This window comes from Gracilibacillus halotolerans (assembly GCF_014206945.1).
GTDB classification, from domain to species: Bacteria; Bacillota; Bacilli; order Bacillales; family Amphibacillaceae; genus Gracilibacillus; species Gracilibacillus halotolerans.
Map to the genome: position 1 here is coordinate 173,015 of NZ_JACHON010000003.1, position 57,671 is coordinate 230,685.

General features: G+C 36.6%; 50 protein-coding genes and 1 pseudogene (2 of these 51 running past the window's edge). 38 read left to right on the forward strand and 13 right to left on the reverse strand.

Going from position 1 to position 57,671, the window contains the following annotated elements; translation table 11 throughout:
* Positions 1 to 381, forward strand: partial view of a GNAT family N-acetyltransferase gene (locus GGQ92_RS06320; RefSeq protein ID WP_184245804.1) — the 3' portion only. It extends 141 nt beyond the left edge of the window; only the last 381 of its 522 coding nucleotides appear in the window; the start codon falls outside the window, past its left edge; the stop codon is at positions 379 to 381.
* 141 nt (positions 382 to 522) lie between these two features.
* On the opposite strand, the gene GGQ92_RS06325 is transcribed toward GGQ92_RS06320, so the two are convergent.
* A complete protein-coding gene (locus GGQ92_RS06325; RefSeq protein WP_184245807.1) occupies positions 523 to 810 on the reverse strand; it encodes a HesB/YadR/YfhF family protein in 288 nt (95 codons plus the stop codon).
* Positions 811 to 897: 87 nt separating this feature from the next.
* Positions 898 to 1,128, reverse strand: coding sequence for a Fur-regulated basic protein FbpA (gene fbpA / locus GGQ92_RS06330; protein WP_184245810.1), 231 nt, complete (start codon positions 1,126 to 1,128; stop codon positions 898 to 900).
* A 316-nt stretch (positions 1,129 to 1,444) separates the two neighbouring features.
* Between fbpA and GGQ92_RS06335 the strand changes: the two genes are divergently transcribed.
* Both GGQ92_RS06335 and GGQ92_RS06340 read left to right on the forward strand, forming a co-directional pair.
* Positions 1,445 to 2,806, forward strand: coding sequence for an MATE family efflux transporter (locus tag GGQ92_RS06335; protein ID WP_184245813.1), 1,362 nt, complete (start codon positions 1,445 to 1,447; stop codon positions 2,804 to 2,806).
* A 55-nt stretch (positions 2,807 to 2,861) separates the two neighbouring features.
* The gene (locus tag GGQ92_RS06340; RefSeq protein ID WP_184245816.1) at positions 2,862 to 3,596 is read left to right on the forward strand and encodes a CAP domain-containing protein; all 735 of its coding nucleotides are present in this window, start codon (positions 2,862 to 2,864) and stop codon (positions 3,594 to 3,596) included.
* Between the two features lie 44 nt (positions 3,597 to 3,640).
* Here the strand turns inward: GGQ92_RS06340 and GGQ92_RS06345 are convergent, their stop codons facing one another.
* Entirely contained in the window at positions 3,641 to 5,683 is a 2,043-nt protein-coding gene (locus GGQ92_RS06345; RefSeq protein ID WP_221437248.1) for a cellulase family glycosylhydrolase, read from the reverse strand.
* 252 nt (positions 5,684 to 5,935) lie between these two features.
* On the opposite strand from GGQ92_RS06345, the gene GGQ92_RS06350 reads away from it, so the two are divergent.
* The 7 genes from GGQ92_RS06350 to purU all read left to right on the forward strand — a co-directional run bounded on the left by GGQ92_RS06350 (position 5,936) and on the right by purU (position 13,553).
* Positions 5,936 to 7,087 (forward strand): MFS transporter, encoded by a 1,152-nt coding sequence (locus GGQ92_RS06350; protein WP_184245818.1) that lies wholly within the window; start codon positions 5,936 to 5,938, stop codon positions 7,085 to 7,087.
* A gap of 68 nt (positions 7,088 to 7,155) precedes the next feature.
* Positions 7,156 to 8,070 (forward strand): fumarylacetoacetate hydrolase family protein, encoded by a 915-nt coding sequence (locus GGQ92_RS06355; RefSeq protein ID WP_184245821.1) that lies wholly within the window; start codon positions 7,156 to 7,158, stop codon positions 8,068 to 8,070.
* 239 nt (positions 8,071 to 8,309) lie between these two features.
* The gene (gene argC / locus GGQ92_RS06360) at positions 8,310 to 9,347 is read left to right on the forward strand and encodes an N-acetyl-gamma-glutamyl-phosphate reductase (protein ID WP_184245824.1); all 1,038 of its coding nucleotides are present in this window, start codon (positions 8,310 to 8,312) and stop codon (positions 9,345 to 9,347) included.
* A 13-nt stretch (positions 9,348 to 9,360) separates the two neighbouring features.
* On the forward strand, positions 9,361 to 10,593 hold the full coding sequence (gene argJ, locus GGQ92_RS06365; RefSeq protein WP_184245827.1) for a bifunctional glutamate N-acetyltransferase/amino-acid acetyltransferase ArgJ: 1,233 nt from the start codon (positions 9,361 to 9,363) through the stop codon (positions 10,591 to 10,593).
* A gap of 14 nt (positions 10,594 to 10,607) precedes the next feature.
* Entirely contained in the window at positions 10,608 to 11,420 is an 813-nt protein-coding gene (gene argB / locus GGQ92_RS06370; RefSeq protein ID WP_184245830.1) for an acetylglutamate kinase, read from the forward strand.
* Positions 11,407 to 12,585: an acetylornithine transaminase gene (argD, locus tag GGQ92_RS06375; protein WP_425486383.1), complete on the forward strand. Its 1,179-nt coding sequence runs from the start codon at positions 11,407 to 11,409 to the stop codon at positions 12,583 to 12,585. Before argB ends, argD begins: the two co-directional genes overlap by 14 nt.
* Before the next feature lie 65 nt (positions 12,586 to 12,650).
* Positions 12,651 to 13,553 carry a formyltetrahydrofolate deformylase gene (purU, locus tag GGQ92_RS06380; protein WP_184245834.1) on the forward strand — a complete coding sequence of 301 codons (903 nt, stop codon included), beginning with the start codon at positions 12,651 to 12,653 and terminating at the stop codon, positions 13,551 to 13,553.
* A 189-nt stretch (positions 13,554 to 13,742) separates the two neighbouring features.
* On the opposite strand, the gene GGQ92_RS06385 is transcribed toward purU, so the two are convergent.
* The gene (locus tag GGQ92_RS06385) at positions 13,743 to 14,483 is read right to left on the reverse strand and encodes a C40 family peptidase (protein ID WP_184245837.1); all 741 of its coding nucleotides are present in this window, start codon (positions 14,481 to 14,483) and stop codon (positions 13,743 to 13,745) included.
* Positions 14,484 to 14,677: 194 nt separating this feature from the next.
* On the opposite strand from GGQ92_RS06385, the gene araD reads away from it, so the two are divergent.
* The 3 genes from araD to GGQ92_RS06400 all read left to right on the forward strand — a co-directional run bounded on the left by araD (position 14,678) and on the right by GGQ92_RS06400 (position 18,340).
* The gene (araD, locus tag GGQ92_RS06390) at positions 14,678 to 15,370 is read left to right on the forward strand and encodes an L-ribulose-5-phosphate 4-epimerase (RefSeq protein WP_184245840.1); all 693 of its coding nucleotides are present in this window, start codon (positions 14,678 to 14,680) and stop codon (positions 15,368 to 15,370) included.
* 36 nt (positions 15,371 to 15,406) lie between these two features.
* The gene (gene araA / locus GGQ92_RS06395; protein WP_184245843.1) at positions 15,407 to 16,891 is read left to right on the forward strand and encodes an L-arabinose isomerase; all 1,485 of its coding nucleotides are present in this window, start codon (positions 15,407 to 15,409) and stop codon (positions 16,889 to 16,891) included.
* 324 nt (positions 16,892 to 17,215) lie between these two features.
* A complete protein-coding gene (locus tag GGQ92_RS06400) occupies positions 17,216 to 18,340 on the forward strand; it encodes a substrate-binding domain-containing protein (protein WP_184245845.1) in 1,125 nt (374 codons plus the stop codon).
* A gap of 110 nt (positions 18,341 to 18,450) precedes the next feature.
* On the opposite strand, the gene GGQ92_RS06405 is transcribed toward GGQ92_RS06400, so the two are convergent.
* A complete protein-coding gene (locus GGQ92_RS06405) occupies positions 18,451 to 19,320 on the reverse strand; it encodes a helix-turn-helix domain-containing protein (protein ID WP_246384126.1) in 870 nt (289 codons plus the stop codon).
* 309 nt (positions 19,321 to 19,629) lie between these two features.
* Here GGQ92_RS06405 and GGQ92_RS06410 point away from each other — a divergent pair, with 309 nt between their 5' ends.
* From GGQ92_RS06410 to larC, 9 genes and pseudogenes are all read left to right on the forward strand, one after another.
* A complete protein-coding gene (locus GGQ92_RS06410; RefSeq protein ID WP_184245847.1) occupies positions 19,630 to 21,906 on the forward strand; it encodes a beta-L-arabinofuranosidase domain-containing protein in 2,277 nt (758 codons plus the stop codon).
* 392 nt (positions 21,907 to 22,298) lie between these two features.
* On the forward strand, positions 22,299 to 23,558 hold the full coding sequence (locus GGQ92_RS06415; protein ID WP_184245849.1) for an extracellular solute-binding protein: 1,260 nt from the start codon (positions 22,299 to 22,301) through the stop codon (positions 23,556 to 23,558).
* Positions 23,559 to 23,706: 148 nt separating this feature from the next.
* On the forward strand, positions 23,707 to 24,582 hold the full coding sequence (locus GGQ92_RS06420) for a carbohydrate ABC transporter permease (protein WP_184245851.1): 876 nt from the start codon (positions 23,707 to 23,709) through the stop codon (positions 24,580 to 24,582).
* A 22-nt stretch (positions 24,583 to 24,604) separates the two neighbouring features.
* Complete coding sequence (locus tag GGQ92_RS06425; protein WP_184245853.1) at positions 24,605 to 25,450, forward strand: carbohydrate ABC transporter permease; 846 nt, start codon at positions 24,605 to 24,607, stop codon at positions 25,448 to 25,450.
* 20 nt (positions 25,451 to 25,470) lie between these two features.
* Positions 25,471 to 25,890, forward strand: coding sequence for a hypothetical protein (locus GGQ92_RS06430; protein ID WP_184245855.1), 420 nt, complete (start codon positions 25,471 to 25,473; stop codon positions 25,888 to 25,890).
* Positions 25,891 to 25,936: 46 nt separating this feature from the next.
* Positions 25,937 to 27,457: an arabinosylfuranosidase ArfA gene (gene arfA / locus GGQ92_RS06435; RefSeq protein ID WP_184245857.1), complete on the forward strand. Its 1,521-nt coding sequence runs from the start codon at positions 25,937 to 25,939 to the stop codon at positions 27,455 to 27,457.
* Positions 27,458 to 27,553: 96 nt separating this feature from the next.
* Positions 27,554 to 29,023: an alpha-N-arabinofuranosidase gene (locus GGQ92_RS06440; protein WP_184246001.1), complete on the forward strand. Its 1,470-nt coding sequence runs from the start codon at positions 27,554 to 27,556 to the stop codon at positions 29,021 to 29,023.
* 401 nt (positions 29,024 to 29,424) lie between these two features.
* Positions 29,425 to 30,474 (forward strand): annotated as a pseudogene (locus GGQ92_RS06445) (extracellular solute-binding protein); the annotation flags it as partial.
* A gap of 156 nt (positions 30,475 to 30,630) precedes the next feature.
* Positions 30,631 to 31,446 (forward strand): nickel pincer cofactor biosynthesis protein LarC, encoded by an 816-nt coding sequence (larC, locus tag GGQ92_RS06450; RefSeq protein WP_184245859.1) that lies wholly within the window; start codon positions 30,631 to 30,633, stop codon positions 31,444 to 31,446.
* Positions 31,447 to 31,498: 52 nt separating this feature from the next.
* Here larC and GGQ92_RS06455 read toward each other — a convergent pair whose 3' ends face one another.
* Positions 31,499 to 33,793, reverse strand: coding sequence for a helix-turn-helix domain-containing protein (locus GGQ92_RS06455; protein WP_184245861.1), 2,295 nt, complete (start codon positions 33,791 to 33,793; stop codon positions 31,499 to 31,501).
* Positions 33,794 to 33,841: 48 nt separating this feature from the next.
* Entirely contained in the window at positions 33,842 to 34,513 is a 672-nt protein-coding gene (locus GGQ92_RS06460) for a YesL family protein (RefSeq protein ID WP_184245863.1), read from the reverse strand.
* Between the two features lie 384 nt (positions 34,514 to 34,897).
* On the opposite strand from GGQ92_RS06460, the gene GGQ92_RS06465 reads away from it, so the two are divergent.
* The 8 genes from GGQ92_RS06465 to larC2 all read left to right on the forward strand — a co-directional run bounded on the left by GGQ92_RS06465 (position 34,898) and on the right by larC2 (position 44,143).
* Entirely contained in the window at positions 34,898 to 36,436 is a 1,539-nt protein-coding gene (locus tag GGQ92_RS06465; protein ID WP_246384146.1) for an extracellular solute-binding protein, read from the forward strand.
* A 193-nt stretch (positions 36,437 to 36,629) separates the two neighbouring features.
* On the forward strand, positions 36,630 to 37,586 hold the full coding sequence (locus GGQ92_RS06470; protein ID WP_184245865.1) for an ABC transporter permease: 957 nt from the start codon (positions 36,630 to 36,632) through the stop codon (positions 37,584 to 37,586).
* Positions 37,587 to 37,603: 17 nt separating this feature from the next.
* Positions 37,604 to 38,488: a carbohydrate ABC transporter permease gene (locus GGQ92_RS06475; RefSeq protein WP_184245867.1), complete on the forward strand. Its 885-nt coding sequence runs from the start codon at positions 37,604 to 37,606 to the stop codon at positions 38,486 to 38,488.
* Between the two features lie 129 nt (positions 38,489 to 38,617).
* Positions 38,618 to 39,838, forward strand: a complete 1,221-nt coding sequence (locus tag GGQ92_RS06480; RefSeq protein ID WP_184245869.1) for an MFS transporter — start codon at positions 38,618 to 38,620, stop codon at positions 39,836 to 39,838.
* A 1-nt stretch (position 39,839) separates the two neighbouring features.
* Positions 39,840 to 41,348: a glycoside hydrolase family 28 protein gene (locus tag GGQ92_RS06485; RefSeq protein WP_184245871.1), complete on the forward strand. Its 1,509-nt coding sequence runs from the start codon at positions 39,840 to 39,842 to the stop codon at positions 41,346 to 41,348.
* The gene (locus GGQ92_RS06490; RefSeq protein WP_184245874.1) at positions 41,345 to 42,910 is read left to right on the forward strand and encodes a glycoside hydrolase family 43 protein; all 1,566 of its coding nucleotides are present in this window, start codon (positions 41,345 to 41,347) and stop codon (positions 42,908 to 42,910) included. Before GGQ92_RS06485 ends, GGQ92_RS06490 begins: the two co-directional genes overlap by 4 nt.
* Before the next feature lie 75 nt (positions 42,911 to 42,985).
* On the forward strand, positions 42,986 to 43,678 hold the full coding sequence (locus GGQ92_RS06495; RefSeq protein WP_343068778.1) for a rhamnogalacturonan acetylesterase: 693 nt from the start codon (positions 42,986 to 42,988) through the stop codon (positions 43,676 to 43,678).
* 3 nt (positions 43,679 to 43,681) lie between these two features.
* Entirely contained in the window at positions 43,682 to 44,143 is a 462-nt protein-coding gene (gene larC2 / locus GGQ92_RS06500) for a nickel pincer cofactor biosynthesis protein LarC2 (protein WP_184245876.1), read from the forward strand.
* 623 nt (positions 44,144 to 44,766) lie between these two features.
* On the opposite strand, the gene GGQ92_RS06505 is transcribed toward larC2, so the two are convergent.
* Positions 44,767 to 45,750, reverse strand: a complete 984-nt coding sequence (locus GGQ92_RS06505; RefSeq protein ID WP_184245878.1) for a LacI family DNA-binding transcriptional regulator — start codon at positions 45,748 to 45,750, stop codon at positions 44,767 to 44,769.
* A gap of 142 nt (positions 45,751 to 45,892) precedes the next feature.
* Between GGQ92_RS06505 and GGQ92_RS06510 the strand changes: the two genes are divergently transcribed.
* Both GGQ92_RS06510 and uxaC read left to right on the forward strand, forming a co-directional pair.
* Positions 45,893 to 47,383 carry a tagaturonate epimerase family protein gene (locus GGQ92_RS06510; RefSeq protein WP_184245882.1) on the forward strand — a complete coding sequence of 497 codons (1,491 nt, stop codon included), beginning with the start codon at positions 45,893 to 45,895 and terminating at the stop codon, positions 47,381 to 47,383.
* 34 nt (positions 47,384 to 47,417) lie between these two features.
* Positions 47,418 to 48,818, forward strand: coding sequence for a glucuronate isomerase (uxaC, locus tag GGQ92_RS06515; protein ID WP_184245885.1), 1,401 nt, complete (start codon positions 47,418 to 47,420; stop codon positions 48,816 to 48,818).
* 62 nt (positions 48,819 to 48,880) lie between these two features.
* Here uxaC and GGQ92_RS06520 read toward each other — a convergent pair whose 3' ends face one another.
* The 3 genes from GGQ92_RS06520 to GGQ92_RS06530 all read right to left on the reverse strand — a co-directional run bounded on the left by GGQ92_RS06520 (position 48,881) and on the right by GGQ92_RS06530 (position 50,623).
* Positions 48,881 to 49,339: a hypothetical protein gene (locus tag GGQ92_RS06520; RefSeq protein WP_184245888.1), complete on the reverse strand. Its 459-nt coding sequence runs from the start codon at positions 49,337 to 49,339 to the stop codon at positions 48,881 to 48,883.
* Between the two features lie 483 nt (positions 49,340 to 49,822).
* Positions 49,823 to 50,173, reverse strand: a complete 351-nt coding sequence (locus GGQ92_RS06525) for a VOC family protein (RefSeq protein ID WP_184245891.1) — start codon at positions 50,171 to 50,173, stop codon at positions 49,823 to 49,825.
* Positions 50,174 to 50,221: 48 nt separating this feature from the next.
* Positions 50,222 to 50,623: a secondary thiamine-phosphate synthase enzyme YjbQ gene (locus tag GGQ92_RS06530; RefSeq protein ID WP_184245894.1), complete on the reverse strand. Its 402-nt coding sequence runs from the start codon at positions 50,621 to 50,623 to the stop codon at positions 50,222 to 50,224.
* 116 nt (positions 50,624 to 50,739) lie between these two features.
* On the opposite strand from GGQ92_RS06530, the gene GGQ92_RS06535 reads away from it, so the two are divergent.
* Both GGQ92_RS06535 and GGQ92_RS06540 read left to right on the forward strand, forming a co-directional pair.
* A complete protein-coding gene (locus tag GGQ92_RS06535) occupies positions 50,740 to 51,117 on the forward strand; it encodes a RidA family protein (protein WP_184245897.1) in 378 nt (125 codons plus the stop codon).
* A 236-nt stretch (positions 51,118 to 51,353) separates the two neighbouring features.
* Positions 51,354 to 52,253, forward strand: a complete 900-nt coding sequence (locus tag GGQ92_RS06540; protein WP_184245900.1) for a DUF1002 domain-containing protein — start codon at positions 51,354 to 51,356, stop codon at positions 52,251 to 52,253.
* A 233-nt stretch (positions 52,254 to 52,486) separates the two neighbouring features.
* On the opposite strand, the gene GGQ92_RS06545 is transcribed toward GGQ92_RS06540, so the two are convergent.
* Both GGQ92_RS06545 and GGQ92_RS06550 read right to left on the reverse strand, forming a co-directional pair.
* Positions 52,487 to 53,005, reverse strand: a complete 519-nt coding sequence (locus GGQ92_RS06545) for a YcxB family protein (RefSeq protein ID WP_184245903.1) — start codon at positions 53,003 to 53,005, stop codon at positions 52,487 to 52,489.
* Positions 53,006 to 53,033: 28 nt separating this feature from the next.
* Positions 53,034 to 53,567: a YcxB family protein gene (locus GGQ92_RS06550; protein ID WP_184245907.1), complete on the reverse strand. Its 534-nt coding sequence runs from the start codon at positions 53,565 to 53,567 to the stop codon at positions 53,034 to 53,036.
* A 113-nt stretch (positions 53,568 to 53,680) separates the two neighbouring features.
* Between GGQ92_RS06550 and GGQ92_RS06555 the strand changes: the two genes are divergently transcribed.
* The 4 genes from GGQ92_RS06555 to GGQ92_RS06570 all read left to right on the forward strand — a co-directional run.
* Positions 53,681 to 54,580, forward strand: a complete 900-nt coding sequence (locus GGQ92_RS06555) for a hypothetical protein (protein ID WP_184245910.1) — start codon at positions 53,681 to 53,683, stop codon at positions 54,578 to 54,580.
* 62 nt (positions 54,581 to 54,642) lie between these two features.
* Entirely contained in the window at positions 54,643 to 54,819 is a 177-nt protein-coding gene (locus GGQ92_RS06560; RefSeq protein ID WP_184245913.1) for a hypothetical protein, read from the forward strand.
* Positions 54,820 to 54,987: 168 nt separating this feature from the next.
* The gene (locus GGQ92_RS06565) at positions 54,988 to 56,706 is read left to right on the forward strand and encodes an ABC transporter ATP-binding protein (RefSeq protein ID WP_184245916.1); all 1,719 of its coding nucleotides are present in this window, start codon (positions 54,988 to 54,990) and stop codon (positions 56,704 to 56,706) included.
* Positions 56,699 to 57,671: the 5' portion of an ABC transporter ATP-binding protein gene (locus GGQ92_RS06570; protein ID WP_184245919.1), read on the forward strand. The gene runs 833 nt beyond the window's last position; the window shows 973 of its 1,806 coding nt (coding positions 1-973); its start codon is at positions 56,699 to 56,701; its stop codon lies beyond the right edge, outside the window. The genes GGQ92_RS06565 and GGQ92_RS06570 overlap by 8 nt, the downstream gene beginning before the upstream one ends.

The window sequence follows — 57,671 nt, forward strand, 5'->3', positions numbered from 1 at the left end:
TCCCAACTTAAAAATGAATTAGATAATGAACTTTCTACTTTTTTTCTCCTATTAGAAAACAATGTAATTGCAGGATATTTAAAAATAAATGTAGACGATGCACAAACTCAGCATGTATCGAAAGAGAATGCCTTGGAAATTGAACGAATTTATGTGAAATCAAACTTCCAAGACAAAGGATTAGGAAGAATACTTTTAAACAAAGGCATTGAGTTTGCTCGGGAACAGAATAAAGAAAATGTATGGTTAGGTGTATGGAATAAAAATAAAACAGCTATTGATTTCCATAGAAATATGGGATTTGAAGTGGAAGGTGAATACTCTGTTTTCGTTGGGGACGAAGAGCACGTAAATTATATTATGGTGAAGAAGTTAGGTTAGTAACGACATAGTATTAAATAAGAATCCAATTCGGATTCTTATTTGTGCGGGAAAAACAGGATATCGTTTAGTGAAGAAAGAATACAGATAAAAGGAAATATTATCTGTATTCAGCGACCAATACAATTTTCTCCTAGATTTTCACTCCACAATAAATTCTATTTCATCGAATTTTCGAGAATACTTTATACGAAAATCTTTCTCATCAAAGTACCATAGGTCCGATTCCTCTACAAAGAAACGAATGCCATTTTCAATTATTTCAGCGCCAGGATTAACAGGCTCCATTATTTCCATGGCGAGTGAAAATCCTTTATGTACACCACCAAAACCTCCATAGCGTGCATAAAAGCGTACGGAATCCCCTTCATTTAGTCCCAATTCTCGCTGAAACCATTTTATTGCAGGGTTAGATATGGATATTTGCATGGAAGATCCCCCCTTATCTCTATTTTAAGCTATCTACTCTTGTAATTCCATTAGAGTTGCTCGATAAGGGGATTGATAAAAATGAAACTAATGGAAATATTGCTTTTCTTCGTAGTCGTATGGATTATAGCGAGTTAGTTTTAACAATCCGGGATTAGATTCTTCGAATTTCTTGCAAAAATGCTCATAGTCATTGACGATTTCACTCATAGTTTTTTCATACAATTCCTCGACATTTCCTTCTGCAACACCTTGTGCCACCAATTGTTGAATCAGAAAGGCTTTTTGTTTTTCTACTGCTTCGCGTAAGAATGCCATCCACCTTCCTCCCTTCACTCCGATGTACTTTTAGTATTAAAAAGTATTACCAAATTTGTTATATGTTATTCAATCAGCAAGTATTCAGTATATGCTTGTTTTGTCGCTAAAATGTAACAAATCAAAAGAAAGGCTGAATAATTGGGTATGAAGTAAAAATTAATTATAATGAAAGAAGTATGATTAAAACTATTTTATGTATCTTATTAGAAAAGGACTTGGCAATGACCACGCATTAAATGACTATTTTAATAATTTTGGACATGACATATCATACTTACAATTTTAAGGATGGTAATACATTGGGGGATATGGTTTGAAGACACAACGTGATTTTACGAAAGGTAACATATGGTCGGGTTTGTTTTATTTTTCTGCACCAATTATGCTAGCCAACTTATTACAAGTTTCCTATCAATTTGTAGATAGCTTATGGGTAGGAAACTTAATAGGCGCAAATGCATTAGGATCAGTTGCTGTTGCGGGTACGGTAATTTTCACCGTGCTCTCCTTTATTTTAGGGGTTAATAATACAGCACTTACGATTCTCTCTCAGCAAAAAGGGAGACAGGATGAAAAAGGTCTTAAAAATTATATTAATGCGTTTACTGTCACACTAACATGGATGGCATTTATTATGGGGATATTAGGATATGTATTGGCAACCCCAATTTTAAATTTATTAGGAACACCGGATGCAATGCTAGATGATGCAGTAGCTTACTTGAGGATTAATGCAATAGGTATATTGTTTTTAGTTGGCTATAACTATATTAGTACCGTAATGCGGGCAGTAGGCGATAGCAAGACACCGCTACTGTTTGTAGCTATTGCTGTCTGTTTAAATATTGTTCTTGATCCTTTGTTCATTTCAGGGTTTGGACTAGGCGTACACGGAGCTGCTATTGCAACCGTACTTTCACAGGGATTATCCTTCTTGTTTGGAGTATTATTTATTATTAAGAAAAAGCTAGTACCAGTTGAACGACCACGAAAGCCGAAGTGGCAGGAAGTGAAGCTTATACTACGATTAGGTATTCCTTCAGGTATGCAAATGGCTGTTATCTCGGCAGGGTCTGCAGCCATTATGAGTGTCGTCACCTCACATGGCGAAGCAGTCGTAGCTGGCTTTAGTGCCGCGCAACGATTAGACAGTCTTATTTTGCTACCCGCACATGCGTTAAGTGCTGCGGTAAATAGTATGGCAGGACAAAACATTGGTGTAAATCAATGGGACCGAGTCAAAAAAATTGCACGTTACGGTGTCATTTATAATACAGGCATTACACTTATCTTCGCTGTGCTGATTGTTGCATTTGCTGAATATGGAGTGCGTCTATTTATTCAAGAACCTGACGCGGTACAATTTGGCTCTGAATATTTAATGATTGTTGCCTTTTTTTATCCCTTTTTAGGTATAAACTTTGTGCTCAACGGAATTGTTCGAGCTTCAGGTGCTATGTACCAAGTACTAGTACTTAATCTTTTATCTTTTTGGGTATTACGATTTCCGTTGTCGTATTTCTTTTCGCAATGGATTGGTGAACAAGGAATCGCTTATGGAATTGGAGTTAGCTTTTTGATTAGTAGCGTGTTCGCTTATCTATACTATAAGTTCGGTGGATGGAGAGGTAAGAAAATTTTCCCACCAAATAAAACCAAGAAGAGTACCGTATAAAACAATAATATTAGCGCATAGTAAGCCTGTAAACCTAATGTTAGAGGTGAAAAATATGCGTAAGATAGTACTTTTTATGATAAGCTTGTCTGTATTCCTTGTTTTATCAGCATGTGGATCAACCGCTGAAAGAGATACTCAACAAGGAAATGAGATAACACCTGATTATGTTAGTTTTCAAGGTGATAGAAATACAGAAGAAGAAGTGCCAGTAGTGCCAGGTAGAGAACAAAATATTTTTAGAAGTCCTACATCGAACGGGGATTATGGGCAAACGCCTAACCGTCCGCAGCCCGGAGGGAACAATGTAGCAGAAACACCAAGAAATTCGAACCCTGCTGATATGCCACATGAAACACAACTAGAGCAAGGGAGAGAAAATCAATCTGACTCCACTGGAGAAGATTCGCAAATTGGCAATTTCGTTAAGCAGGTTGCTGAATTAACGAATGCAGCGAGATTAGAGAACGGCCTTAACGCTTTAGCTCTAGATAATGACCTGACAGAGGCTGCGCAGCTAAAATCGGATGATATGGCGCAAAATGGTTATTTTTCACACCAGTCGCCAACATACGGCTCTCCGTTTGATCTAATGGATCAAGTCGGTATCAATTATTCGAGTGCTGCGGAAAACATCGCTGCTGGTCAACGAACCCCTGAACAGGTTGTAAATAGCTGGTTAAATAGTGAAGGACACCGTGCCAACATGTTAGATCCAAAAATGACTCACATTGGAGTGGGTTACAGTAGCAATGGTCATTATTGGACACAAATGTTTATCAAGCAATGAGCCGTAAAGGCCCATTGCTTTATCTTTATAATATTGATTTTATTTTAATGATTAACTCGTCTTCTCCTTTGGGAAATAAATATAGTAGCGCCAATCAGTAATAATCCTAACCCAGCAATTAACCAAGAGTATAAATTTGTCGCAGTATCGGGTAATTTATGATTCGTCAAAGTTGGAGCAAGGCTACTTTCCTCCATTTGCTCATTCTGAGAATTTGGATTGTTTTCTTTCGTAGCTAGCTCTTGTTTATCTTGATTGTTCGTGTTTTTTTCGTCGTTATGACTAACGTGTTCTTCATCAATTGTATCCTCATCGGGTACAACCTTATCTTCTTCAATTATGATTTCCTCTCCGTTCTCTTCGTCGGGAATAGCATCCTCTTCATCTATAACAGGCCACCCTGTTACTTGATCACCATTTTTCACTATTTTATATGAAAGTTGTTCTTCATTATCGTTTCTCCAAAAATGAAACGTTAGCGTTACTTCTCTCCCATCCTCTATATCGTTAAAAAAATTTTCGGTTAAGGTAATTGTATTATTATCGTAATCTGGTGAAAACGTGTAGCCAAATTCTTTGAAGCTTGTCCAATTCTGAGGGCCAGCAATTGTTCCATCTTCATAATGTGCCTCCATTGTAGCTAAATGATTGCCTTCAAATGAAACAGGGATTTGGAAGTTATCTGATGTTCCATCAGCTTCTTGGAACACAGGTGCACCATGTTGATAAATGTTTATATCCCAATTAAATCCTCCAGTAAATACAACGTGCAATGTCGCGATATGTCCTGTTTCTCCCTCTATAGAAAGGGCTTCTACTCGTTCTTTCTTTAGAATAAGATTACCATCTTCAAATAAGTAGTCCTCTCCAGCTATTAAAGTTTGGTTATTCAATTTTATATAGTCTAACTGATGTCCGTTTAGTTTAAAATCTATTTGATGGTCAGTCCTATCTTCTTGGTTATTTAAATAAATAAAATTATTATTCGGTACCGCAGATCTACTGTTCCAGCTAGTCTTAATCATTTGAGCGAACTCAGCATCGTGCCAATTTAGAGAATGTCGATTCAAATGCTGTCCATTATCCCAAAGCATATGAACAAATGATCTATCTTGAGCAGCGGGTATCATGTACTCAAAGTATTTTAGTTTTTCACCTTGCTGGATAACATCTGTGCCTGTATCAAAACCTAATAGACCATATTCACCTATAACAACGGGAATACCATTCGCTGTAAACTGATCGTGTACCCTGTTGAAAATCGTATCGATATCGTTTTTTGTTTCATCATTAAATCGAGTAACACCAGCAATGTTGACACTGAAAGGCCAAAATCCGTAGTAATGAACAGTTGCCAAAACATGAGGGTCGTTTAAGTTGGAGATATAGTCATAGAGTGCTTGTAATCGTTCAGGTTCCTGACCAGTCAATAAAGTTGGTAAAACAATAGGTCGAACAGGATTATTTCCATTAGAGTTTCTAACTACTTGGTGGAATGCGTCATTTAGTTCATCTAGGTAGCCTTGCTGTTGCCTTTCGTCTCCTGTAAATTGCGGTTCATTAATACTTTCAAACATTAACTCTACGGGGTAATCTTGGAAGCGCTCGGAAAGTTGTTCCCAAATGCGACGAAAACGTTCGACTGTTTGATCATGATTATTCTCCATACCATTTTGTAACCATACCCAGGAGTCATGGTGTACATTGATCATGACATAAAGATCCTCTTCTAGTGCCCAATCTACCGTCTGTTGTACTCTTGATAAAAACTCTTCGTTAATCGCAAAATCGCCACTTGGATTCATCCGACCATCAAATGTAATTGGTACCCGAATGCTTTGAAATCCTTCTGCAGCTATTTGTTGGATTAATTCTCTCGTTACCATCGGATTTCCCCATGCTGTTTCGTCCTCGCCGAGGGCATCATACGTGTTACCAAGATTCCATCCAGGTTGCATATTTTCTGCGTATTGCTCCATATCAATTGTTTGATTTGCTGTCTCGTTTGCTAGTGAGATAGTTGGGGCGAGAAAGATGAAAAGTGAAAGGTAGATACTAGTCTTCAGTATGAGCTGAAATTTTTTCATGATTTATCCCTCCGTTTTTTATTCGGTAAGCGCTTACAAAGATTACACATTAAAAGTAACATGCTTTGATAGGAGAGAATAGGGGAAAATTAGTCTATTTTTCATGTAAATATTAGTGGTGGACTGAAATATATAGCGAAATATGTAAAAACAATATGCTTTTTAAATGAATGTTTACTACTTCCTTTTCAAAAAAATGTAGCGTATAATTGTGGCTAAAATATTATACAACTAAGAGTTAGGAGGCAAATATTGGCACGTGAAAATTCAACGACACCGCTAAAATTGCTCTTATTTTTGTTCCATGGAGCTAATATGATTATCGTAAGTTTTTTGCCTCTTCATCTGCAACATAATGGCCTTTCGAACAGTGAAGTCGGTTTGGTAATGGCTATTGGTCCATTTATCGCTATATTTTCCCAGCCGTTTTGGGGGTATTTGAGTGATAAATACCAAACGGTCAAGAAGATATTAGTGATTTGTTTAGTTGCTTTAATTATTAGTAGTTATTTTTTCTTATCGATGACATCCTTAACCTTCTTATTAATCACCGGTGGAGTCTTTTTCTTCTTTTCTTCACCAATTGGAGCGCTAGGAGACAGCTTATCACAACGCCGAGCAGAGCAATTAGGTATATCCTTTGGTTCCATTCGAACATGGGGATCCATTGGTTTTGCATTATCTTCTCTTACAGTGGGAGAAATATTAACTCGGATTGGAATCGAATTTTTAATATGGCCTTATCTTATCCTTGCTAGTGGTGCACTTATTGCAAGTACTCGTTTAGTGGATGTAAAAGTGAATGCGCCACCAATTCAGTTAAAAGATATTGGTAAACTATTACGTGTTAAGCCTTACGTTGTCTTTCTTATTTTAATCGTTTTCTTGACGATTTCCCATCGTGCAAATGATAGCTTTTTAGGGATTTATATTGCCGATTTAGGAGGCAGTGAAGCGATCATTGGTTACTCATGGTTTGCTGGTGTGGCAAGTGAAGCGATCGTTTTTGCAACAGCAGGCTGGTGGTTTCGTAAATATCATCCCTTAATCTTCATGGTTATTGCCGGGGGATTATACTCTCTGCGATGGTTCCTTTATTCTTTTCTAAATACTCCTGAATGGATAGTAGGCTTTCAATTTTTGCATGGGTTTTCATTTGGTATTTTTTATTTAACTGCTTTTCATTATGTGAGTAGGCTTATTCCGAAGGCGATGCAATCGACGGGACACCTAGTCTTTGTATCCGTATTTTTCGGGTTATCGGGTATAATTGGTTCTTTATTAGGAGGAATCGTTATAGATCATGCTGGTGGAGAAACTCTTTATTTATATATGGGAGTTCTCACATTTGTTGGAACGTTACTTATTTTGCTTTATCATCTATTACCTTACTGGAAGAAGTAACGGTTTTCCATTTATGCGGAATTTTGAAGCGAATGGCTATCCTATAAACTATAAATGAGGTGTTGAAAATGAAATTAGTTACGTATCAATTAACAACCCCGTTTGCTGAAAACCGAATTGGAGTTGTTAAGGGGGACAACATAATTGATTTGCACGAAGCACATTCTACATTGGTGAAGTTGGGTAAGTTATATCATCCATTTCTTTTACCGTATTCCCCAATGGAGTTTTATACAAATTTTCAGCAACATGTAGCGATTGCGGAAGAAGTATTGGAACACGTTTCTGTTTTACCAAACCCATTCCCTTACTCATTCTTATTAGATGAAGTTAGACTAGAAACGCCAGTTCCTAAACCTTCTAAAATCATTTGTATTGGCACGAATTATGCAGATCATGTGAAAGAAATGGGTAGTAAAATTCCAGACTATCCTGTCTTATTCTCCAAATTTACGAATGCTCTAATAGGTCCAGAAGATGCCATACATAAAAATGTGCAAACAGAGAAACTGGATTATGAAGTGGAATTAGCCGTTATTATTGGAAAAGAAGCAAAGAATATTAGCAAGGATCAAGCATTCGACTATATTGCAGGATATACCATAGCCAATGACACTTCTGCACGGGACTTGCAAAAACGAACACCTCAATGGCTACAAGGGAAAACGCAGGATCATTCTACCCCAATCGGTCCTTGGTTAATAACGAAAGATGATATAGAGGATCCGGGTAATCTTAACATTCAATCATATGTTAATGGGGAATTGCGTCAATCTTCTAATACCAAGCAATTGATATTTGATATTCCTCATCTCATTCATTTCATTTCTCATTTATTCACGCTAGAACCTGGCGACATCATTCTAACAGGTACTCCAGATGGCGTGGGAATGGCAAGAAATGAATTTCTGCAAGATGGTGATGAAGTGACACTAGAGATAGAAGGGATAGGAAAGATGACGAATAAAGTGCAAGAAGAATAAGTAAAAGAGACACTGCTCTATTTTATAAAGTAGTGTCTTGTTTTATATCTATGAGAAGGCGATGTATAGAATAAATATACATAGAAAATCAGTGTACTGAAAAGATTATTCATTAATATTTATGAAATTATCTATATTTTCAGTCTTTTTTCAGAATATTATTGCATATAAATACATAATACAGTATAATTATAAATTAATTAAGACGTTATCGGTAAATTATTAAGGGGGATATTTACGTGGATGTTGCAATTATTGGGGGAACTGGATATGGTGCTGCAGAGTTGATTCGTTTATTGCATCATCACCCGCAAGCTAATGTGAAGAAAATTATTTCGCAGTCTAATAGTGGTGTAAAGATGAGTGAGGTTTACCCACATTTAACAAATATCATGGAAATTGAAATGGAAGATTTTGATGCGGAAGCCTTGGCGAAGGAAGTGGATGTTGTCTTCTTTGCCACACCTTCTAATGTTAGTAAGCATCGAATTCCTGAATTACTAGATTTAGGTGTGAAGGTTATTGATCTATCAGGAGATTTCCGCTTAACCAATAGGGAACTGTATAAAGAATATTACGGAGAAGAGATGGCATCCGATAAATATGTGAATCAAGCTGTATACGGATTAAGTGAAATATATAGGGAAGAGATTCGAAAAGCAGCTCTAATAGCGAATCCGGGTTGCTATCCGACATCGGTGACATTAGGATTAATGCCTTTGATTGACCACCAATGGACAATAAATGAAACTCTAATTATTGATGCTAAAACGGGTGTATCAGGCGCAGGTAGAAGTTTATCATTAAACGTACATTATTCTGAGATGAATGAAAATATGAAAGCGTATGGCGTAGGTAAACATAAGCATATCCCAGAGATAGAACAAATTCTAACAGACCGTTTCAGTGAAGAGGTTCAAGTCGTATTCACTCCTCATATTGTCCCAATGACAAGGGGAATTTTAAGTACGATGTATGTTGATTTAAAAGATTCCAAGAATACTGCTGAAGTTATTGACTTGTATGAGCAGTATTATAAAAACGATCCGTTTGTTCGAATACGAAAAGAAGGTGTAATGCCTGCTACAAAAGAAGTATATGGAAGCAACTATTGTGATATCGGATTATATATGGATGAACGAACAAATAAGTTAATTGTTGTTTCTGTCATTGACAATCTAGTAAAAGGAGCAGCTGGTCAGGCAGTACAAAATATGAATATCATGTTCGGTTTAGATGATATGGCAGGCCTGGAGCTGCTTCCTACTTACCCATAAGGAGTGAAGGAAATTGAAGACGAAAGAAGTGACACCTCATACATTGGAGATAGTACAAGGGGGAAGCATTACCTCTCCTAAAGGATATAAAGCTGGTGGTTTGCATTGTGGTATCCGTAAAAAGAAACTAGATTTTGGATGGTTCGTTTCGGAAGTACCTGCAAGTGCTGCAGGAGTATATACTACAAATAGCTTCCAAGCAGCACCACTTAAAGTGACACAAGAAAGTGTTGCGAAGGAAAATAAATTACAAGCTGTCGTTTGTAATTCAGGAATAGCGAATGCATGTACAGGGGAGCAAGGCCTGCAAGATGCTTATGATATGCGAAAATTATTTGCAGAAGTGCTAGGGGTGGAAGAGCATTTAGCTGCTGTTGCTTCAACAGGTCTCATAGGAGAACTACTTCCTATGGAGAAAATACACGGAGCGATGGCAGAAATAAATGACGAAAAACATGGCGGTTCAGAAAAATTCGAATCAGCGATTCTTACAACAGATACAAAGGAAAAGGGTATTGCGATACAGCTAAAAATAGATGGCAAAACCGTCACAATAGGTGGAGCGGCAAAAGGATCTGGGATGATAAATCCTAACATGGCGACGATGCTAAGTTTTATCACGACAGATGCAAATATACCTTCTGAGCATTTATCACAGGCATTGAAGGATATTACCAATCAATCATTTAATATGATAACGGTTGATGGTGACACAAGTACAAATGATATGGTGCTAGTATTAGCGAATGGTTTAGCAGAAAACGAAGCTCTTAGCCCTGAACACAAAGAGTGGGACCAATTTTATCAAGGCTTACGTTACGTTTGTGAGCATTTAGCAAAGGAAATTGCACGTGATGGAGAAGGTGCTACGAAGCTTGTGGAGGTTACGGTAGAAGGAGCTACTACGGATCAATCGGCACAAAAAATTGCTAAATCCATTATCTCCTCTAATTTAGTTAAAACGGCGATTCACGGTGCAGATGCTAACTGGGGTCGGATCATAACAGCTATTGGCTACAGTGGAGAACCTATCAATCCCGATAAGGTTAGTATTTATTTAGGCGAAATTAAAGTAGTAGAAGAGGGTGTTCCACATCCTTTTAATGAAGAACAGGCAAAGGACTATTTACTCCAAGAAAATGTAGCGATACACGCACAATTAGGAGATGGCAATGGTAAAGGAATCGCATGGGGTTGCGATTTATCCTATGAGTATGTACGAATAAATGCTTCATATCGCACCTAAGGAGGACGATTTGGATGAATTATGTCATTATTAAGTGTGGCGGCAGTGTCTTTGAACGGCTGCCTTCTTCTTTTTATCAAAATATAGCGGAAATCCATAAACAAGGAAAATGGCAACCGGTTATCGTACATGGTGGTGGACCGTTGATTTCTAAGTTATTGGATCAAACAGGTGTAAAAACTACCTTTGTGGATGGATTAAGAGTAACAACAAATGAAGTTTTAGATGTCGTAGAAATGGCGCTTAGTGGAGCGATTAATAAGCAAATCGTTCGTAAGCTTACCGAAACGGGTGTGAAAGCTGTTGGTCTTAGTGGTGTAGATGGAAAATTACTTCAAGCAAAGCCAATTGCACAAGCGGATAAATTAGGGTTTGTTGGGGAAGCGGCTAATGTAAATACAGAATTGATAAAAACGGTAGTTAATGAAGGATTGATTCCTGTCATCTCCCCTGTTGGTGTAGATGATGAGGGACAACGTTATAATATAAACGCAGATATGGCAGCTTCTGCGGTAGCTCAGGCGCTACACGCGAAACTCTGTTTTGTAAGTGATATTCCAGGCATATATGAAGAAATAAATGGTGAGAAACACGTTTTTCATCATCTAAATGAACATTCCATTAAGCAATTAATTGAAAAGAAAATTATTACAGATGGTATGATTCCAAAAGTGAATTCTGCTTTAGAAGCGCTTTATAAGAATGTTTCTGAAGTATCGATTGTGGACGGGATGCAAGAAAATGGACTTCTTCAATTTATGGAGGGTAAGTCGATTGGAACGAGAATTTCTCTTGAGAAGGAGGTAAGTAAAGTTGGCTCAAACTAAAGAAGATATCCAAGCTGTTATGCCTACATATGGACGTTTTCCTATTAATGTAGTGAAGGGGAAAGGTAGCTATGTTTGGGATGACAAAGGAAATAAGTATTTAGATTATTGCGCTGGTATTGCTACCTGTAATCTAGGACATGTACCAGATGTGGTCGAGAAGGCTTTACAACAACAATTAGGTGAATTATGGCATTGCTCGAATCTTTACCATATTCCGAAACAAGAAGAATTAGCAGAATTAATTACAAAATATAGCTGTACAGATTCCGTTTTCTACTGCAATAGTGGTGCAGAGGCGAATGAAGCAGCGATTAAAATAGCAAAGAAGTATGGTCATGATGTGTTGAACCAAGAACAACCACTTATTATTACGTTTCAAAGCTCGTTCCATGGACGTACGATGGCAACTTTATCAGCAACTGGACAGGAAAAAATACAACAAGGCTTCACTCCATTAGTACCAGGCTTTGAATATGCGCCTTTCAATGAAGATGCCTCATTGCAACTTATACAAGAGAAAAAGCCGGCAGCAGTCATGCTAGAGCTTGTTCAAGGAGAGGGAGGGGTCATTCCTGCATATAAGGAGTGGGTTCAAAAACTAAATACTCTATGTAAAGAGCAAGGAACATTACTTATGGTTGATGAGATTCAAACGGGTATTGGTCGAACAGGTACTTTATTCGCGTATGAGCAATACAATATAGAACCAGACGTCATCACGTTAGCAAAGGGTTTAGGTTCAGGGTTTCCTATCGGAGCAATGGCTGCAAAGGAGCATGTTGCTAAAGTATTTACACCTGGTAGTCATGGTAGTACATTTGGTGGAAACCCACTTGCTGTAACTGCTGCACACGCCACATTGAAGCACATTGTTGAATCGGATGTACTAGACAATGCGCATAAAGTATCTAAGTATCTATGGCAGGAGTTAGAGCAATTAGTACAGAAAAAGAAGTCTATCAAAGCAATACGTGGTAAAGGGATGCTGATAGGCATGGAAGTAGCATCGGATGCGATTAATTATGTGAATAAAGCTAGAGAAAATCACCAATTACTCATTTTAGTTGCGGGGCCAAAAGTAGTTCGGATTTTGCCCCCATTGACTACTTCAAAGGAAGAAGCAGTACAATTTATACAAATAATAGAGCAACTATTTGAGTAACTACTTGACCATCTTTCATAACGTGTTAAAGTATAAAGGATAAATCAATTAAAGAGGGATCAAGGATGAGAACATACACTAAGGAAAAACTAGAACTATTTAAAAAGGTAAATAAAAATCGTGCTAGGCTACTAATTAACTGTGCGGATCAGCCGGGGATTGTTGCGGCTGTTTCTAAGTTTCTATTTGAGCATGACGCAAATATATTAGAATCTAGCCAATATTCTACCAATCCACAAGCATCTGGTGAATTCTTTATGAGAATTGAGTTTGAAATAGAGAATCTTCAAGAGAATATTAAGAAATTGGAAGAGGATTTCAAAGAAATAGAGAATAAGTTCCAGATGGAAGCAACGTTCAAATATGTGGATAACGTGAAGAAAATGGCTATCTTTGTTTCTAAAGAGCCTCATTGCCTCTTAGAATTGCTATGGGAGTGGCAGAGTGGCGATTTAATGGCAGATATTAAACTAGTAGTCAGCAATCACGAAGTCGCTCGCGAGCTCGTGGAGCCTTTAGGAATACCGTTCCATTATATACCTGCCAATAAGGATATAAGGAAACAAGTTGAAGAACAGCAAATTAAATTGCTAAAAGAGCATGAGATTGATTTAATTGTGTTAGCTCGTTATATGCAAATTCTTACACCAGAATTTGTAGAAGAGTTCAAAAACCAAATCATTAATATTCATCATTCGTTCTTGCCTGCTTTTATTGGTGCGAGACCATATGAAAGAGCATACGAGCGTGGCGTGAAATTAATTGGAGCTACCTCTCATTATGTAACGAATGCTTTAGATGAGGGACCGATTATCGAACAGGACATTAGTAGAGTCGACCATCGTGACAATGCAGAGGCAATGAAAAAGATTGGTCAAACAGTAGAACGTAGCGTATTGGCCCGCGCGGTGAAATGGCATCTAGAGGACCGAATTATTGTTTATGGTAATAAAACCATTGTATTTTAATAGCTAGTGGAGAGGGGAAGAGATCGACTTAAACGTCATCGCTTCTCCTTTTTGACGTGTTAAAAGGCTAAATCGTTAGAAGATTTTTGGTTAGTGTTTTCTTCATATGGTTTAACGTTTTGAAAATATTAAGTATATGAAAATAAAAGGATACAGTAGCAAATAACCACTATACCCTTTCCGAGTACACTACGTATTTAATTTGAAATGCACATCCTCATGTCGATATATTTCTTCAAAATCATCATTATCCTTTAAATTCGTAAATAAATCCTCCGGGGAAAACAGTAGAAAATCATTTTTAAAGCTATAATCAGCACCGTGATGATAAGCAAGCCATACAAGTTTAGAGCAATAAACATATTCCCAAGGATCATCTAATGATTGGGAAAGTTTAAAGGAAAAAATAGGTTTATTTTCTCCATTCTGTTTATTTTTTTCATACTGTTCATAATACTGGAGTGCATACTGCGCAGCTCGCTCTCCTAAATCTCTATTCACAGGTCGATAATGCGCATAAAGCGGATGATGACGAATAAACTTTTCGATAGGCGCTTTTATAATAGAGATATCGCCTCCGGGGGATTCTACCATTTCGTGGTTATTAACGACAATAGCAGAATGCCCCATATATCCAGAATACTTTGTGTTAAGGTTGTCGCTAGCGACTAATATGTCACCTGGCTGAAAATCTGTGTCTCTAACTTTCGTACTTTTCCAACGATAATCTTTCCGAACAATCCATTGGTCAGAATTTACTTCAATAAACAAGTGGTTACTATCTTTTTCTTCATCCAAAGGAATAACATTACAATAACTATCTGTAAATAGATCTACTTTTTTATTATTGAGTAATACTCTAAGCTCGTTTTGGGGTAAGGCAGGGTATACATAAATATAATGAACGTCTTTCCATACATGTAATTGCATAAAAGTCACCTCATCGTATCCTATGCAAAGAGAGTTGTGATGGTACATTCGTACAATAAGGAGATATATTTTAAAAAAATGTATGAAAATAACTGTTCTTTATTGAATGTACGTACGAATTGTTATAAAATAAAAATTAACCACTTTACACATACGTACAGGATATCAACATATAAAGAAAGGAAGGTGTTATTGTGTTAGAATCTTTAAAAGAACAAGTACTAGAAGCTAATTTGGCACTGCCTAAATATGGGCTGGTAACTTTCACATGGGGTAATGTAAGCGGATACGACAAAGAATCTGGATTAATGGTAATTAAACCAAGTGGTGTACCCTATGAAGAATTAAAAGTAAGTGATTTAGTTGTGTTAGATTTAGATGGAAATATTGTTGAGGGTGACTTAAAACCATCTTCTGATACTCCTACACACCGATATTTATACCGTAATTTTGAGGGGATTGGCGGAATTGTACATACCCATTCTCCATGGGCGACTAGCTGGGCGCAAGCAGGAAAAGGAATCCCTGCGTTAGGTACAACGCAGGCAGATTATTTTTACGGGACAATACCGTGTACCCGCCGTATGACTGAAAAAGAAGTAAAAGGTGAGTACGAGTGGGAAACGGGTAAGGTAATCGTGGAAACATTCCAAGATAAAGATCCACTTGCAATTCCAAGTGTACTCGTTCATAGTCATGCACCGTTTAACTGGGGGAAGGATCCGAATGAAGCTGTCCATAATGCGGTCGTAGTTGAAGAAGTAGCAAAAATGGCACTTCATACGTATCAATTGAATCCGAATATAGCTGACATGGATTCGTATTTGTTAGATAAGCATTATTTAAGAAAACATGGCGCTAATGCCTATTACGGACAAGGTAAATAGTTGATAGAACACATATATCCAAGAGGAGGAAATGATATGTTACAAGTAAAACCGTACAAGTTTTGGTTTGTTACAGGGAGTCAACATTTATATGGGGATGAGACCATACAAGAAGTAGTAAATAATTCGCGTGAAGTTGTTAAAGGATTAAACGAAGTGGGACAATTACCATTTGAAATAGAATTCAAAGAAGTACTAACAACTGCAAATGACATTCATGCGTTTATGGTAAAAGCAAATAATGACGAGAATTGCGCAGGCGTCATTACTTGGATGCACACATTCTCACCTGCAAAAATGTGGATTGCTGGTCTTAAAGCGTTGCAAAAACCTTTACTTCACCTGCATACGCAATATAATCGTGATATCCCATGGGATACGATTGATATGGATTTTATGAATTTAAATCAAGCGGCCCATGGTGATCGTGAATATGGATTTATCGGCACAAGAATGGATATTTCGCGAAAAGTAGTGGTTGGCCATTGGAAAGATGAAAACGTAACGTCTAAAATCTCAAATTGGATGAAAACGGCTGTTGCTGTTACGGAAGGAACAAACATCCGAGTAGCGCGTTTCGGTGATAATATGCGTAATGTAGCAGTTACCGATGGGGATAAAATCGAAGCCCAAATTAAATTTGGCTGGACAGTCGATTACTACGGTATTGGCGATTTAGTCGAGGAGATTAAGCAAGTAACAGACGAGCAATTAGAAGCACTTTGGCAAGAATATGAGAAGTTATATGAAATACCAGAAGAAGCGAAGCAGCCAGGTAAAGTAAGAGATGCTATTTTAGAACAAGGGAAAATAGAAATTGCCTTGAAATCTTTCCTATCGAAAGGTAATTATTCTGCCTTTACGACAAACTTTGAGGACCTTCATGGCATGAAGCAATTACCAGGACTTGCTGCCCAACGTTTAATGGCAGAAGGCTATGGATTTGCTGGTGAGGGTGACTGGAGAACAGCTGCTTTAACTCGCTTAATGAAGATTATTTCCAACAATAAAGATACTTCCTTTATGGAGGATTATACGTACCATCTAGAACCGGGTAATGAAATGATTTTAGGTTCTCATATGTTAGAGGTGTGCCCAACAGTTTCAGCTACAAAACCGAAAATTGTAGTTCAGCCTCTAGGAATTGGTGGAAAAGAGGATCCAGCACGACTTGTGTTTGATGGAAAAGGTGGAGATGCGGTTAATGCTTCCTTAGTAGAAATGGGTGGAAGATATCGATTGGTTATTAGTGAAGTAAAGGCAGAACAGCCTCAGCATGAAACGCCAAATCTACCGGTAGCAAAAGTATTATGGAGACCGGAACCATCATTAAGTGAAGCTACAGAAGCATGGATTTATGCAGGGGGAGCTCACCATACAGTGCTATCTTTTGAAGTAACTACGGAGCAACTGTGTGATTTTGCGGACATGGCTAAAATTGAAAGTGTTGTTATTGATAAAGACTTGAATTTACGCCAATTCCGCAATGAGTTAAAATGGAACGAATCAATTTATCGCTAATGAAAGAACAAGGTGGGTCTATTATGGACCCAGCTTTTTCTATATGTGAAATACTTTAAAGTGTCCTTTGGCTAGCTTCACTGCTAGCCAAGTTTTTCTTTATTTGTTGAGTAATTTAAGGTTCTTGACTTAGGTTAGAAAAATGAGATTCAGATATAATCTAATTGTATTTAGAGGAATTGGCAGTCATAAAAGCGCTGTCTATCAAGTGTGATATAATAATACTATACATGTTATGTGACAATAAATTCCCATATTTCATAGTTTTGTTGTAAGCGGAGTGCTATAATATAGACATAAATTGTAGATGTAGAGGTGTATGACGTGCAGACGAAATATAATATCGTGAAGCAAGCGATAAAATCAAAAATATTAGATGGGACCTATCAGCCCCATCAAAAAATTAGCTCGGAAAGCGAATTAATGAAGCAGTTCGGTGTCAGCCGCCATACGGTTCGATTAGCAATTGGGGAATTAGTTAATCAAGGTTGGCTGTATAGAGAACAAGGTTCGGGTACGTTTTGTGCTGACCGAACAAAGGACACTTCACAAAAGCAAATGCAGCAAAAGAATATCGCAATTATTACGACTTATATCTCCGACTATATTTTCCCTTCTATCATTCGCGGCGCAGAATCTTATTTAAGTAAAAATGGATACCAAGTAAGTCTTTTTAGTACGGATAATGATCATGATAATGAACGTAAAATCTTAGAAAAAATTCTAACTCAACCGTTTGATGGTGTGATCATCGAACCAACGAAAAGTGCCATTGCCAATCCGAATATTAACTATTATTTAAATTTAGAGAGACAGGACATACCCTACTTAATGATTAATGCTTATTATGATGAACTTGAGCCTTTCCATATAATCGTTGATGACGAAAAAGGTGGTTTTATACAAACGGAGCATTTAATTGAACAGGGTCATACGAACATAATTGGTTATTTTAAAAACGACGATATGCAAGGAACAAAACGTATGAAAGGCTATCTTAAAGCTCATCGAAAGCATGGGATTGAAATCTCACCGAACAACATTATAACGTATGAAACAGCGGAGAAAACAACAAAGCCTGCAGAGGAGCTTAGAAAATTATTGAAGTCTGAGAAAAATCGTCCAACAGCGATTGTTTGTTATAATGACGAATTAGCTCTTATGCTCTTAGATGTATTGAGAGAAGCAAAACTACGAGTGCCGGAAGATATCTCTATTATTGGATTTGATAATTCCTTTATGGCTGATATAACAGAAGTAAAACTTACCTCCGTAGAACATCCAAAAAGTGAAATGGGTGAGCTAGCAGCAAAGGTGATTTTGGATATGGTCAAACAAGTAAGAGGTCAGAAGAAACAAGAGCACATGGAAAATGATCTTATTCGTTTTGATCCTAAACTAGTGGTGCGAAACTCAACTGGACCAGTTGATCAAAAAGTGGAGAGTTAAGTATACTCTTCTTATACATAGCACAAAAAAGAGGGACATCATTGGAATGGAAAAATGTCTCTCTTTTTTTGAATAAAAAATATAGTCTTGTTTACGATTTCGTGCTCATGTTAATTTTTATAGATATGTTTTAAATACATCGATGGAGAAACTCCTGTCACTTTTTTAAAGACTCTGCTAAAGTAAAAAGGATTAGAAAAGCCAAGTCTATCGCTAACTTCTGATATATTATCATTCTCTTTTCTAAATATTTGGATGGCTTTCTCTATTAAAATTTCATTTTGGTAATGAATAATGCTCTTTCCTGTATGTTCCTTAAATTGCTTCGATAAGTAGGAGTAGTTCATATTTAAGGCTGTAGAGATTTCGGAGCTAGATAACTTGTGCTCATTTGCATGAAACAGCTCCATCAGTTTTGAAATAGTTCTATGTCTACTACGATTCGAATCCTCTTCAAGCTTTTCTGTATAAATATCTAATAACACCTCGTAAAATTTCATTCCGGCAAGTAATAGTCGTAGCGAGTTGGTTGATTGAAAGCTTTCTAAAATATCTTGCAGTTTAGTAGTAAAGTAATTCTTTTGTCTTAAACTCCCATATTTAGGGAGTGTAAGATTCGTTTCGTATGCGCTTTTTGGTACGAGGGAGGTATGGCGAAACGGTGAGTATTCCTCGCGTTCATTTGCATGACTAGGGACATCTCCTGAAAAATGGATATAATACCATGCGGAGTTTTTCATATACTTTTCTTTTCCCCAGTGGTGAACCCCTTGCTTTAAAAACAAAAATTGTCCAGCCTCTACCATATAATTAGTACCATCCTCGATGATGTTTAGTTTCCCATTTGTAACCAAAACAAAAACGTTCCAATCTTCCATAAAACGGTCAGGGTGTGTTAGATGACCTACTGGATCACTCATATAACCTATTTCATGGATCATTGGAATAGCAGTACTACTCCAATTAATGATATGTTTCAAGAAATCACCCCTTTTTGTTCACAGATAAGGAATTATCCAATTCAGATTGAAAATTTGTCTAGCTCCTGCGCCTCCCCCCTCGAGGTCTTAAGTAATGCTATTCTGTGGCAAAGAATGCCATATAAAGCCTTACTTAAGCTTGTCGGGGGTGAACAAAGCGCCTGCACTTTTCTTAACATTGTAACACAACACAGGTAGAAAATTATAGCCCAAAAAAAGATAGGTAAAGTAATAATATTCTATGTACATTCTCTTAATATCCCTACATACTGAAAGGAATTGTAACTATAATGTGAGGAGGAAGAGAAGGTGGAGAACACAAAATTATTAAATGGGCTGTTTAAACAATCCCAAGAAAAAGGCAAAAAGTATTTAGTTGATTTGGATGTTGATCGATTAATGGCTCCATGTTATGAAGCGGTGAATCAGACTCCTAAGAAAGAGCGTTATGGAGGATGGGAGCAACAATCCATTGCTGGACATTCATTAGGGCATTGGCTATCAGCAGCAGCTGTTATGTACCATGCGACAGAAGACGTCAAATTAAAAGAGAAGCTTATTTATGCGTTAGAGGAAATGGAGAAAGTCCAATCCAATGATCCAGATGGTTATTTGAGTGGTTTTCCAAGAAAATGCTTTGATGAAGTTTTTTCAGGGGATTTTGAAGTGGCCCATTTTAGTCTAGGAGGGTCTTGGGTTCCCTGGTATTCCATCCATAAAATATACGCGGGGTTAATCGATGTCTATCAATACACAGGAATGGAAAAAGCTCTTCAAATTGTGTTGGGAATGGCCGACTGGGCATATAAGGGTTTATCACGTTTAACTCATGATCAATTTCAACGCATGCTTATTTGTGAGTTTGGCGGTATGAATGAAGTATTTGCAGATTTGTATAAGATTACGGAAGATCTAAGATATCTGGAGTTGGCAGAGAAGTTTTATCATGAGGCAATTCTTGATCCACTATCAGAAGAGAAAGATGAGTTAGAGGGGAAACATGCCAACACCCAAATACCGAAAGTCATTGGCGTTGCTAAATTATATAATATAACTGGAAAAGAGAAATATCGTAAAATTGCAGAATATTTTTGGGAGCAAGTAGTGAAGTATCGTACGTATGTGATTGGTGGGAATAGCATTCGTGAACATTTCGGGTTGGAGAATACAGAAGAACTTGGTGTGCTTACAACAGAGACATGTAATACGTATAACATGCTTCTACTTACAGAATTGATTTTTGATTGGAATCGTCAAGCTAAATATTATGATTTTTACGAACGTGGTTTATATAACCATATTCTTGCGTCACAAGACCCGGAGTCGGGAATGAAAACATACTTTGTTTCATCTGAGCCAGGACATTTTAAAGTATATCATTCACACGATAACAGCTTTTGGTGCTGTACAGGAACAGGGATGGAAAACCCAGCACGATACAATTCTCGTATTTTCCAACTACTAGATGAAAGTTTCTATATCCATCTGTTTATTCCGGCTACTTGGAAGAGTAATAGACATGGGATGGCTGTTAAACAAGAGACGGATTTTCCGTATTCGAATCGCGTCACACTCACGGTAGAGGAAGCAAATGGATTAGAGATGGAGTGGCGAATAAGAGAACCGTATTGGTTAAACGGTGAGATGACGATTACGCTTAACGGAGAGCCATTGGATTATACGATGAAGGACGGTTATGTTAGCTTTGTCAGAGGATGGCAGAAAGGTGATCGAATCGAATTTCACGTGCCGATGAATTTACATTTATATAGGGCAAAGGATACTCAATACAAAAGTGCACTATTATATGGACCAATTGTTCTTGCTGGAGCATTAGGACGTGAAAACTTCCCTGAATCAGATATATTAGATGACCACTTAGCATTAAATAACCATCCATTAATAGAAGTTCCATCTTTAGTGGCAAATCCAAACAATTTAACCGAATGGATTGAGATAGTAGATAAAGAGCGATTACTATTTGAAACGAAAGCTATTGGGCAGCCAGGGAACCGAAAATTAAAACTGAAACCATTTTATGATATTCATCATGAACGTTATACTATTTATTGGAATTTAATGAAGGATGAAGAATATAAGAGTTTTGTAGATAAAGATGCTGATAGAAAGGTTTATCTCCAACGAATTACAGTGGATCAGGTTACACCACACGAACAACAACCAGAAGTAGAACATCGTTTGTTAGAGAGTAACTCTCATTCAGATTATTTAAATGTTGTTCACAAAGGATATCGAATGGCTAAGGATAATGGATTCTTTAGTTATGAGATGAAGGTGGAAAAGGACCTGCCGATGTATCTTGCAGTGACGTATTATGGAAGTGAAGGAACCCTTTTTGAACCCGGAGGTCATTTCGTGCGTGATTTCAACATTAAATTAGATGGTGAGGTAATAGCGAATCAGATTGTTGAGTTTGAAAAGCCGGGTGAATTATTCACTGTTAATTACGAGATTCCACAAGAGCTAACGAAAAATAAAGACAGTGTGCGAGTAGAATTTGCTGCAGAAGCTAATAAAGCAACAGCCAGTGTATTTGAAGTAAGAATTGTAAAAGAAAAAATATAAAAAACTGGGTAAAAAGTTCCTATCATGTTAGTAGGAACTTTTTATATTCCCTCAAATTATTCTTTCGCAGTTTGAAGTGTGGTCTGTTCATGTTTTAAAAATATGCTAGAATTATTTACTGGGATATAAACGTAGAAAAATATAAAAAAGAAAAATATTTTTAATTCTAATTGATAATTAGTTATAACTTGTATATAATATAATTAAAATCTCGTACGGACAATTTAACTTATGAAGTAAAAACGTTCGTATGTTATTGGTCATCACGATTGAGCGATATTCACTTAGTCAGAAGTAAGGGGGAGTGTTAAACAGTAACTTGTAAGCGTTATAAAGTTAGTTGTTCATTGAAGTTTAAAAAACATAGAAAAAGAATATATGAGGTGAGGACGATGAAAAAAGGATTATTTTTCGTATTATTGGTTGCAATAATAACTTTAGCAGGCTGTAGCGGAAGCGACAAGAATACTATTGAATTTTGGACACCCTTAACAGGTGAAGATGGTGCGTATATGGACCAACTTGTAGAAGCTTACAATGAAACTGAACCTGAATTTAAGGTAAAACATGTTGTTACTTCGGATATGTACACAAAAATGTATACAGTTTTAAATTCAGGTAAAGGAATTCCGGATTTATCAATTATACACGCTGATCGAGTGCCTAGTTTTGTTAAACAGGATTTACTAGAACCGATGACTACGATTGTAGAACAACAGTCTGAATTAAATCAAGATAACTATCTTGATGTAGCATGGGAATCTGGAGTCATAGATGGTACACAGTATACTATTCCTCTAGATATTCATTCTAATGCCATGTATTATAACGAAGATTTACTTAAGGAATATGGTGTAGAAAATTGGTTAGATGATAATGTTATTACTTTTGATGAAATGCTTTCAATGGAAGGTAAATTAGCGGAAAACCAATTTATAGTGAACGATGCTCTTATGAGTTGGGTTATACTTGCACAGATTCAGAATCTAGGTGGTGATATCCAAGTGGATGGTGAGCCTGCTGTTAATACGCCAGAAATGAAACAAGCAATTGAAGCAGCAAAACAAGTAGCAGATGCAGGATTAATGACCCCTTATGGCGAAGATGGTTACTTAATGTTTCAATCTGGGGATGTTTTCTTTTCAACTGATGGAACGTGGAGTTCTACGGGACACGCTGAAGTAGAAGGTTTGAATTTTGGTGTAACAAATATTTACTCATTTGAACCGGATGTTTATCATAACCGTGCGTCGTCACACTTATTTGCAATGTTAGCAAATGAAGATCGTACGGATGAGAAAGAACAAGGCATTGGTGAGTTTTTAGAATTTATTCGTCAGAATTCTCTAGTATGGGCAGAAGCTGGACAAATTGTAGCAAGTACGGATGTTGTAGAAAGTGCTGACTATGATCAGTATATGCAATCATTTTTCACGTCTACACCTGAACAAGAAGAGTCGCTATATATTTACACCTATGAATACTATCCATATATACAAGAAGCTCTAGATATGTATGTTGCTGATTTAGTACACGGAGAAATGGACATTGACGAAGGACTAGCAGAAATGCAAAAATTCGTAGAAGATAAAGTAAATGAAGGAACGTTGGATGTCGAAAATGCTCCAGATGAATTGCCTGAAGAAGAATAAAGAAGAAAATGAATTGAATAGTAATGTGCCTATAACGGCACGTTACTATTCACTGTTATCGTTATACCATATTCAAAAACACTCTTCATCCCTTTTTCCAATCATCTGATATGTTAAATGGGAATCTTCTAAAAAGGGAGGAATAACATTGCAAAATAAAAGGAATTTTGCGCCAATTTTCTTTGTTGGACCACATATCATATTGTTTATTGTGTTTATATTAATACCGTCAATATATGGTATTTATGCATCTTTTACGAAGTGGAACCTAGTTGCTGATCCAGTTTGGGTAGGGCTTGATAACTATAAAACAATTCTAGCAGACTCCGACTCGACTTTTAACTCTCAATTCCTTAATGGATTAAAGAATACATTGTTATTTGTAGTTCTTAGTGTTCCGTTAATGATTATTATTCCATTAATGATTGCTGTTTCATTAGAGCATAAGGAAGTTAAGTTAAAAAATTTATTTCAGACCTTGCTATATGTACCTGGTTTGATTTCTATATCGGCGGCAGCCTTAATATGGTCACTCATTTTTAACAAACAATTAGGTATTGTAAATAATCTTTTTGGTTCAGAGGCTGTATGGACCACCACTCAACCATATGCTTGGATTACGATTATTGTAGTCACTGTTTGGGCTGGTATTGGTGGTAATATGATTATTTATCGAGCAGGTATTAATGGTGTTTCAAGAGATCTTTACGAATCAGCGGAAATCGATGGGGCTGGATCAATTCGTAAATTCTTCAGCATCACCTTACCTTCAATAAAATTTCCACTAATTTACACATTGGTGATGACGACCGCAGGAGCATTTAATGTATTTGCTCAGCCACTAATGATGACAAGTGGAGGCCCCCGTCAAGGGACAACAGTACTCATGATGTATATTCGTGATTTAGCGTTTAGTCATGGTGAATCAATTGCGGGTATGGCATCTGCGATGGCGGTATTACTAGGATTAGTAATATTAGTTATTTCAGCATTCCAATATTATGCCATGAGCCGGAACGCATAACTAAGAAGGTGGAGGTGATTAAATGAGGAAAAAGATTAGTATTTCAAAATATATATCATATTTATTTTTAATTGTAGTAAGTGCAATTTGGACCATACCTGTTATATTTGGGATAGGGACATCTTTCCGATCTCAAACAGAGGTTGTTAATGAAGGTTTTCGTCTTCTGCCGGTTAATTGGATTGTAGAAAACTATGTGAAAGTTTTGGAAAACACATCCACTGCACCCATATTACAATGGTTATGGAACTCTGTATTTATTGCGACCACTCATACATTGTTGGTAGTTATCGTTATTTCAATTACAGGGTATGGCTACTCCAGGATGAAGTTTAAAGGTCGAGACTTATTGTTCTTTACATTGTTAGCAATATCCTTTTTCCCGAATGTAGTTAATTTGATACCATCTTATAAAATAATTGACATATTGGGTTGGGTAAATACACCTTGGGCGATGATTGTTCCTGGATTAGCTGGTATGGGGAATATTTTTCTTGTTCGACAGTTTATGAAGGGAATACCTATGGAGTTGGATGAATCTGCAAGAGTAGACGGCGCAAATGATTTTACTATCTATTCACGTATTATTCTTCCTTTAATTCGTCCTGTATTAATTGTATGTGCTCTATTCTCTTTTACTGGATCATGGAATGATTTTTTATGGCCAGTTATTGTCTATACAGATGTAGAGAAAATGCCAGTAACAGCAGGTTTATTATTGTTGCAAGATATATATGGGAATTATCGTATGATTGGACAGTTAATGTCATCTGCTATTCTTGCGATTATTCCAACACTCATCCTCTTTTTCTTCGCACAAAAATACTTTGTTTCAGCTATTAATCTGAACTCAGGTATTAAGGGATGATGCAACCGGGAGGTGCTATTATGAAAAGGAAAATGGAGAGAGTTTTCATTATTATAGGTTCTCTATGGAATTTGATTACTGCGTTTTTAACTATGTTCAGTTATAATTCTTGGTTTCAATCAGAAGGAGCGAAACAATTTCAAAACGCAGAGACGAATCTAGCTCTAGCTGGTGGTCAGATGATTAATAATATATCTAAAATCATATTTCTCTTTGGCCTATTTATGCTGATTGCCTCCATCATAAATTTTGTAGTAGCAATGAATGTAAAAGATAATGAAATTCAGTATAAATTAATAATTTGGATTGGTATCTGGACGGCTATTCAATTAGTATCCATGGATATTATTGGCTTTGTGTTCTACATGCTAGCTTTTGTAATATATATGGCTAAAAATAAGGCAATAAAGCTAGCTCAAAGTCAAGTCTCAACTCAGTAATATTCACCATATATAATCTTAAAAATAGAAGGGAGAATAAGTTAATATGGGGAAATCTTCTATCAAAGCAAAAATGGTAATTGATAAGGAATTCCAAATCTCTGAAATAGATCCACGTATCTATGGGTCCTTTATCGAGCATTTAGGGCGAGCTGTGTATGGAGGTATATACGAGCCAGAACATCCTACTGCTGATGAGCATGGTTTTCGTCAAGATGTAATCGACCTAGTGAAAGAGCTACAAGTTCCTATAGTTAGATATCCGGGTGGAAATATGGTTTCGGCTTATAATTGGGAAGATGGAGTAGGACCGAAAGAAGATCGTCCACGACGCCTTGAACTTGCTTGGCGAACAATTGAAACGAATCAAGTAGGTACAAATGAGTTCATGGATTGGACGAAGAAAGCAAACACAGATGTCATGATGGCAGTAAACTTAGGTACTAGAGGTGTAGATGCTGCTAGAAATCTATTAGAATATACAAACCATCCTGGAGGAACATACTGGAGTGATTTAAGGAAATCACACGGATATGAAGATCCGCATAATATTAAGGTTTGGTGTCTAGGGAACGAAATGGATGGACCATGGCAACTAGGGCAGAAAACCGCACATGAATATGGTCGCTTAGCTTATGAGACGGCAAAAGCAATGCGTTTAGTAGATCCGAGTATTGAGCTAGTGACGTGTGGTAGCTCCAGTTCGCAAATGCCTACATTCCCGGAGTGGGAAGCTGAAACTTTAGAGCATACGTATGAGGTTGCTGACTATATTTCCTTGCATCAGTATTATGGGAACCGAAGTGACGATACTGCTAACTTTTTAGCTAAATCTATGGATATGGATAATTTCATTCATACGGTAATCGCAACATGTGATTATATCAAGGCGAAAAAACGTAGTAAGAAAAACATGTATTTAAGCTTTGATGAATGGAATGTTTGGTTCCACTCGAATAATCAAGATAAAGAAATAGAGCCATGGTCAATTGCACCACCACAATTAGAAGATGTGTACACATTTGAAGACGCTCTATTAGTAGGGAGCATGCTTAATACATTATTACGACATTCTGATCGTGTGAAAATTGCATGTATGGCACAATTAGTAAACGTTATCGCTCCTATCATGACAGAAAATGGCGGTGGCGCGTGGAAACAAACAATTTTTTATCCATATTTCTACACATCCGTTTATGGGAGAGGTGTAGCATTAAATCCTGTTGTAAGTTCACCTAAATACGATAGTAAAGATTTTACGGATGTACCTTACTTAGATCCATCTGTTGTGTATAACGAAGAAAAAGAAGAACTTGTTGTATTTGCGACAAACCGTCATCTATCAGAAACTTTAGAAGTAGATATCGATATTCGTGCTTTTGAAGGTTACGAGATTGCTGAACATGTTGTGTTAGAGCATGAAAATGCGAAGGCTGTTAACACGGCAACTGATGAGCAAGTAAAACCTCATACTAATGGCGAATCGTTTGTTCAAGATGGTAAGCTAACAGGTATTTTTCCAAAGTTCTCATGGAATATGGTACGTCTAACAAAAAAACAAAGCTAAGGAATAGGTAATAAAAGCTGGAAAAGACATAATGTCTTTTCCAGTGTATATATAAATATAGCATGTGGGGTGGAAAAATTGACACAGAAAAATAAAATGGTTTTAAATGCGGATGTTACTCAAGGTAAAATTAATAAAAATATTTATGGTCATTTTGCTGAGCATTTAGGACGTTGTATTTATGAAGGTTTTTGGGTTGGAGAAGACTCCGAGATTCCAAACACGAATGGTATCAGAAACGATGTAGTAGAAGCATTGAGAAATATTGATATACCCGTACTTCGTTGGCCAGGTGGTTGTTTTGCTGACGAATACCATTGGCAAGATGGTATTGGACCACGTGAAAACAGAAAACGTATGGTAAACACACACTGGGGTGGAGTTATCGAAAACAACCATTTCGGTACACATGAATTTTTTATGCTGTGTGAAATGCTTGGAACAGAGCCGTATGTGAATGGGAACGTTGGAAGTGGAACCGTTCAAGAGATGTCAGAGTGGGTAGAGTATATGACATTTGACGGCGAATCTCCGATGTCTAATTTACGTAAAGAAAATGGACAAGAGGATGCATGGAAATTAAAATACTTTGGTGTTGGTAATGAGAACTGGGGTTGTGGTGGTAATATGCGTCCACAGTACTATGCAGACTTGTATCGACGTTTCCAAACGTATGTAAGAAACTATGGTGATAACAAAATCTTCCGTATCGCAGGTGGCGCCAATGTAGATGATTACAATTGGACAGAAGTATTAATGCGTGAAGCGGCTCCATTTATGGATGGGCTAAGCTTACATTATTATACTATCCCGGGAGACTTCTGGTTAGGTAAAGGTTCCGCAACTAACTTCCCAGAAGAAGAGTGGGACATAACTATTGGTCGTGCTTATCATATTAAAGAACTTATTGAAAAACATGGTGCAATTATGGATAAGTATGATCCAGAAAAACGAATTGGTATGATTATTGATGAGTGGGGAACTTGGTATGATGTAGAAGAAGGTACTAACCCAGGTTTCTTGTATCAACAGAATACGATTCGTGATGCACTCGTTGCAGCTGTTTCTCTGAATATATTTAACGATCATAGTGATCGCGTACAGATGGCAAATATCGCACAAACTATCAACGTTCTTCAGTCGATGATTCTAACAGATAAAGAGAAAATGATCCTAACACCAACGTATCATGTATTTGAAATGTATAAAGTTCATCAAGATGCGGAAAAACTTGCGCTTCATGTAGATACTAATGTAGTTAAAATGGGTGAAAAAGAGATGTCACAAGTAACTGCATCTGCTTCAAAAGCTGCAGATGGAAAAGTGAACATCACACTAGTAAACGTATCAAAAGATGAAGATGCAGAGTTTACGTTAGACGTAAGAGGATTAGACATCTCAACTATTAAAGGACGAGTGTTAACTGCTGGAGAGTTAGATGCACATAACACGTTTGAAAATCCAGAAAATGTGAAGCCGGAAGAATTTACAAGCTTCCAGGATAGTGATGGAGAACTTGCGGTTAAGATGCCATCTAAATCCGTCGTGCTTTTAACGATAGAATAAGAGAGATAATTCCACCAATTAAACTAAATAATAAATGAATTACAAAAAGGATCTGAGTTCATAAAACAACGAATTCAGATCTTTTTTATTAAATCAAAGAGCAAAAAGTTGATTGTACAACTTTAATACATATGAGAATATACTAATAATACACACATAATATCAAGTATGAAGCGTATCTAATTTTAATGAATGTATAGTTCGAAAGTATGGTTAAGTTCAGAGGTGATAGACAAATATTATAATTTATAAAATTTAATATATAAGTAAAAAAAGGTTTGATATTATCAAGTAACTTGTATATAATAAAATCAACCAATGCTTATACGTACCTTTATTGTTGTGTTTGATTTCTTTCGTATTGGTTGTATACAACTTGTTGAGAGCGTAATAACTTAAGCCTTTCTTTACAATCCGGTAAAGGAGCGCCTGATATAGCGGATATTGAGATAGCTCGATTTCCTAATTATTTAGAGGGTGAGCCGCAACTGTTACCAATGAATGAATATGTAGAACCAGAATTAGAGAATTTTGTTGAGTCGCGCTTTGACATTTACGCAAAAGATGGGGATTATTACGGAATGCCGACACACGTTGGTGCTTCGGTTATGTATTATAACAAAGAAATTCTAGACGCAGCAGGTGTGGACCCGGATTCTATTCAGACATGGGATGATTTCAGAGAAGCAGGTAAACTAGTAGTAGAAAATACAGAGGCAAAAATGTTTACCTCATTCCCAGGTGACTATTTACCGTATTTCCAAATGGTATCACAACAAGATTCAGATTTAATTGATGAAGATGGAAATGCAACGATTAATCGAGAAGAAAATGTAAGAGCGCTACAGCTTTTAAAAGATATGCAAGATGAAGGAATTGCAGAAGTAGCCCCAGGTGGAGCACCACATGCGGAAGAGTATTATTCTTATATGAATGCTGGTGGAGCTGCTGCCGTTTCGATGCCAATTTGGTATATGGGCCGCTTTATTGACTATATGCCAGATTTAAAAGAAAAAATGATTGTACGTCCAATGCCTGCTTTTGAAGAAGGCGGAAATCGTTCTGCTGGTATGGGTGGTACTGGTACAGTTGTAACTAACCAAACAGAGCATCCAGACTTAGCTAAAGAATTTTTGGCATTTGCTAAACTTTCTAAGGAAGGCAATATTAAATTATGGACAGTTCTCGGATTTGATCCTCCACGTCACGATGTGTGGGATGACCCACTGGTATTGGAGTCAAATAAATTCTTTGAATATTTTGGTGATGATATTTTTGATATATTGACTGAGATCAAAGATGAAGTTAATGCAATTAATGTTAGGGATATAACGCCAGATGTAGCACATGAATTAAACACTACAGCTCTAAATGCCGTATTACGTGATGGAGAAATATCAGCAGAAGAAGCATTAAATAATGCTCAGGAAGCTGTAGAAGCGAACCAATAAAGTAATAATGAGAGAATAGAGTTGTTACCATCTAAACCTGTTCATTATGGATAGGTTAGTGGTTGACAGCTCTTTTCTTTTTAAAATATAGTGCATTGTTTCAAAAAGAGTATCACGCTATAATAATAGTACTAGATAAAAAATTGGGGTGAAGATATGGTTCGTATACTATATTTAGATTGCTTTTCAGGAATCAGTGGCGATATGACTGTAGGAGCATTATTGGATGCTGGTGGCGATTTTAATAAACTAAAATCTGAACTATTAAAGCTAGGAATTGAAGAAGAGTACGAGCTTGCAATAGAAAAGGTAAATAAGAATGGGATAACAAGTTCAAAATTTACGGTGAAGTTAAATGAGGAAGAAGGAAATCACCATCATGATGACCATCACCACCATGACGATTCACATGACCATCACCACCATGACCATTCACATCATCACCATCATGATCACCGTACATATAAACACATTAAGCAGATGATACAAACGAGTGAGTTAAATTTGAATGTGAAAGAGATGGCACTTTCAATGTTTCATATCATAGCCGCAGCAGAAGCTAAAATTCATGGTACAGATATAGAGCATGTACACTTTCATGAAGTAGGAGCAGTTGATTCTATCATTGATATCGTCGGTGCTGCTATATTAATTGATGCATTGGAAATCGATGAAATCATTTCCTCACCTGTTCCAGTTGGATCTGGTCATGTACATATTGATCATGGCATATATCCTGTTCCTGCGCCTGCAACGTTAGAAATACTAAAAGATGTACCAATTCAACATACCTCTGTTAAAGGAGAGCTCACAACTCCAACAGGTGCCGCGATTGTAAAAGCGCTTGTCAATCAGTTCGGTACAATGCCATCAATGGAAGTAAAATCCATTGGTTATGGAGCAGGAACAAAAACATTTAAAGACCATCCAAACGTACTGCGTGCAGTAATAGGAACGATAAAAGGGAAGTAGCTTTTAGTAAGCTGACTTCCCTTTTAAAGTTAGTTAAACCACCTATAAAAAATTAAGCTTTCTTACTTTTATAATTAGAACGATACTTTCCGGGTGTGATTCCTTCAATTTTTCTAAAAGACCGGATGAAATTTTGAGAATTATTATATTGTAAAAGCTCTGCAATTTCCTTCACGGATTTATCCGTAGTTGTTAACCATTCTTTCGCTTTTTTCAGACGATATTGTAACAAGTACTCACTAAACGAGTATCCAGTTTCCTTTTGGAACAGTGTACTTAAATAAGTCGGGTTATAATGTAATTCTGCAGCAATGCTATCTAAAGATAAATCTTCATCAAAGTTTTTATGAATGAGGCTAATCATTCTATCTGAAATCCTTTTATTCTTAGATTCATCCTTTTCGTTAATTCCGCTTATCAATGGTTCTACGATAGAATGGATGATCCATTCTTCCATTTCTTGCAGAGAACGGAAACGTTGATAATCATTAATATTCTCTGTTGTATTAAAGTTTTCTACTCTCACCCCTATTTCTTCCTTTACCTCAAATAGTTCATATAAGAAGCGTGAGAGCATGATTTCAAGCTGTGGATGATGAATATCATGTCGTGTCAAATACGTGAAAAATTTCTTTATATCATCCTTTGCATTAGAAATATTTCCGAGTTTAATAGCGTCAAAAATGTTCTTTGTGATAGTAGTTGGATAGGGAGCAAAATTAGAATTTTTTCGATTTAAATTATCATAAAAAATGGTAGTGGTTTCTCCCATTTTCAAACGATATTTTAAAGCCTCTTTACTTTCTTTAAAAGCTATTTCCGCGTCTTCTAATCTAGTAAAACGAGAGCTTATCCCAATGCTTACAGATAAGTTGAAAATGTCACGTATTCGTTCTTGAATATATTCAGCCTTCTCATTTATTTGTTGGGTGTACGTAGAAATACTTTCCTCATTCATTAATACTAGAGTTGTTTGAGTATCATTGATAACAACAGGGGTGAGTCTTTCTGTCTCAGGTATCAAATCTTCTATCAAATTATTAATCGCAAATAAAATTAAATCTCGATCATTTTCGTTAAATCGATTATCATAAAAGGCATCTACCTTTACAGAAAGCACGATAAAGCTGTACCAATCAGTCGTATAGTTGAAAGACTTCATTTTTAATGGCAATTCTGACGAGCTAACTTTACCTTGAAGTAAGCGAATCGTAAACAATTGCTTTAATTGGTTAACTTGACTTTGAATTCTCTGTTCTAGTTGTTGATTTTGATTTAATAGTTTCTCAATATGTGTTTCAATCACTTCAAATTCATTTGTAGATGATGGAGTGTCACCACCACTGCCAGCTACTGCATTTCGAAGTTTCTTAATTGGTTGATACAGCATATTACCACTAATAAAAGCAAAGCATAGTGAAATGATGAGGAGGAATGATACGATTAATACTGTAATCCACCCAATCGAACTAGATTTCTTATGTAGGTCACTAATTTTGACGACCGATAAGTACGTCCAGTTATTTAATTTTGATTTACGAAAAGAAATTTTATAATCAATATCCTGAATATTAAACTCAAATTGGCCATATTCTTGTTGTTGATCAATTGACTGGAACAGTTTCTGAGGTACATAGCCGTCTTCACTTACATATTCCATGTTACTATCTGCGACCACTTGATTGTGTTCATCTAATACAATGAAAGCTTCATTATCTGTACTCTCAGCCATAATCTTTTTAAGCTCACAAGTAGGAATTAGAACAGAAATAAGTCCATCTTTTTTATTCGTTAAAATAGGGAGTTTTTTTACCAAGTTAATGTAAGAGGGACAACTTTTTTTCGTAGCGTTAGGTATCTCTAGTTTGTCCGCATCCTCCAATAACCAATGAGAATGTCCAGGAAGATTTAAATATAGAGAATTCAGTGTCGCATATGTATCACCAGATAGCCTGGATAATCCATCATTATTAATTAGCCAATTTTTATCAAAGCTTACTAAAATCATATCCTCGATACCAGTCTCTAATGTTTGTAGATGATTTAAATCCTTTCGCAGGTTATGAAATTCACTAAAAGAAACAGCATCCATATCGGTTTTTAATACATCCACGGTTTGTGGAGAACGAACAAAGTAAGTAGTAGATAAGTCGATATAGCGTAAAACTTGCTCAATATTCGTTTGTATTTGATAAATGTTTTGCATTTTTTCTTCATTGGAATAATCCACAATTGCTTTTGATGACTGCCAATATGACAAACCGCCTGTTATAATAACAGGCAGTGTGCTTAACACTACAAGAAATGCAATTAACTTAAAATAATGACGAGTGGAGAATCTTTTCATCGCTCAACTTCCTTTACGGAATATTCTCTCTTTATTAACTAGGAACCTTCATCCAGTTTCAGTGGAGGATATAGAAGCTTGTTCACGTTGTAAAGCTTTTTCTTTTTTTCTCCATAGTTGTATAAAACCTAAGTTGGCAAATAGCATGACAAAATAGGCACTTGTGCTAAATGTGAAAAAGAAAATTAATAAAGGTGTCTTCATAGAAATATAATAAATAATAGCAAGCACTGTTAAAGCACTAATGGAAAAATGGAGATTAACGACCCCGATGGATAATGCATAACGGATATATTGCCAAAAGCTAAGCTGATAGTGTGCATAAACCGCTGGTAGATTAAGAAACAACATCACATATAAAACAAGTGCTATGAAAAATAATCCAAATAAGATAGGATAAAATGAACTGTTGTACATCAGACCTGTGTATTTTAGATAGATGGATAAAATATAGCCGGCTACAATCAAGAGTAGTGCGAATAGGTTTCCATGAAGAAAGCTTTTCTTAAAATGGAATAAAAACGTTTGAAAAATAGGAATGTCATAGTCTTTCTGTATCCATTTTCGCACAACAGCAAAGGTAGCTAAAAGAGCTGGCATCCATCCGAATAGAACAAAACCTACTAATGTAAAACCAATAAATAATAAATTAAGCCAAGCGAATCGAGTGATCCATACACTCCATTTATAAAAACCAGCCCAAATTCCTGATAAGCCCATGGTGTATCCCCTTTTATCTTTCTTTATTATTTATACCTCTAGCTTTATGATACCTGTTTTTGAAAAATTCGTAAACATGTAAAATAAAGCGCTTACTTACACGAGTGCTAATCAACACCATTCTAAACGTTGATACTCTAGCGTTTCTTGAAGATATTCACATAAGAATAATCATTTTATGAGATGTGTAAAACCCTTGTAACAAGAAATGATTGTTTCCGAAAAAAACCTCTTGGAAAACGTTGTTATGTAAACGTTTACAGATAAGTGATAAAGTGATTATATACAAAATGTAGTTCTGTCCTATAACATGAAGGTGTACCTGTCAGATGACAGAAGTTTTCTACAATTTTATAAAAATGGAGGGTGGTTAGTTTGAGTAACATGAAAAGATTTTTAGCACTTATCATCATGATTTTATTCGCAATTGTTTTAACCGCTTGTGGAGACAGTTCAGAAGAAAGTGGTGGAGGAGACAATACTAGCAATAATGATACAGAAGAAAATGCTAACAGCGATGAAGAATCAGATGAATCAGATGAAGCGTATTCTTTTACTATCATGGCAAACTTACACACACCAGAAGTACCAGATGAAAAAGTATTAAACAAAATTGAAGAAGCAACAAACACAGATGTAGAGATTCAATGGGTTCCAGATAACAACTATGAGGATAGATTGAATACAGCGTTTGCAACAAGTTCATTACCACAAGCAGTGTTCATGAAGAACCAAACAACATTCCTACAATTTAGAGAAGCAATTGAAGATGAGCAGTTTTGGGAGTTAGATGATTATCTTGATGAATTTGAGAATTTAAAGAAGCTTAAGGAAAACGTACAAGATAATACGAGAGTTAACGGTAAGCTCTATACTCTCTACCAAGGTCGTCCTCTTTCAAGACAAGGAATCATTTATCGTAAAGACTGGGCAGATAATCTTGGTTTAGCCGCACCAACTACAACTGATGAATTTATGGAAATGGCAAGAGCATTTACAGAAGATGATCCAGACGGAAATGGAAAAGATGATACGTTTGGTGTAACAGACAGAAGTGATTTAGTATATGGTGCATTTAAAACAGTAGCTTCCTGGTTTGGAACTCCAAACGAGTGGGGTGAAAAAGATGGTCAACTTCTACCAGAGTTTATGTTTGATGAGTACAAACAAACGATGGACTTTTTTAAGGAAATGCATGAAAACGGATACATCAACCAAGACTTCCCTGTAACGAGTAAAACAGATCAACAGGAATTCTTTAAAAATGGTTCAGCAGGAATTTACGTAGGATCTATGGGTGATGTAATCAGTCTTTATAATGATGCGGTTGCGATTAACCCAGAAGTTGAATTTGATGTTCATAACCAGGTAAAAGGTCCACATGGTGAATTTGGTATTTGGGCAATTCCAGGTTTCGGTAACCTAGTAATGTTCCCGAAAAGCTCGGTAGAAACAGAAGATGATCTAAGAAAGATACTAGCGTTCTTTGACAAAATGATGACACCAGAAGTGGCAAACACTGCTTACTGGGGTATTGAAGGCGAACATTATGAAGTAGTAGATGGATTTGCAAAAGTGTTAGATTCAGAGGTTAGTGAGAGAGAAGTAAAGCCTTACCAAGCAATTGAAATTGGTGAAGCAGAAACAAGTGGTCGCTACGAAGGATATTTCGAATATGAACCAAAAGCAAAATCAGAAGAGCTATTTAAAGATAATGAGAATTACTTAATTGAAAACCCAACCGTACCATTATATTCAGAAACATTCGTTCAAGATGGTGCGCGATTACAGCAAATTATTACAGACGCGACATACAACTACATCATCGGTCAGTTAGATGAAGCAGGTTTCGAGGCTGCAGTTGAAAATTGGCAATCACAAGGTGGAGACAAAATTATCGAAGAATTTAACGCGTCAGAATGATAGTTAGAGGTAGGGCTCTCTCGGGAGCCCCTATCTCGATTTTTTACAAGGATAGGAGATGATCATTATGTTATGTCAGTTGCCTTAAAGAACCTCATGCTCCCTAACAAAAAGAGTAACTCATAAGATAATGGTCATTTGCCATCTGTTCCATTTAGAGTACAACCAAATATAAAAAGAAAGGATACTGCTTATGGGAACAAGTACAGTGATACAAGATAAGAATACTCTTAAGAAAAAAAGAAAATCAGAAACTTGGAAGAAACTAAGAAAGAATAAATACCTTTATTTAATGATTGCGCCTGGATTGATTTACTTTCTAATTTACAAATATTTGCCGATGTATGGACTCATTATTTCTTTCCAAGATTACAAACCTTATCAAGGAATTATGGGGAGTGAATGGGTAGGATTTGAACATTTTCAGAGGTTGTTCACAAGCCCTGAATTTTGGATGATATTCAAAAACACATTGGTACTATTTGCTTTACAGTTATTAATCTATTTCCCAGTTCCAATTATATTATCGCTTATGTTAAATGAGGTTCGTCATAGTTTATTTAAACGAGGTATTCAAACGATTGTATATATTCCTCACTTTATGTCTTGGGTTGTTATTGTATCCATCAGTTATGTGATGCTAACTCTTGATGGTGGGATTATCAATGAAATTTTAGACTCAATAGGTTTAAGTAAAATAAACTTTCTTTTAAATGAAGATTGGTTCCGGCCAATGTATATTTTACAAGTTATATGGCGTGAGGCTGGTTGGGGTACAATTATTTTCCTAGCAGCGATAACAGCAGTTGATCCACAGTTGTATGAAGCAGCTCGTATGGATGGAGCAGGCCGTTTCCGTCAAATGTGGCATATTACATTACCTGCAATTCGAAACGTTATTATCATTCTACTTATTTTGAAAATTGGTGATGTTTTAGAATTAGGTTTCGAGCATGTGTATTTATTGTTAAATTCCTCTAACCGTAATGTAGCTGAGATATTTGATACCTATGTGTATGTGGCTGGTTTACAACAAGGTCAATTCAGTTACAGTACCGCAGTAGGATTCTTTAAAGGTGGAGTCGGTTTAGTGTTAGTTGTTTTTGCGAACTGGCTAGCGAAGAAATTTAACGAAGAAGGTATTTACTAGAGGAAGGAGACGAGCTTATGGCTAAAAAAAGAAAAAGAATATCTACAGGTAGTGCAGTCTTTGATGTAGTCAATTACTCATTATTATTACTTTTTGCGTTGATCACTTTTATACCGTTTGTTCATGTGGTTGGAAGTTCCTTTGCGACGAGTGCGGAGGTTGCAAATACAAAATTTTTACTATTTCCAACAGAGTTTACGTTGACAGCATATAAATATATCTTTTCGACCGATACAATCTTTCGAGCGTTATTTGTATCCGTTCTAGTTACTGTCGGGGGAACATTATGGAGTATGCTTTTCTCGACTCTGACAGCATACGGTTTATCCCGAAGAGACTTAGTAGGTCGTCGTGTTATTAACTTCTTAATCGTATTTACATTACTATTTAATGGTGGAATGATACCAACTTTCCTAGTCGTACAGCAAACAGGATTATTAAACTCATTATGGGCGTTGATTATACCTGTTACCATTAATGCGTTTAACATGATTATTTTACGAAGCTTTTTTATGAACATCCCTACAAGCTTGGAAGAATCAGCAAAAATTGATGGAGCGAACGACTTTAGTATTTTGTTCCGAATCGTATTACCGATTTCACTTCCGGCGCTTGCAACCATTTCCTTATTCTATGCAGTAACGTATTGGAACACGTACATGCACGCTATTCTATATTTAGCAGATGCAGACAAATGGCCGGTGCAAGTACTATTACGACAAATCGTTATTCTTGCAAGTGGTGTTAACTATGATGGTGCGGCTTTTGATGATGTTCCGCCACCAGAGGTTACAGTTAAGATGGCGACAATTGTTGTGGCAACTTTACCAATATTGCTTGTTTATCCTTTCTTGCAGAAATATTTTGCGAAAGGTGCATTACTAGGATCTGTGAAAGGTTAAACTATATGGATACTAAATGGCTAGCACTACGCATCATGCAACAGCGCTAGCCAATTTTTTCGATTTCTACTATGGGGGTAACGAAGTAGATAGAATCATTGTTAAAAATATCAGGGAGAGAATAATTGCGTGCCTAAAAATAATCAAAAGTTGAAAAAGACTCAAAGGTTATCCACTCACGCGAAAAATGTATTAATCAATCATGCTATTTTTCAATTTGGTGGGTCATTATCTGTAATATTTGTCAATTTATATTTATGGCGTCTAACGAATGATCTTTGGGTCAATGGTATGTATAATTTGGTCGCACTACTTGCCCAAGCAGTGACGACTTTCGGTATAGGCAAGATGTCCAAGAGAAAAGGCAGAACAACGATATACCGCTATGGTATTTTTATGACTGCCTTGTTTTATTTATTGCTCGTTATCGTTCAAGAAGCGATGGTGCACTATTTTCTTCTATTCGCACTGCTTCGAGGTATTGCACAAGGACTTTACTGGGTCGCTTATTTTACCATTGTCCATGAAGTATCCTCAAATGAAAATAGACACCGATATTTAGGTCTAAATCAGATGATTATGAGTACGGCTAACCTTGTAGCACCTGCACTCGCAGGTATCGTTATCGGGCTATTTGATAGTTTGATTGGTTATGTGCTCGTTTTTGGAATGGCCTTTGTTATGTTTATTTTCGCTACAATTGGAAGCTTTCGTATTAAGAAAGAAAGCATACAACATCGAACCTACTATATGAAATATTTAAGTAGCATAATTAAAAAGAAACAGGGATTCGGAAAAGCGTTATTTGGCTGGCTTATTATCGGTTTTCCACAAGGGATTTTCATGTATGTTCCTGCAATCTTAATTTATAGCATTTTTAACTCAGAAGAAATTGTCGGCATTTTAAATGCAGCTTTTCTAGCGGTTACTATTCTAGCAAGTTATGTAATATCACGCGTTGCCAAGACAGAGAATACACGCCAATATTTATGGATTGCTGCAATTGGATTAATCGTTTCTAGTATTTTTATCACGATAGAAATAGCGGTGTGGAGTGTCGTTATATTCATGGTTACAAAGAACGTGTTTAAACCACTACAAGGCAATGCATATGCGGCATATTATTTTCAATGGTTAGATCATATACCGCTTCGCTCGGCTTTCCGAACAGAATCCGTTGTTCTTAGAGAAACGCTCATTAACTGTGGAAGAGGATTAGGAATAGTCGTATTTATGATATTTTCTAATGAAATTAATACACAGACAGTCGGATTCGTTATTTTAGCTGTAATGATGATTCAATTACTATTACCATTCTTAGTTAATCACAATAAGATGATGGAGGGATAAAATGAAAACGTTTGATATTACTAATTTTGGCGCATCTAGAGAGAGAAAAGATAATACGGATGCTATAGCAGCAGCAATCCATGCATGTCATGAAGCTGGAGGTGGAACGGTATATATTCCTTCAGGGACATTTAAGACTGGGCCTATTCGTCTCCAAAGCAATGTAACACTGTATCTGGATAATGGCGCTGTACTTTCTTTTACCGACGATTTTAATAGATACCCGATTGTTCGAACCCGATGGTCTGGCTATGTTTGCCACGCTTTTATGCCGTTAATTTTTGGTGATAATGTGTCAAATGTTTCGATTAAGGGGGACGGCACTATTGATGGTAACGGCCAGAAATGGTGGGATGTCAATCGGAAGCTTAGAAGGAAAGAAAGCTATCAATCTTCAAAAACAGATGAAATCAAAAAATGGAATGCAGATTTTAAAGAGCCTGGTGATACGAATTTAGTAGAGTGGCCATCGCAATTTTTGCGTCCACCTCTCCTTCAATTTTTCGAAAGTGAGCACATTACCATTTCAGGGATTACACTACGTAATTCACCGTTTTGGAATACACATCTCGTCTTTAGCAAAAATATTGCGATTGACCACGTTACGTTTGAAAATCCAGATGATACACCTAATGGGGATGGTCTCGATGTAGAGTCATGTGAGAACGTTCGGATATCTAATTGTCATTTTAGTGTTGGGGACGATTGTATCGCTCTAAAGTCAGGGATTAATGAAGATGGAAGATTGTATGGAAGACCGACAAAAAATGTCGCGATTACAAACTGTATCATGCATGCGGGACACGGTGGTGTCGTATTTGGAAGCGAGAATTCAGGTGGGATAGAGAATGTCACCGTTTCTAATTGTGTTTTTGATGGTACTGATAGAGGGATTCGAATTAAAACGAACCGCGAACGAGGTGCTTACATACGCAATATTACAGTAACGAATATTATGATGGATGGCGTTCTTTGTCCCATTGCGATTAATTCTTTTTATCGCCATGGTGTAAGCAGAAGTAATCAACATTTACTAGACGGTGAAGCCATTGAAGTGAGTGAAAAAACACCTATCGTAGAGAAAATAAGAATAAATAATATTGTAGCGGTGAACACACGAGCTGCTGCAGCATTTATTTATGGTTTACCAGAGATGCCGATAAGAGACCTTACGTTGACGCACCTAACGTTGGAAATGACAGAAGATACCAGCATCCCTGGTGGAGAGCCAGACATGGTGAGGGAAGAAATTGAGATGAGTGGCGAAGGGATGTATTTAAAATATATAGAGAACTGTTATTTGCAGGATGTAAGGGTGAAACAGCGTAAAGGGCCAGCGCTTTTTATTGAAGAAGCTACTACAATTTCTCTGAATGAGTTCTCCACAACGTCTCAACATGATAACGTCGTAGTAGAGACAGATAACGTGAAGGATTTATCGATTGAAGGTAGACAATGGAAACAAAATAAAGCTAGTTATTTAAAACAAAGGGAGGCAGTGAAGGAATGAGAACATTTAGAAACCCAATACTACCAGGATTTTATCCAGATCCATCTATTTGCAGGGTAGGAGAGGATTATTATCTCGTAACTTCTAGTTTTGAATATTTTCCTGGAGTACCTATCTTTCATAGTCAAGATCTAGTTAATTGGAAACAAATTGGTCATGTACTAGATAGACCTGAGCAATTGGATCTTGATCAAACTCCAAATTCACGCGGTATTTACGCACCAACGATTCGCTATCATGACGGTGTATTCTACATGATAACAACTTTCGTAGTGAGCCAAACGGGAGCAAGGCGCAACTTCTATGTAACAGCAACAGATCCTGCAGGTCCTTGGTCAAACCCAAATTGGTTGGAGGATGCCCCAGGAATTGATCCTTCGCTTTTATTTGATGACGATGGAAAAGTCTACTATACAGGTAATCGGCAACCACCTAGTGGACCAGACTATCATAAACATAATGAAATTTGGTTACAAGAGCTAGATTTAGAGAAAAAGCAACTAGTAGGACCAAAATATAGCTTGTGGGATGGCGCGTTAAAAAATGCTCATGCGCAAGAGGCGCCACATCTTTACAAAATAGATGGCTGGTATTATTTAATGATAGCGGAAGGCGGAACTGGCCACACTCATGCTGTAACGATCGCGCGAAGCAAAAATGTTACCGGTCCGTATGAAATGACGGAAACCAATCCAATCCTTACACATCGACATTTAGGCAGAGACTATCCGATTGTAAATGTTGGTCATGCTGATATCGTAGAAACACAGAATGGGGAATGGTGGATGGTTTGTTTAGCTTCCAGAACGTATGGAGGGTATTATCGTAATCTTGGACGGGAAAGCTTCTTAGTACCATTTACTTGGGAGGATGGTTGGCCGATCGTAAACCCAGGTAAAGGAATCGTAGAGTTCGAGATGAAAGCTCCGAACCTACCAGAGCATCGTTTCCCTGAATTAGCCCATCATGATCCATTTGAAGCGGAAGCATTAGATGACATTTGGAATTTTATCCGAACACCAAGAGGAGATTTTTGGTCTTTAACAGAAAGGCCTGGCTTTTTAAGATTAAAAGCAAAAAGAGAAACCATAATGGAAGAGGAGAATCCATCCTTTGTTGGTAGAAGACAACAACATATTAACTTTTTCGCGCAAACAGTTGTTGAATTCGAACCAGAACAGGATGAATCAGCAGGGATTGTTCTGTTACAAAACCATAATTACCAATTTCGAATGGTTTTAGAGCGAATAAATGGAGAAAAAGTAATTCGTCTTGTAAGAAGAGAAGATGGTAAGGATGAAGAAATAGTAAGGAGAAAGATAGATAATACCAAAATATATCTGAAGGTAGAAGCTATTGGACAATCCTATAGTTTCTATTATTCAGAGAAAGCATGGGAATGGATAGAACTAGCTAAGGATCAGGATGGTACAATACTAAGTACGGATAAAGCAGGTGGGTTTGTTGGTGCCTATATAGGTATGTACTGTTCTGCAAATGGAGAGCAGAGTGACAATTATGCTGATTTTGATTGGTTTGAATATCATGGGATTGAGAGATAAGAAAAATTCTGCAAAACTGAGCGGTTCGCTCAGTTTTGTTTTTCTATTCTTTATAATAGATTAGGAGGTAAAATTGTGAAACAAGTACATGTATATATGGCTGGAGATTCTACTATGGCTGACTACAAAAAATATTCTTTCCCTCAGATGGGGTGGGGACAGAAAATGTCCGACTATTTTCAATCAACTGTAACCATACATAATCACGCGGTAAATGGAAGAAGCACGAAATCTTTTATTGACGAGAATCGTTGGAAGGAAATGGAGAAGCAATTTCAACCGGGAGGTTATGTCATTATTCAATTTGGTCACAATGACCAGAAAGAAGATAAAGAGCGAGCGACAGAACCATTTACAACCTATCAACAAAACTTAAGGCATTTTATTCAACGTACTCGACAATTCAATGTTACTCCAATTCTAGCAACCTCTATAGCACGTAGGCGATTTGACGTTGAGGGTAATTTAGAAGATACTCACGGAGATTATCCTAAGGCAATGCGAGATTTAGCGCGAGAAGAAAATATTACTCTAATTGATATGTTAAAATTAACAGAGCAAGCAATAAAACAGCTTGGACCAGAACAATCAAAACAGTGGTTCATGTGGTCAAAACCTGATGAATATGAAGCTTTTCCTAATGGAGCGAAGGATGACACTCATTTAAATGAAATGGGAGCGAGTAAGGTGGCAGGCCTATTTGTCCGTGAATTGCGAAAGCTCGAACATCCACTTGCGAATTATTTGAAAATGACTATGGAGGGGTAGGATATGGGAGAACATCCACCTAATCATGAACATATAGATACTGAAATGTGGAAGCTAGAAGTTAATTTAGATGATACACCTGGAGAATGGCTCGGCTATGTGATGGATAAAATACTAGAAGTTGGCGCTAATGATGTGTACTATTCCCCGATATATATGAAGAAAAATCGTCCAGCGGTTCAGCTTCACATACTTTGCCAGGAACGTCATTTTAATAGGATTAAAGATATCTTATTAACAGAGACAACAACACTTGGTTTTCGCTATTATCCACTCACGGTTTATCGGATGGAAAGAAGACAAAGGATCGTAGAAACGAAATGGGGTCCGGTTACAGTAAAAGAAGGAATCCACAATGGGAAGGTCATAAAATCTTCGCCTGAATATGAGGATTGCCGTCAAATTGCGGAAGAACACAATATTCCACTAAAGTTGGTCTACGAGGAAATATGGAAGCAACCATGAACGATAAAAAAAATAATGAGGATATAGGATTACGATGAGTGAATATCGGATTAAGCGTTTTAATATCATATTAGGATGAGTGAATATCGGATTAAGCATTTTAATATCGGAATACGATGAGTGAATATTGGATTAAGCGTTTTAATATCGGATTAGGAGTAAGTGCGTATCGTACACAACTGTTCTTAGGCCTGTGTAGAACCAATATTATATGCAGGCAGCCAATCTTTAGTAAAATCATGTATACCGCATGATAGGATAAATTTTAATCAGCTTCAAAAGGATCTTTTCTAGTGTGGAGTCATTCCATCTAGTATCAAGCCCCTCCTATCCAAGGAGAGAATGTTTTATCCTAGGACTCGTAGCCTCTTTGAGCCGTGAACTCATTCTATGAACTGTCCCATTGCCTCTATGAACTGTGAAATCATTCTATGGACCGTCTCGCAGTCTCTATAGACCGTGAACTCATTCTATGAACTGTCCCGTTGCCTCTATGAACTGTGAAATCATTCTATGGACCGTCGCACAGTCTCTATGGACCGTAAGCTCACTCTATGAACTGTCAACTCAATCTGTAAAACTGAAGGCTACCTCCTCATATGAAAAGGTAGCCTCAATTTATATTATTTATTAAATGCTGTACTTTCTCTGACGGTAAGAACAGGTGTAAGTTTTTTTATCCAAGCGTCTTCTTCTTTTTCTTCGATTAAATCAATAATGGAGCTAACAATTTCTTTTGCTAACTCATTAACTGGAACACCAACACATGTCATTGGTACTTCCATCGTTTCCATTTGTGGGATGTTATCGTAACTCACGATAGACATTTCTTCAGGAATGCTGATTTCCCTCTCCTGTAAAGCTCGAACGATTCCACCGCTAATATCATAACTACCACCTATAATAGCAGTTGGAATGGGATCACTCTGTAAAATTTTATCTACCGCATGATAGCCGTCTTGCCAATCTAACCCTTTTGTATCAACTTCATGGATACAGTTTTCTATAGAAAACTTCTTCATTGCTTTACGATAGCTTTCTACCTTCTCAATCTGTAATGGGTCTGTTGTATCTAATAAACCAGCGTAAACAATGTGCTTATGTCCTTGTCGGTGAAGATGATCTACTGCTAGCTCAATTGCCTTTTCATGATTGGCATCAATTGTTGGATAGGAAACATCTCCTTGTTTATAAACCCCATAATTTACGACAGGTATATTTGCGAAAGACTCTAAAGGTAAATCGGACTCAGCAAAGGCAATAATACCATCTACACTAAATTTGCGAAAAGTTTCCATTGCTGTTTCAGGTGTATCTACAGATAAAATCATCGAGTATGGCGTTTGCTTAAATGCGTTACTAATATTTGTAACTAATGTCGCTAAAACGATACGTTCAATCGTTGGCCATACTAGACCAATGACTTCTGTTCGTTTACTAACAAGTTGTTTTGCTGCAAGATTTGGTTCGTAACCGAGCTCCTTAGCAACTTTTAACACCTTTTTTTTCGTTGCTTCTTTTACAAGTGGACTATTGTTTAAAGCTTTTGAGACCGTAGAATAACTAACATTGGCAACCTTTGCTACATCTTTTATCGTAACCGTCATATTCATCACCTAATATAATTTTATTTTTCTTTTGTCATTTATGGTTGAGTTATATTTTTAAATAGTATATCATAAAAAATAACAACGTTGTTAAACAACGTGAAAATAATTGCAAGCGTTATCAAAAAAAGGAGTGGATTTTGTGGAGAATTTTCAGTCAGCAATAAATGAGTTAGCAGCAGGGAAACAGCCAAACAGCTCTCAGGAATTGACAGTGTATGAAAAATCGTTCGAACAAAAGGCCGGAACAAACTTAGTTATGGTGAAATCAGGCACAGAAAAGTATTTGCTAGCTGCAGGCGATGGAGATATTATCCAAGAACTTGACGGGGAAACGGTTGGAAGTGGAAAGGTTTGTACACTAAGCCATGAAAATGCAAAGGTACTCCAGAAACATTTTGACTATACACGTCCTCAAGCATTTGGAACAGAGATTGCAACAATGGGACTGGGGGATCGGTTAGGTGTTGCTTCTCCTGGTCATATTGAGACGACACGTGAACGAAAAGTAAAACCGATTTTAGCACAGCAAAGTATTCGTGAATTAACGCTTTTAAATCGTACAATGACAGATATTCTTGATGCTGCAGCATTTGCGGTTTTTCAAGAAGGATATAAAGATGGCTATGGTGCGGATGCAGACCATATTAAATTAGAGGAAGACATTGTTCATGCAATCAAACTAGGATTCTCCTTTATTACATTAGACTGTTCAGAGCAAATTAGAAATGATATTGAAGGCATGTCATCTGACGAGATAGTAGAGGAATTCAATAAGCTATCATCCGATGAAAAAGATTACTATCATGATCATTACTTGAATCAGTCCTTTGATGCAGCAGGTGTACCGATATCATTCGACGAGGTAAAATTAGCGAAGAATGCCCTTGTTTATGGAGAAGCGATTAACTTCATGGAGCATGTGTATACAGAGTATATTAAACAAGCAGATCATCCGATAGATTTTGAGATTTCCATAGATGAAACGGAAACAGTTACAGCACCAGAGTCTCATTTCTTTGTTGGGAAAGAATTAGAAAGACGTGGAGTGAAGGTAGAAAGTATGGCACCACGCTTCTGCGGAGAGTTCCAGAAGGGTATCGATTATATTGGAGACCTGCAACAATTTGAAAAAGAATTGAGCGAGCACGCAGCGATTGCGAAGCATTTTGGCTATAAGCTAAGCATACATTCTGGTAGTGACAAATTTAGTGTGTTTCCTATCATCGGTAAATATACAGAAGGCGTATTGCATATTAAAACGGCTGGTACGAACTGGTTAGAAGCTATCCGTGTAATTGCGAAGGAAAATCCAGATTTATACCGTCGTATGCATGTATATGCAGAAGATCATTTTGAGGAGACATTGCAGTATTACCATGTTACGCCAGACTTAGATAGTATTGCTCCACTTAATGAGACAGCAGATGCTGACCTACCGAAATATATGGATCATGACGCAGCACGTCAACTATTCCATGTAACTTACGGTATTTTACTTACTGCGAAGGATGACAGTGGAAAAGACTTGTTCCATACAGAATTCTTTGAAACATTGCTGAACAACGAAGATACGTATCGTGATGGACTTGTTAGCCATATTGGAAGACATTTAGATTTACTCGGTCTTTAATTAGAATAATGAATTAACAGAAAGCAGGGATATGATGAGAAAATTTATGGATGAAAATTTCGAATTGTTTAATGAAACAGCGGAAAAATTATACCATCAATATGCGAAAGACCTGCCTATTATTGATTACCATTGTCACTTGAGCCCACAAGAAATCTATGAAAACACGCAATTTGAAAACATTACTCAAGTGTGGTTATATGGTGACCATTATAAATGGAGAGCGATGCGTGCAAATGGGGTAGAGGAGAAGTATATTACTGGAAACGCAAGTGACTACGATAAGTTCCTTGCATGGGCTAAGACAGTTCCTATGTTAATTGGTAATCCTCTATATCACTGGACGCACTTAGAGCTACAGCGTTATTTCGGAATAGAAGAAACACTTAGCGAAAAGACAGCTCCCTCTATATGGGAAAAAGTGAATCAGTTGCTTACGAGTGGTGAATGGAACGTTCGTGATTTTATCGTGAAGTCGAAGGTAGAAGTAATTTGTACAACAGACGATCCAATTGATTCTCTTGAATACCATGAAAAAATAAAAGAAGATAAAGACTTTAATGTGAAAGTACTACCGAGCTTTCGTCCAGACAAGGGCTTGGAGATTAATCGCGAAGGATTCACAGACTGGGTTAATAAACTAGCGGAAGTGTCGGATACATCCATTGACTCATACAGCAGTTTGTTACAAGCCTTCGTTAAGCGAATTGACTTCTTCCATGATGTAGGTTGTCGTGTATCGGATCATGCATTAGATTCGATGGTATACGCGGAAGCGGATGAAGAAGAAGTTGCTGCTATTTTCAAAAAGGCTCTTCAAGGAGAAAAAGTCTCCCTTGAAGAAGAACAAAAATATAAATCGTATACATTAATATTCCTAGGTATTGAATATCATGCGAGAGATTGGGCGATGCAATATCACATTAACGCACATCGAAACAACAATATGCGTATGTTTAACAAGCTTGGTCCAGACACTGGATATGATTCGATGAATGATGAATTAATTGCACAGCCACTTGTTCGATTATTAGATTCGCTAGATCAAGCCGATGCATTGCCTAAAACAATTTTATATTCACTAAATCCTCGTGATAATATTACGATTGGGACAATTATCGGAAGCTTCCAAGGTGGAGGAGTACCAGGGAAAATGCAATTCGGTACTGCTTGGTGGTTCAATGATACGAAGCTTGGCATGATTGACCAAATGGAGAAATTAGCAGACACAGGTGTGTTTAGTCGTTTTATCGGCATGCTAACAGACTCAAGAAGTTTCTTGTCGTACACTCGACATGAATATTTCCGACGCATCATGTGTAATCTAGTCGGTGAATGGGTGGAAAATGGGGAATACCCGAATGACGAAGAAATGCTAAAAGAGATTGTACAAGGAATTAGCTATTATAATGCAAAAGAATATTTCGATTTTTAAATGAAAGTAACAGAGACCTTGGTAACTCTATAAGGAGTGGCCAAGGTCTCTCTATTTTTGGGTTAATTATTCATTTTATCAATTAGGGTTTTCGCTTCGTTCCATTGTTCGGAATTATTTTTATTGATGAGGCTTCCGCTTTTGGACGCTACAATAGTAATATTTCCTTTTTCTTGTAGGTAAACGATGTATTCCTCGTCTAATTTCACGGAACTTGGCAAAAAGAGTTTCGTGTCAGAAGTTAATTTCCCCTTATACTGCTCTAGTACTTTCACTTCTGCAAGTGTCGTATATTTATTTTCATGCACAAAGTGACTAGGTATTATCTGGGCGATGATATCCGCATCTTTTGTTAATTCGTCCAGTGTAGCAGTTTCTTTAACATGGACTTCTTCTCCTGGTTTAACATTCTGGTAATTCAATGTAGGTGATTTTTTAATTTCTTCAATTGTTTTTTGGAGAGTCATCTCGGAAGGTAGAAAAGGTGAGTGATGAACTAGGGAGTCTCCCTGTACTTTCAAAATACTGGTCTTTTCTATTGAGGTATAATTTGCGGATGGATAAAATCCTCCCTCAAATTTATCTAAAAATAATAAATATTGGTCACCAACTTTTAATTGATCGATCGCTTCTGTTACATGAATGTGTTTAGATTCTGTATTTCCTTTGAATTCCTTCTCTATCTCAACTACAAATTCATTTACCCCCTCTTCAAACCTAGAAGCGGAAATGACGGTACCTAGTATAATGTTGTGAGAGTATTTTACAAAATCCTCGATTCCTTTATCAAACGAAACGGAACTAGATAATGATGCGGCAGAACCAGTACTTTCATCTGATTCTTCATTTTGAATCTCGGTGTTGTTTAATGTTACTTTATTCTCTCGGGGAGTGTTTATATTAACAATTACTAGAATAGAAACGGTTATTAAAACTAATAGGTAAGTGAATTTTCTTTTAATTTTAATCCCTCCTTTACGCTTACAGTAAATTCTCGTCAGTTTTTATCTCTGACACAGCATTAAATGATTACCATCAGGATCTTTAAAGATAAAGTAATGACCATGTTCAATATCGGTAACTGCTTCAATACCTTTCCTTTTGATGAAGTCATACGCATATTGAATATCATCGGTATCAAAATGAAAGCTGGGTTCCTTTAATATTGTATCAGTACGATAAATTTTGCTGTCTAGCACGATATTGATGCCTGATAACTCTATAACATAGAGATGCCCTCCAGGAAAGTCGTTGGTTGGTTCACAATCTAGTAAATCACAATACCAATCACGTGCCTTTTCAATGTCACTTACTGGAATGAAGATAGCTGTAATCTTTTTTGAAAAAGGGTTCATTTGCAAACTCTCCTTTAACTACTGGAAGGCATCCTTATTATCTATATATCAGCCCTCGATAATTTTCACATGGAAACGGCGATTTCTTGGACCATCAAACTCACAGAAATAAATTCCTTGCCATGTTCCTAAAAGTAAACGACCTTCTGAAATAACGATGCTTTGATTATGGCCAGTAAGGCTTACTTTTAGATGTGCTGCAGTATTACCTTCCATATGCTGGTCTTTAGGATGCTCCCATGGAAACACCTCATCAAGTCGGCGTAAAAAGTCTATTTTGACATCCGGGTCCGCGTTTTCATTAACCGTAATTCCTGCAGTAGTGTGTAACGATGAAACGATTGCTACACCGCTCTTTACCCCGCTATTCCGAACGAATTTTTCTACCTCTCCTGTTATGTCAATAATCTGATCGTGACTTTCGGTTCGAAGTTGAAAAAACTCTTCCATCGTTAAATTCTCCTCTCAATGGTTGAAATATGGACAAATGTTTATACTATTTATTCTACTAAAAACGATAATATGTTAAAATTTAATCAATCTATACGAGGAAAGGAAGATTTTAGTTGAAAAAAGCGATTCATACTAATAAAGCGCCACAAGCAATTGGACCTTATTCACAAGCAATTGATGCAGGAGATCTTGTATTTGTTTCTGGTCAGATTCCACTTAACCCAGAGACAATGGAAGTAGTAGAAGGAGATATCACAGAGCAAACGAAACAGGTTATGAATAATCTAGACGCTATTCTTAAGGAAGCAGGTCTTTCATTCAAAAATGTAGTGAAGTTTACAATCTATATTACGAACATGGATGACTTTGGAGCGATTAATGAAGCATATGCGGCCTATTTAGAAGAGCCTTACCCAGCACGCGCGACGGTAGAAGTGTCCCAATTACCTAAAGGGGTAGGCGTAGAGATGGATGTTATTGCAAAAAAATAGTTGCATGGTAAAGTGAGTGGTGTGGAGGTTGTATTGTCTATTACCCCCACATAACCTTTGTTTAAAACGAATGGATTGTAAGGACATAGCGAAAGTAACAATTGTATATGTCTATACTTAATAGCAAAAAGGTATAATAAGATAATGAAGAAATTTATTTCTAAATTAACTTTAATATTCTTCTAGAATTTTTCATAGTCTATGATAAAGAATATAAGAAGGAGACTAGACTTACTATGAAAAGAATTATTTTTGTTGCAATGATGTTGATAGGACTTGTTCTATCCTCTGTAACCGTGATGGCTGATGATACAGATATGGGGATTGATGAGCGTTATGGAAAGCCGAAACTTGTCTTAGGTGAACAGTTATCAGAAGATCAGAGACAAAAAGTGAGAGATTTAGTCGATGTTACTGATCCAGAGCAAGTTGAAGAACTAATTGTAACAGCTGCAGACTTAGTAGAATTCATAGGTGGAGACCCAGGTTCCAATATGTATTCTTCTGCAAAAATAACTCGACGTGCTGAAGGTTTCGGAATTGTTGTTAATATCGTTACTCCAGAAAATATAACACAAGTAACAAATGAAATGTATGCGAACGCGCTTCTAACTGCTGGGGTAGAGGATGCTTATGTTGAAGTAGTGTCTCCTGTAAAAGTAAGTGGTCATTCTGCTCTCACAGGTATTTATAAGGCGTTCAACGTCGACGGTGAGTCTTTAGATCAAGATAGAATGGAAGTTGCCAACGAAGAATTAAATGTTGCAACAGACTTAGCGGAACATGCAGGTATCGACCAAGAAAAAGTTTCTGAATTATTAGCTGAAATTAAGAGAGAAATCTCTGAGCAGAACCCTGCAACGAAAGAAGATGTGGAGCGTATTGTCCAAGATCAACTTAGTAAGTTGAATATCGAATTAAGTCCAGAAGATCGTCAAATGCTAACGAATTTATTTGATAGAATGCGTCAGCTTGACATTGATTTTGGAAAAGTAGCAGACCAATTAGATGGTATTATGGAAGATATTAAAGGAAAACTACAAGAAGTGACTGGTGGAGACACAGAAGGCTTCTGGAATGGCGTCAAAGAGTTTTTCTCCAATCTAATTGACACGATTAAAGGTTGGTTTAATTAAGTTAACATAAGCACCCTCATTCAGTTGAAGGTGCTTTTTCTTATGCCCTCTCAACATCCGATAACTCGAATCAACATTAGATACTAACACCTCAACATCAGATAACTCGAATCAACATTAGATACTCGCACCCCAACATGAGATAACTCACTTCAATATTAGATACCAGCGCCTCAACATGAGATAACTTGCATCCTTAACATGAACTTACTCAAGATAGACAAAAACTAATCTTATTTGAGCTTGATCAATTTGTTCTGACCTGCAAACTGTTTAACCATCGCTAATTCTTCAGTAGATTGAAAAAATGTTTTAGGTACATACAGGGCTTGATTATCGGAAACGAAGAAAAGAAAAGTATTATCTAATTCAATCCCTTTTCTAAAATCAATCCATGTATAATAATTATAAGATTTCGACGATATTCTTCTAGTAATCCCTTCTTCGTTTATAGTAAATTTCACTTCACTATTCAAAAGTGGATTGGTTTCATATTCTTTGCCAACTTTTTTTAACATGATTAAGCTCAGTACTTGATAGGTGAAAATTGCGGCAAGGAAACCAAAAACTAAATATATGAAGAAAGAAACGAGAGAAGATATGCTTTGTCTCAACACCCCTAATAAAAGTAGAGCAAGTGGCATATAGATGAAAGGTCCGATATATGCTTTTTTTAAAAGATAATCAATTCCTTCCTTATAATTATAAAAGGCAACGATACCTGTCACCTCTAATTCGCTTTTTATTGGCATTCTAGTAGCCTCCTAAAAAGTACTTAAATTATTTTTTTAATTTTATTTTTTTATTTTTCTTAGCGTACTTCTTGAATTCCAAATAATCACTTTTTGAATAAAAGTTCCTTATTGGTAGAATGATAATATGTTTTTTTGTTACATACAAAAAGAACATTCCATATATTTCATAGCCTTTTTGAATATCGTTCCAGTCGATATCTATTCTGTAACTATCTGAAAAGTGCTGGATGATTTTCTCTTTATTAATCGTAAAATGCCAACTGTGAAATGTTTGGTAGTCATATTCTAATCGATTTTTAAATTTCTCTACTATTACAAATAAAAACGTAGAAATACTGGCTAAAATAACTATAGGTATTCCGAATAACAAGAGCACTATAATGAGTGAATCATCGACAATTTGATAACTTAACAAAAGGAAAAGGAGAAGATATAAGATGAATACTAGAAACACAATTTTTTGTCTTTGAAAAGAATGGAAAATCATAAATTCCTTTCTCGTATAACCTCCGTTAGCCTGTATTTCCTTATCATTAGCTTCAGTTAGAATCGTAACCACCTCAGTAAATTTCTTCAATTATTTAAAATAACAATAACAGCATAACATTTATGGTAAAATATTCAATAGTCACCTAGATGTAAATTGCTATGAACTTTCCACATTAGGCGGTGATGAAGATAGTAAAGAAACGATTATGGTTAATAGTGTTGGTCAGTCTATTAATTGTAGGAGTAGCTATAGGATTAGCAGGAAATAAAAATGAATTTGGAGACATTCCTCAAACTGAACAAGCTAAATCTCTAATAAAAACAGAGTCAGCATATGAAGATTTAGATGAATTAGTACGAGATGCTGTGATTATCGTAAGTGGTACAATAAAGGATTCCTCTGCACTTGATTCAACAACAATCGAATATGTACTTGATGTAGAACAACAATTTAAAGGAGAGAGAACAGACGAAAGTATACATATATACGAAAGCTATAGCGACGCTCGATATACAATAGGAAAAGAATATGTATTCTTCCTAGATCGTTGGGAAGGTGGGTTGTATCCAGCAGCCGTCCATACTCCTATAGACGAAGAACATTCATTAAGGATTGAACAGGATATGATTCTTCATAGTTACACCTTCTTAGAAGAGGACCTTCAAAAACGTGATTTTTTTGAAGCTATAGAAAACTCTCCCTCCATTCATGAACCATCACCATTTGAAGACTCGAATAATTCGTCACATATGTTCCTCAATAATTCTATATCAACTTTAGACGAGCTTGTGGAAGCGTCTGATTGGATAGGCAGAGTTATACCAACGAATATTCATATAGAAAATAAATACTTTAAGAATATTGGAATAAAAGAGTTAGAATCCTTTAAAGGAACAGATAGTCAGAATTTAGAAGAAGTCACAACGATATATGTACCTAAGACAGTTGAATTGGATAAAGAATACATCCTATTCCTCACAAATCATAGTGGTACCTATCAAGTTACTACTCGAGATAATAGTGTGGTAAGTAAAGAAGAATCAGAGGAATGGCAGGAAATCTTATTAATGTTCCAAAAGTAAATCTTTGTTCTGCATTGGTTAGATGATTAATTTAAAAATAGAATGGTAGGGGTGTAAAGAATATGAATTTTGGTATACTCATCGGTATAGCACTAGCGATAGCGGTTATCGCTAGTGTTGCAGCTTGGATAAATACTCAAATCATTATTAAAGAGCTAACAGCTATAAAAGAAAAGTTAGGTATCGAAAAGAGCGGAAGTAAAACGTCTCTTTTTGATAATGATTTGGACAGTAATTAGTGAGTCATTACAAAATCCGCTTTTTAATTTTTAGATAATTTACCTCTTAATCCCCGCTCCTAAAGAATTTAGTAACTATCTCCCCCTCATAATTGAGAAAATATATAATTAGAGTAAGCGCTTTATTTCCGTTATAATGAATAGAGATAGAAAAGCTGGAGGCGGCATATGAAGATTATCTTACGTTATGCAAATACATATAAAAAAGCATTAGTCATAGCACTTTTTTTAATGGTTGTAGAGCTTGTGATTGAATTAGTTCAACCAATTATTATGGCCAGAATTATCGATGAAGGTATTTTACAAGAAGACTTACAAACCGTTTATTTTTATGGTGCTATATTAGTAGGTATTTCCGTACTTGCATTTGTTGGCGGAATTATAAGCTCTTTTTACGCATCAGAAGTTAGCCAAGGTGTAGGCTATGACATGAGACGGGATATGTTTGAGCGTGTTCAAATGTTCTCTGTAATGAAAATAAAGCAATTTGCTACGTCTACCTTGCTAACGAGACTAACGAATGATGTGACACAAGTACAAGGCTTATTGTTTGCTTCAATGAGAATAATGTTACGCGCACCTTTATTTATTATATTCGGTATCGTCATGTCTTTTACGTTAAATGTATCCTTAGGTTTAATATTAATCGCGATTGTCCCAATCATCCTAATCATTATGATCTTTCTCATGACGAAAGGGATGAAGCTATTTCGTAAGGTTCAAGAGAAAATGGACACAGTGAATCGAGTAATTCAAGAAAACTTGGTCGCGATAAAACTGATCAAAGCATTTCAACGAAGGAAATATGAAAACCGACGCTTCTCTGATGTGAATCAGTCTTTGAAAGATGTAAATAAGAAAGCCTTATGGGTAATGGAAATTGTAATGCCAATTGTCATGTTAGTAATGAACGTTGCCTTAATTGCTCTTATTTGGTTTGGAAACCTTCAATTAGAGGGAGGCAATGCTCAAGCAGGAGAAGTGGTTGCAGTTATCAATTATGCTACACGTATCTTAGCTTCATTTGGTGTCTTCTCCTTTTTATTAATGAATTTATCTAGAGGTCGTACATCTGCAAAAAGAATTGAGGAAATATTAGTGGAAGATACAGATGATCTAACTAGTGAGGAAGAAAAGCTTTCTCTACATGGTGATGTGACATTTGAAGATGTCTCCTTTCGTTATCCAGACGCCACTAAAAATTCTCTAACTAGCATTAATCTACAAGCAAACGCTGGGCAAAAAATCGGTATTATCGGTGAAACAGGCTCTGGGAAGACAACATTGTTACACTTAATTCCGTATCTATTTAAAGCAACATCTGGGAAAGTGATGATTGATGGAAAAGATATCAATCAATTAAAAAATCGTGTACGTTATGATATCACCCTCGTACCGCAAGAAGGTTTTTTATTCTCAGGCACCATTTTGGACAATATTCGTTGGGGAAATGAAGAATTAGCCGAGGAACATGCAATCCAAGCTGCTAAAGAAGCACAATTACATGATTTTATTATGAGTTTACCAAATGGATATCATACGTTTGTCGGTCAGCGTGGTGTCAATCTGTCTGGTGGTCAAAAACAGCGTCTATCGATTGCCCGTGCTTTGGCAGATAATCCTAAAATTTTATTGTTAGATGACAGTACAAGTGCATTAGATGCAGATACGGAAAAAAGGGTATTACAAGCTATTAGAGAACGACATTGTACTACGTTCCTCGTATCACAAAAAATCAGCTCAGTGTTGGACGCGGATATTATTCTACTCTTACAAGATGGAAAAACTGTAGCGAAAGGAACACACGAACAACTACTACAGAATTCTTCATTATATCAAAGGATCTGGGATTCACAGCGCAGGGAGCAGGTGGGTATGGATGGCTAATCGACATGGTCCTAGAGGAACTTCGGGACAAAAGAAACCAAAGGTAAAAAATATGCGTTCGACGCTACGGCGAATGTGGAGTTATCTAGCTATTAATCGAATCGTGTTTTGGGTTGTCCTTGTACTTGTTATTATCAGCTCTGTTCTGTCACTCGCCGGGCCATATTTCTTAGGTGTGGCTGTAGATACGATGCTTGGAGAAGCAACGTCGTTTACCTTGTTTTCTATACTTATCATATTAGCGATTGTTTTTATTCTTCAATCTGTCACTCTTGCTCTGTCCAATTATTGGATGATTGATATATCGCAACAGACGGTATTTCGCATGAGAAAGGAATTGTTTGAGCATGTTCTTCAATTACCAGTTCAACGATTCCAAACGTCGGAAAGTGGAGATTTAATTAGTCGCTTAACAAATGATATCGAGAACGTGAGTAGAACCCTAAACACTGCGATTATTCAAGTGATTACGAGTGTAATTACCTTAGTAGGTACACTACTAGTTATGTTGTGGCTAAGCCCCTTATTGACTTTATTAACCATTACAATTGTTCCGCTTATGTATTTTGGAATGAAGTGGATTACGAAACGAACAGGGAAGTATTTTAAAGAACAACAAAAAGCATTAGGAGATATGACAGGGTATCTGGAAGAGCATTTATCTGGTCATACAATGATTAAGTTATTTCATCAAGAGAATCGAGCTATTCGTCAATATGATACCTATAATAAAGAGCTTCGTGATGTTGGCTATTGGGCACAGGTTTATTCTGGTTTTATCCCGAAGCTAATGAATAGCTTAAACAACCTGAGTTTTGCTATTATCGTTGGTATTGGTGGATGGATTGCTATTACAACGAACAATGCTACTGTTTCAGTTGGAGTGATTGTAGCCTTTTCTACGTATGCAAGACAATTCACGCGTCCACTTAATGATTTAGCGAACCAATTTAATGTAATACTTT

Coding starts and splice junctions, on each gene's coding strand:
- uxaC (WP_184245885.1), top strand. CDS start 47,418: ATGAGAAAATTTATGGATGAAAATTTCGAATTGTTTAATGAAACAGCG.
- GGQ92_RS06540 (WP_184245900.1), top strand. CDS start 51,354: ATGAAAAGAATTATTTTTGTTGCAATGATGTTGATAGGACTTGTTCTA.
- arfA (WP_184245857.1), top strand. CDS start 25,937: ATGGGGAAATCTTCTATCAAAGCAAAAATGGTAATTGATAAGGAATTC.
- GGQ92_RS06460 (WP_184245863.1), bottom strand. CDS start 34,513: ATGGGCTTATCAGGAATTTGGGCTGGTTTTTATAAATGGAGTGTATGG.
- larC2 (WP_184245876.1), top strand. CDS start 43,682: ATGGGAGAACATCCACCTAATCATGAACATATAGATACTGAAATGTGG.
- argB (WP_184245830.1), top strand. CDS start 10,608: ATGAATTATGTCATTATTAAGTGTGGCGGCAGTGTCTTTGAACGGCTG.
- GGQ92_RS06465 (WP_246384146.1), top strand. CDS start 34,898: ATGAAAAGATTTTTAGCACTTATCATCATGATTTTATTCGCAATTGTT.
- GGQ92_RS06385 (WP_184245837.1), bottom strand. CDS start 14,483: ATGCAATTACATGTATGGAAAGACGTTCATTATATTTATGTATACCCT.
- GGQ92_RS06345 (WP_221437248.1), bottom strand. CDS start 5,683: ATGAAAAAATTTCAGCTCATACTGAAGACTAGTATCTACCTTTCACTT.
- GGQ92_RS06525 (WP_184245891.1), bottom strand. CDS start 50,173: ATGAACCCTTTTTCAAAAAAGATTACAGCTATCTTCATTCCAGTAAGT.
- GGQ92_RS06415 (WP_184245849.1), top strand. CDS start 22,299: ATGAAAAAAGGATTATTTTTCGTATTATTGGTTGCAATAATAACTTTA.
- GGQ92_RS06340 (WP_184245816.1), top strand. CDS start 2,862: ATGCGTAAGATAGTACTTTTTATGATAAGCTTGTCTGTATTCCTTGTT.
- GGQ92_RS06475 (WP_184245867.1), top strand. CDS start 37,604: ATGGCTAAAAAAAGAAAAAGAATATCTACAGGTAGTGCAGTCTTTGAT.
- GGQ92_RS06530 (WP_184245894.1), bottom strand. CDS start 50,623: ATGGAAGAGTTTTTTCAACTTCGAACCGAAAGTCACGATCAGATTATT.
- larC (WP_184245859.1), top strand. CDS start 30,631: ATGGTTCGTATACTATATTTAGATTGCTTTTCAGGAATCAGTGGCGAT.
- GGQ92_RS06430 (WP_184245855.1), top strand. CDS start 25,471: ATGAAAAGGAAAATGGAGAGAGTTTTCATTATTATAGGTTCTCTATGG.
- araA (WP_184245843.1), top strand. CDS start 15,407: ATGTTACAAGTAAAACCGTACAAGTTTTGGTTTGTTACAGGGAGTCAA.
- GGQ92_RS06325 (WP_184245807.1), bottom strand. CDS start 810: ATGCAAATATCCATATCTAACCCTGCAATAAAATGGTTTCAGCGAGAA.
- GGQ92_RS06440 (WP_184246001.1), top strand. CDS start 27,554: ATGGTTTTAAATGCGGATGTTACTCAAGGTAAAATTAATAAAAATATT.
- GGQ92_RS06545 (WP_184245903.1), bottom strand. CDS start 53,005: ATGCCAATAAAAAGCGAATTAGAGGTGACAGGTATCGTTGCCTTTTAT.
- GGQ92_RS06485 (WP_184245871.1), top strand. CDS start 39,840: ATGAAAACGTTTGATATTACTAATTTTGGCGCATCTAGAGAGAGAAAA.
- GGQ92_RS06505 (WP_184245878.1), bottom strand. CDS start 45,750: ATGACGGTTACGATAAAAGATGTAGCAAAGGTTGCCAATGTTAGTTAT.
- GGQ92_RS06355 (WP_184245821.1), top strand. CDS start 7,156: ATGAAATTAGTTACGTATCAATTAACAACCCCGTTTGCTGAAAACCGA.
- GGQ92_RS06560 (WP_184245913.1), top strand. CDS start 54,643: ATGAATTTTGGTATACTCATCGGTATAGCACTAGCGATAGCGGTTATC.
- GGQ92_RS06565 (WP_184245916.1), top strand. CDS start 54,988: ATGAAGATTATCTTACGTTATGCAAATACATATAAAAAAGCATTAGTC.
- GGQ92_RS06555 (WP_184245910.1), top strand. CDS start 53,681: ATGAAGATAGTAAAGAAACGATTATGGTTAATAGTGTTGGTCAGTCTA.
- GGQ92_RS06470 (WP_184245865.1), top strand. CDS start 36,630: ATGGGAACAAGTACAGTGATACAAGATAAGAATACTCTTAAGAAAAAA.
- purU (WP_184245834.1), top strand. CDS start 12,651: ATGAGAACATACACTAAGGAAAAACTAGAACTATTTAAAAAGGTAAAT.
- GGQ92_RS06490 (WP_184245874.1), top strand. CDS start 41,345: ATGAGAACATTTAGAAACCCAATACTACCAGGATTTTATCCAGATCCA.
- GGQ92_RS06455 (WP_184245861.1), bottom strand. CDS start 33,793: ATGAAAAGATTCTCCACTCGTCATTATTTTAAGTTAATTGCATTTCTT.
- GGQ92_RS06425 (WP_184245853.1), top strand. CDS start 24,605: ATGAGGAAAAAGATTAGTATTTCAAAATATATATCATATTTATTTTTA.
- fbpA (WP_184245810.1), bottom strand. CDS start 1,128: ATGGCATTCTTACGCGAAGCAGTAGAAAAACAAAAAGCCTTTCTGATT.